The following is a 57,201-nucleotide window of genomic DNA, read 5'->3' as shown; positions in this document are numbered from 1 at the left end:
AGCCAATCTGTTTTTCCCTTTCCGAAGGGGTTGAACGTCAAAAAAAAAAGCTGAGTAGCAATTAAATATACAACAAAAGGTCCTGACAGTTGGTTAGGGCCTTTTTTTATGGAGGGAGATGATGAAATGACAAGAGATTGGGCTTGTAAACTAGAAGTACTTTTGCTGAAAAATCTGGAAATGGGTATAGATATCCTGGGGAAAAACGTCCAATGCTTTTCCCTTAAGACCTAGCGTTAATAGATGAACTTGTAATCGCCCTTCTAAATCCAAACTGCCCAAGGGGGGGCAAGGAGCCTATTTTAATATCCTAATACTTACCGCTCCTTAGGTTTGTTAAGGCTTAACAAGAGTAAGGCAATGTTAATCACCAAGAGCGACAATAGAATAGTAAAGAAGATAGTCATAACATAAGATTTTAAAGCGGGGGACGTTGGTATATAAAGGTAGATGTGGGTGTTGTTAAATGGTTGCGTTAAATTTTATAAATATTACAACCTAGGGTGCTTTTTTCTTATTTATAGTAATTCTAGGGGGGGATAACGAATGTTGGATGAGGAAAAAGTTCAAAAATTTGGTCATAAAAAACCCATCCAGTAGGACGGGCTTCTTCCTTTAAAAAAAAGTTGTATCGTAATTAATCTATAACTTTTACGTTAACTGCGTTCAATCCTTTTTTACCTTGCTGTAGTTCAAATTCTACAACATCACCTTCACGAATTTCATCAATTAGTCCAGAAATATGTACAAAATGATCTTCGCTTGAGCCTTCTTCAGTGATAAATCCAAAACCTTTGGTGTCGTTGAAGAATTTTACTGTTCCTTTATTCATTACTAAAAATTAAAAATATTTATATTATGGCAAATATAGGGTTTAATTTTTTAAGGTGGTGGTTTTTTGATAGTTATCTTTATTTTCAACGTATTAGAACTTTATAAAAAGATTCGTTTTTCCGCAATATATAGACCTTAAATAATGGGGTTTAAACGTACTTTATATCCCCCTTTTGAAAAGATTATTAGCTAGTTGGTTTTATTGGATAGTGTGTCACTGTATCCTTGCAAACGGATAAGACAGGGATACCGGTGTTAAATTTGGATCCGAGGGGAAGAGCCCGCTGATGTTTGGTTCTGGTCACTGTGTTGGAAAAAGGTAGGGGCATGGGGCCTAGTTGCTGTAAAACAACAAAGCCTCCGGAGAACCGAAGGCTTTGAGCGTACGTGTATTGTAAGCAGTACTAAAATTATAAATTAGGCTGTGGAGTAAGTCTTAAATAAGGCTTTATCTCTTCAACACCTTTGGTGAAAATTTTCTTGGCATCTTCCGTGCTTATTGCAGGGCTTACCACTACTTTTTCACCATGTTTCCAATCTGCAGGAGTAGCTACCTTGTGGTACTCGGTTAGTTGTAGTGAATCTATCACTCGTAATAACTCATCAAAATTACGACCTGTAGAAGCAGGATAGGTAAGGGTTAGTTTAACGGTCTTGTCTGGTGCAATAATATAAACCGAACGTACGGTTAGGGTAGCATCTGCATTAGGGTGAATCATATCGTATAAGGTAGAAACCTTTCTATCCTCATCTGCAATGATTGGGAAATTAACCGTAGTGTTTTGAGTCTCGTTAATATCCTTAATCCATTCTGCATGAGATGCGGCACTATCTACACTTAATGCAATCATCTTCACATTGCGCTTGTCAAATTCTTCCTTGTAATTTGCAGCAGCACCCAATTCTGTAGTACATACTGGGGTGAAGTCGGCAGGGTGAGAAAATAGGATGCCCCATGAATCACCTAAATAATCATATAAATTAATCATTCCGGCAGAGCTATCTGCCGTAAAATCAGGGGCTAAATCGCCCAATCTTATTGTCGCCATTTTTTTAGTCTTTTTGGTTTAAATTAATATCCTATAAAATTAGTAGATTATATTGGATTCGACTTTTTTAAAAGGTTAAAAAAGTATTAAAATCAATACCTGCCATAAGGTTTTTGATTTTTAGAAAGCTGCATTTTGGTTGAATGTCTCTCGTAAAAATTTAGGGAATTATATTAGTTAATAGTAACTGCTTTGGACTTGTAGTTTCCTATAGTACACAAGTCTTGAATGTTTTTGGTATTTTATTTTGGGCGGTAAGAGAGGGGTATTATAATACAAATAATACAGCGGTGGAAAACATAATTTATATGCCTTCCACCCTGTATTGGTTATTCATTTATACTAGGGTCAAACTTGGGCTTCTTGTAATATAAGTTGTGTCGCAACCTGTCTCTTATGCCTCTTTCCACTTTATATTACAACCTATGCTTGGCTTTTGTAAAGGGTCGATAGGAGTGCCATTTAAAAGGTTGTCCATGGCAGCCTTAAGATCGGCCCCGGTAACTGCCAACCCATTCCCAGGCCTGGAATTATCAAATTGACCGCGATATACCAATTTTAAATCTTTATCAAACAAATAAAAATCAGGGGTACAGGCTGCATCATAGGCCTTGGCTACCTCTTGGGTTTCATCGTATAGGTAAGGGAAGGTGTAGTTCTGTTCCTTGGCAATTAACTTCATTAAATGCGGGGCATCCTTGGGATACTTCTCCACATCGTTGCTAGATATGCCAATAAAGGAAATTCCCAATGGCTGATAGTCTATAGCCGTCTTGGAAAGTTGAGCGTTAACGTGCTTAACAAAGGGACAATGGTTGCAGATAAACATAATTACGGTGCCCTTGTCACCTTTTAGCTCTGCCAGCGTCCTCTTTTTTTCCAAGGTGGTATCCAATAAATTAAAATCAGGGGCAATTGTGCCCAAAGGCAGCATATTGCTGGGGGTGTTCGCCATAATAAATTTACTTTAGTTATCTTTTGCTATTCCGCTAAATGTAGTCAAATTAATTTGCAATTAAAAGCCACAATGGCTATCTTAAATAAGCGAAATAAACTTTGGAGTTATGAAAGAATCATATCAAACCTTATCCGAAGCGATCACCGATCTAAAGCAGGCGGGATACACCCAAGATCTCAATCTGGCCGAAACTGGCCTGGAGGATAAAGAGCTGAAGCGGATGCATGCCGCGCACGATTTTAATGTTGTTAAATATTACCGGTTCGAAGGGGTAAGTGATCCGGATGACAATGCGGTGCTATTTGTTATAGAGACGGTAGATGGGGATAAAGGACTTTTGGTGGATGCCTATGGCGCTTATTCTGGGAATGTATCCAAAGAAGTGATGGATAAACTAAGGATTATTCGATGAGCGGGACCATTACTTGGGAAGATTTTTCTAAAATTGAAATGCGAGTGGGCACCATTACGGAAGTATCCCAATTTCCGGAGGCAAGGAATCCTTCTTATCGGCTGTGGGTCGATTTTGGAGAGGAAATTGGTATGCGTAAGACTGCAGCTCAAATCACCAAAAGATATACTCCAGGGCAACTTGTTGGAAAACAGGTGATTGCGGTGGTGAATTTTCCAAAGAAACAAATAGCCAATTTAATGAGCGAATGTCTTATATTGGGTGCTGTTGATGGGTCCGATGTAGTGTTATTGCAACCAGAGGCCAAGGTGGTTAACGGGCTTAAAATCTCCTAATTTTTGACGGCTAGTACTTTAGATAGTTTACAAATAGAATTTACAGAAGCGTCCCTTTGGGTGATGAACTTGGCATTGGCATTGGTGATGTTTGGGATTGCCTTGGATATCTCCATTCAAGATTTTAAACGACTCTGGCAGCAGCCGAAACCACTTTTCGTAGGCATTCTTAGTCAATTTGTCCTATTGCCCGCGGTGAGTTATATACTAGTGCTGTTAGCGACACCCATTCCTAGTATTGCCCTCGGGATGTTTATGGTAGCTGCCTGTCCCGGTGGAAATATATCCAATTTTATTACGCATATTGCAAAAGGTAATTCCGCCCTTTCCGTTAGTTTAACGGCAGTTGCCACCATTTTGGCAGTGGTGATGACGCCGCTCAACCTGCAGTTGTGGGGCTCGCTCTATGGGCCCACCGCCGTCATATTAAAAGAAGTGGCCATTTCCCCTTTAGATATGGTTAAATTGGTGGCCTTATTATTGGGAGTTCCCTTGTTATTTGGGATGTACATCCGTCATTTAAAACCCAAACTGGCTTCCCAAATGGCCAAAATGCTAAAAATGGTCTCCATCGTATTTTTTGTGGCGCTTATTTTCATTGCGCTTTATAACAACCGGGATATTTTCATGGATTATGTGCTTTACGTTTTCTGGATAGTAGTTATCCATAACCTCCTTGCTTTTGTTACCGGATATTCCTTTGCAAGTATGATGGGCCTCACCCAAGCCAATAGGCGTACCTTGGCTATTGAAACAGGTATTCAAAATTCGGGCTTGGGATTGCTGTTGATCTTTACTTTTTTCGATGGCATGGGGGGCATGGCTCTTTTGGCTGCGTTCTGGGGAATATGGCATATTATTTCCGGTTTGGCCGTTGCTGGATTATGGGGTTTTAAACCCGTTGATAAAGAGGAGTTGGTTTGAGAAAGACGGGATATCTTTTGCTGAGGTTATGGATAAGGATTGCCTTGTGGTGTTATTTCTCTAAAATTTCCAGAAGCGGACTAGCGCATATTCCCAAGGATAAACCACTGCTCTTTTTGGCCAATCACCAGAACGCCCTACTAGATGCTTTATTAATAGCGGTGCGTGGTCCCAGAAAGATTTATTTCCTCACCAGGTCCGATGTTTTTAATAATCCCCTCCTAATAAGATTTTTTGAATTCTTGCAGATGATTCCCATCTATAGGATGCGCGATGGTATAGGCTCTTTACAGCAGAACAAAACTATCTTTGAATACTGTAGTAGTTTGTTGCAGCGGGGAGAAGCCATTCTTATATTTCCAGAAGGGAACCATTCCCTAAAGCGAAAAGTACGCCCGCTGAGTAAGGGCTTTACCCGCTTCCTATTTGCAGCCTTGGAAAAGAATCCCCAATTAGACATTCGGCTACTCCCTATAGGATTCAATTACGACAATGCTGTAAACTTTCCAGATAAGGTATCCGTTTGGTATGGCAAGGATTTAAGGGTGTTGGATTATTACGATAAAGAAAAGGAAGCTACTTCGGTTAGCAGAATGAAAACGGCAGTTTTTCAAGAATTAACCACTCTTACCACCCATATTGCTGACGATGAAATGCATGATGGTCTTGTGAGGCATTTTAAAAGGGTTGGACTAGATTTTTTGGATCCGGTAGCCATCAATAGGGCCGTAATGGAAATGCCTAAAGCACCGCAAGAAGGCGTTATGGTATTGGAGTCCCCTAGTAAACGGGGCATAGGAGAATGGGCATTTAACATATTAAACTTTCCAATAACGCTTATTTGGGCCTTTGCTATACGTCCCAAAATTAAGGAATTAGAGTTTGTGAGTACAGTGAGGTTTATGTGGTTTCTACTGCTTTTCCCCCTGTACTATCTGATGCTGGCGGTACTTTTAATCTACTATTTGGGGATATCCTGGGCCACCATAATAGTGGCAGGTCATTTTCTTTTCAATATAGGCCTGGTTAAGCTTCGCTCCTAGTAATCCCTTGAAAAAAAATGGGGCTGCTTTTTATTGAAAAAGCAGCCCCAATAAATGGTGAGCAAAAAGGGATTACATCATCTTTCCAAAAAAGATGGCGTTCATCACCAACTTGTTGGTCCCAAACCAAAAGGCCCTAAAATTGGTGTTATCCGTAAAGATAATAACCCGTCCCTTGCCAGAACGCTGTACCTGGAAGGGGACACTGTTTTTTACCATTTCTAGGTTCCTATCCGAAATGTACCCGCTTAAAAGTGGATCTTGGGTATATTGTATGGGGTTGTTGTAGCTATTCTTATCTGGCTCTATATAGATGTTGGTATTTCTGAACAATGGAAGGTGGTCGTTCTTGTAGCCGAAATTGATAGGGTGGCTGCGGTCTAATTTGGCTTTAAAAATAGCGCCTCCCGTTGCATGCGCTCCTAAAAAGTCGCTTTTTTCTGCGTAAGAAACGTTTTTGGCAACCAGCGTGTCCTTTTTAAAATTCAAGGCCATCATTTCATTTTTAGAAAACCAATCGGCCATATTGCGGTACCCAATCAGGATTCCCCCGTTGTTTACCCATTCCTTTAATTTTTCGGTCCCTTTTTCGTCCAAGAAACTTCCGCGCCCCCGGTTAGGGATCACAATGGAGGTGTACTTGGAAAGATCAACGTTATTAAAGTATTTGGTATCCAGTTTGGTTAGGTTAAAATCGTACCGTTGATCCAGCAAATGCCAAAACTCTCCGGCATCGTAGGAGGTAACTCCATTTCCTACCAAAAGTGCCACACGTTGCTTTTTTAAAGAAACAAAATTGCTACTCCCTAAGTCAATACCCTGGGTACTACCTGTTCCCACAGCTACCATTGGGACCTTACTGTCCTTGGCTACCGAATTTAAGAACTGAAACATTTCTGCGGGATTTAAGGACTGGTTTTGTACGGGAACCAAGATGGCGCCATAATCAAAACTCTTTCCTTCCACAGTAAAGGGTAGCTTTGCTACCTTGGCTCTAAGTCCCTTGTTCAAAATTTGGTTCAAGGCCTTTGGGGTGTAGTATTCATTCCAATTAAATAGGTAAGCATAGGAACTTTGCTGATCTACCTCCGCCGATAGGGGTCGAAGCTCGGTTACCAGATCACCGGCCGCCGAGGTGCTTTTTAGCTCGGCATAATCTAAATTAAACGCCAATGGAAAGGTCCACGCAGATACATCGTAAAAAATGCTGTCTTTAAAGGTAGTCCTCTTATCAAACATGGCCTTTACGAGTCGTGCATTTTTTTGATCCGTGGGGATAAAATAACTATGGCCTTTTTTATATGCTTTTCCGTTCACGGTAATATCATCGGATAGTTCGTGGAACTTAATATGTTGAAGCTTTAATATTTCTGCCAAATGCCACGCTTTGGCGGCATCTTTGCTATCGCCAAAAACAATACCTCTTACTTTGTCCTTGCGGTTCTCAGATTTCACATCCTTGTAAAATTGACGCTGGTACTCCAGTATTTTAGTGCGCATATTCCGAGCCGCTTCAACGGTAGATACGGCTGTAGTAAACTGGTTGCGGATGGTAAAGGGAAAGGTAAGTAGCCCATTTTCCGAATCTTGTGCATGTCCACGGGAGCTGGCTTGCTCAAACAAAATTCCAATACTTCCATTGATATCGGGATAGGTAGATCCCTTACCGTAGAAATAATCGTCAAAGCGTTCTTCCTTGTAGTAAAGGGAGCCTATTTTGTCTAATGCCTTGGCATGGTAGGTGGCTATTTCTGCAGTTAATTCTTGGTTTACTGGTGGTGTTAAGGGGTGGACCCTACTGGGGACTCCTGGTTGAAAGAAGTAGGTAGAATTGGTGCCCATTTCGTGGTGGTCCGTAAGAATGTTGGGCATCCACTTATGAAAACTGGCAATTCTTGCTCTACTTTCCGGTAATTGTACGGGAAGCCAATCGCGGTTCATATCAAACCAGTAATGGTTGGTACGCCCGCCTGGCCAAACCTCGTGAAATTCCCTATCGTTTACATCCGATACCATGTTTTTTCCCTTATTGGTGTTGGCCCAATAGGCAAAGCGCTGTAAGCCATCTGGATTAAAAGAAGGGTCTAATAAGATAACGGAATTGTTTAAGGTTTCTTCAATTTTGGGGCCGTTAGCGGCTGCTAAATAATAAGCGTAGGCCAAGGCGGCGTTAGATCCACTGGGTTCGTTACCGTGAATGGAGAATCCTTGATACACTACAATGGGCATGTTTTCCAAGTTAAATGCGTCTGCTCCATCTTCCGTTAAGCTTATATGGTCTTGTCTTATTTGCTCCAGATTACGGTGATTGTCTGGAGAAGTGATGGTCAATAAAATGAGCGGTCTGCCCTCGTAGGTGGTTCCCCTATTTTCAATGGAGATCCTATCACTGGCATCTGCCAATGTCTGCATGTAAAAAACTAATTTGTCATGGGTTACATGCCATTCGCCTACCTCATGCCCAATAATGTCTTTGGGTTTGGGGATGTTGGGGTCATAACTTACGTCTTGGGGAAGATAATAATCTAGCGATGCAGTTTCTTGACCGTGCATGCTACAAAAGGATACCAGCAATAATGCAAATAGAAAATTTCTCATAGATTGGTTAAAATTTAAAGATGGCTTTATATGTAAAACGGCCCCCATCAAGAGGACCGTTTAAATTAATTCAGGGAATCATAAATTATATGTCATCAAAGCTAACATCGGTAAAACTGCCAGTAGAAGTGGCGGTATCCTCCGTAAAGCCTTCTTTCTTATAATCTTTTTGGTGCCGCTCAGATATTACTTCCTCGCCTTTGGCATCAATGATGTAATTCATCATTTCTTCTAAATTGTCTTTAAAGGCGGCAAAATCTTCTTTGTAAAGGTATATTTTGTGTTTCTTGTAATGAAAGGAACCATCATCGTGGGTAAATTTTTTACTTTCAGTAATGGTTAAGTAATAATCCCCTGCCTTGGTACTCCTAACATCGAAAAAATAAGTTCTTCTCCCAGCTCGTAATACTTTCGAGTAAATCTCTTCTTGATCCATTAAATCTTTTTCGCTCATTTCGATTAGTTAATAGTTGTTTACATACGTATATACGTCAAAAGTGTGAAAAAAAACCTAAATGGACAACAAATTTCTATTTTTCTTTCTCAGAAAGCTGATCGCTGTAGAGTTCCTTATAATATCCCTCTACGGAATTCAATTCTTCATGGGTGCCTTCCTGTAGCAATTTGCCTTCATCCAAGATTAGGATACGGTCTGCATTTTTTGCTGAAGATACCCTATGGCTAACGATTAGGGTAGTTTTGTTGTGGGACTCTTTTTTAAGTTGATTTAATATTTCCTCCTCGGTTTCGGTATCCACCGCGGATAGACAATCGTCAAAGAGATAGATTTTTGGATCCTTTAATAGGGCTCGTGCAATGGAGACCCTTTGTTTTTGTCCGCCGCTAAGGGTTAGGCCCCGTTCGCCTAATACGGTATCGTATTGATGGGTGAATCCCATGATATTGTCGTGCACCACCGCCTTTTTAGCCACCTCGATAATTTCCTCATCGGTAGAATCCTCTTTTCCAAACTTAATATTGTTCTTAATAGAATCCGAAAATAGAAAGGCGTCTTGTGGTACGGCCCCAATGGATTTTCGCAGACTGTTTAGGTTGAGCTCCTTTATGGGGACGTCGTCTATTAGAATTTCGCCAGAATCAATGTCGTACAGTCGAGCTATTAGGTCTAGGATGGTCGACTTCCCAGAGCCGGTCTTTCCTATGATGGCGACGGTTTCTCCCTTATTTATGGTAAAGGAAATGTTTTTTAGTGCCACTATATTGGTGTCCTCGTAGGTGAAAGTTACATTTTTGAATTCAATTTTTCCTTCAATTTCGGTTTCTTCCGTGGCGGTATTGACAATATTAGGGCGCTCTTGCAGAAATTCATTAATCCTTTTCTGGGAAGCCTCGGCCCTTTGTACTATAGAGGTAACCCAGCCAACAACGGCCACCGGCCATGTAAGCATATTTACATAAATGATAAATTCTGCAATGATACCGATAGTGGCTATTTCCCCCTTAATATATTGCTGTCCGCCAATATAGATTACAAATATATTGCTGATGCCAATCAGTAGAATCATTAAAGGAAAAAACCAAGCATTTACCCTTGCCAAGGCCATGCTCTTTTCCTTTCCCTCTAAGGCTAGGGTCTTTAGTTCTGCATTTATTTTGGGTTCCAAGGCATAGGCCTTAATGACGGATATTCCAGAGAACGATTCTTGCGTAAAGGTAGATAGGGCAGACAGAAACTCCTGGACAATAGTGCTTCGTCTGTGAATAATTTTACTGATCTGATAAATCAAAACAGATAAGATGGGTAGGGGTAGTAGGGCGTACATCGCCAAGGTGGGTGCTTTTATGAACATTAGCGGCACCAAACAGGCAAAGAGGGTTAAGGTTTGTATTCCGTACATTATTGCAGGTCCGCCATAAAGACGTACCTGGTTGATATCCTCGCTTATCCTATTCATTAAATCCCCAGTCCTATTTTGTTTGTAAAAATTGAGGCTCAACAATTGATAATGGTCAAATACCTCATTTTTTAAGTCGTACTCAATATAGCGAGAGATATTGATAATAGTCTGCCGCATTAGAAAGGTGAAAAAACCAGATAATAAGGCTGCCCCCACAATAATAAGGATGTACTCAAAGAGCATTTCCCTTGCCTCAGTCAACAAGAGTTCCTCCTTTATGTAGTTTTCCACTACTTCAATGGATTTGTTAACATAGGAGGGCATCACCAATTGGAAGACGCGAGCCACAATAGTGATAATTACGCCCACGAATAGTTTAAGCCCGTATTTTTTAAAATATTTATTAAGGTGTTTTAGTTCTTTCATCGGAGCCGAGATAGAAATATCTAGTTACGTAACGGTAATTCGCCAAAGATAGTTTTTTTGTAACTAAACCATATGTTATAAATGGATTAAGATAAACCGTAAAAAGGTAGTTATGATTAAAAAATATAATCCTATTTTTGTACCCCTAAAAATTGTTATCACATTAAAGTTCTTTAAAAAATGCTTACAAGAAGGCACATTCGGGTAAAAGTTATGCAGTGTATCTATGCCCTCACCCAGTCAAAGGATGACTCCCTAGACAAACAAGAAAAATTTTTAAAAGTAAGCATCGATAATATGTATTCGCTTTATCTTTTAATGTTGAGCTTGTTTTTGGAATTACATGAAAGAGCCCAGAGTCAGGTACAGCTATCTTCAAAAAGGTACTTGGAAAATCCTTCCGACAACTTCCCCGACAAGAAAAAATTTCTAAAAAACAGGGTCTTATTGCAAATGTCAGAGAATCTGTCGTTGCGCGATGAAATCAGTAGAAGGAAATTAAATAACTGGTACTTAAACGAGGAATACGTAAAAATTATATACACGGAAATGATAGAGAGTGATCTTTATCAAAAGTATATGGCCAATCCAGAGACCTCCTATGAGGAAGACAGGGAATTGATTGTAAATCTCTTTAAGGATATTGTGGCGCCCAATGAAAAGATCTATGATTACTTTGAAGATGATAAATTAACCTGGGTTGATGATTTTCCAATCGTAAATACCTACTTGTTAAAGTTGTTTAAAAAGATAAAGGTAGATAGTCCTCCGTCCTATTTGCTTCCCAATCTGTTGAAGGATCAAGATGATATGGATTATGCTAGACGTCTTTTAACCAAGACCCTTCTGAACAATGCCGAATTGGAAAAGGAAATTGAGGGGAAAACCCCCAATTGGGATAAAGATCGTATTGCAGATATAGATGCCATATTATTGAAAATGGCCATTTGTGAGCTTTTAAACTTTCCTTCCATCCCAGAAAAGGTGACCATCAATGAGTTTTTAGAGATTGCCAAGGAATACTCCACGCCAAAGAGCAGTATTTTTATAAACGGAATATTGGATAAATTGGTTAGGGAATACAAGGATAATGGAAAGCTAAATAAACTTGGTAGGGGTTTGTTATAAACAAATAATCCTTAAATTTACCCAAATTAAAACTATCAAACATGAAAAGAATATTTTTTACTCTTGGTCTTGTTTCTGTTTTTGTGTTGACCTCTTGTAAGGAGGCTGCCTCTAGCAAAATCAATGCTGCCAATGTAGAAGTTGCAGCAGAAAGAGATGCCGCTGCCAAGAAAATTCCAGTTATGGAATTTGATAAGGTGGAGCACGATTTTGGTGTGATTGAACAAAATGCGCCCCAAGAAACCATTTTCACCTTCAAAAACACTGGTGACGGTCCGTTAATCATTACGGATGCAAACAGTAGCTGTGGATGTACTGTTCCCGATTATCCAAAGAACACTCCTATTTTACCTGGTGAAACTGGGGAGCTATTGGTGAAATTCAATGGTGCAGGTCAAAACCAGATCACTAAGACCATTAATGTGGTTACCAATACAAGCAAGGGTACAGAAACTCTTAGAATAAAAGCATTTATAACCCCAAAAGGAGCTGGTCCAGTAGGTCCGGTTAAATAAGAAAAGTATCTTATGTTAGAACAGTATCCATATTTACCGTTAATCTTAATGTTTGTGGTGGTCTATTTTTTTATGATCGCTCCACAGAGAAAAAGAGCCAAACAGGAAAAGAAATTTGCTTCCGAATTAAAAAGAGGCGATAGAGTAGTTACTAAAAGTGGTATGCACGGTAAAATTGCCGATATTAACGATAAGGATTTCTCCTGCGTAATAGAGACCATGGCCGGTAAAATAAAATTTGATCGTTCTGCCATTTCCATGGAAATGAGTAAAAAATTGAACGAGCCAGAGAAGAAGTAATTTTTTATTTTACATTTTATATTAAAGCACCAGCTTCTTGTTGGTGCTTTTTTTTTGGTGTTACCTGGCCTTGTTTTTAAAGATTGCCTATGCCCAATGACTATAGAGACTGTACAGCTTGCTCCACATAGAAGTACAAGGGAATTTGTGGTTCCTCCATTTTTTATCTTTACAAATTAGGTGACGAATAGGTAAATATTTCCATTCGCTGCGGCGCCCTTCCAAGCTTGCTTATCCCTAGCTACTTCCTAGCTAATTTGTATATTTAAGACAACCTAAACCAACAAACCATGAAAAATTCCAGAAGAAGTTTTATAAAAAACAGCTCCCTGATGGCGATGGGAACCGGGGCTTCCTTTCTTTTTCCAATAGACCTCCTAGCTGCCATGAGAAGTAGGGTTAGTCCCAATGATCAAATAGGGGTAGGTCTTATTGGTTGTAAGGGGATGGGATTCAGCAACCTCACTTCCATGCTTAAAATAAATGAAATTCAGCTCGTGGGGCTTTGTGATATAGATGAAAGGGTGTTGCAGCAGCGATCTGGAGATTTAGAGAAAGCCGGATTTAAGAAGCCTGCCTTATATAATGATTATAGAAAACTGTTGGCAAATAAGGATGTAGATGTGGTGATTATTGGTACTCCAGACCATTGGCATTGTCTACAATTGGCAGATGCCCTACAAGCAGGAAAGGATGTCTACTGCGAAAAACCATTGGCCAATTCTATGGAGGAGTGTAATGTTTTATTGCATACTGCCAAAGCAAGTGATCGGATGTTGCAAATTGGACAATGGCAGCGGAGTCAGCCTCATTTTGTGGATGCCATGGAATTTGTACATTCCGGTAAATTGGGGCAAATACGATTGGCAAAGGCATGGGCGTACCAAGGGTGGATGAAATCTATACCCGTCTTACCAAATTCCACCCCTCCAGAAGGAGTAGATTACGATATGTGGTTGGGGCCCGCTCCTAAGCGAGCTTTTAATCCTAACAGGTTCCATTTTAATTTCAGGTGGTATTGGGATTATGCGGGCGGTCTTATGACGGACTGGGGAGTGCATCTTATGGACTATGCCTTGTATGGTATGAAAGCCCATACTCCTAAATCAGTGATGGCACTGGGCGGTAAGTTTGCCTACCCCGAGGATGCTGCTGAAACCCCAGATACCCTCCAAACTGTGTATGAGTACGATGATTTTTCCATATTGTGGGAACATGCCACTGGCATAGACGGTGGGAATTATGGACGTAATCACGGAATCGCTTTTATAGGAAATAATGGCACCTTGGTGTTGGATAGGAATGGATGGGAGGTAATTGCCGAAAAGGATAGAATGGAAAGTTTGCCCTTGCAACAAAATCAAGGGAGCGGATTAGATAAACATACCCAAAACTTTATTCAAGCCGTAAAATCTAGGGATGGGTCGCAGTTAAAAGCCCCCCTTCAGATAGGCTACGATGCTGCCATGGTTTGTCATATGGGGAATGTAGCCTTTAAGACCGGGAACCGTATCTATTGGGATCAACAGACTAAGAAATTTACGGATGAAAGTGCAAATTTGTTAATGAAGGCACACTACCATAATGGATGGGAGCTACCCGGTAGTTAGTGGTCATTATAATAAACGGGAAGTGCTCTTTTTCTTTGAAATCAGCCCATACACTGGGGTATGGGCTAATTAGGTTTGTTACTGATAGCTCTAGGGCGTATGGCGTTACCGATACTTATCGTGCAACCCAATTTCCTGTCTTATTAAGGGAAGGCATTTTTCTAGGCGGTTACGCTTAGTTTTCTCCTGCTTTGCCTCCGCAATATATTCGCAATACTGCTTCTGTTTATAGGGAGGAAGCTTTGTAAAACAGGTCTTTAATGACGGATTTTCCTCCAAAACCTGTTTCAGCTGTGGCGGTACAATCATTTTCTTTTTCTTTTCTGGCACCAGGACCTTTCCCTTTTTTTGATTGGCAATGGCTTCCTCCAAATAGGCCAATACGGTGGCTTTATCTATGTCGGTAATTGCTGTAAACTTCCAATGACGCAGGGCCTTGGTCTTCCCTTCTTGGGCATTTTCCAGTACTTTTTTGGGATCGGATAAAAACACCCCATTAAAAAACCAAAGTCCAAAATAGGATTTAAAAGCTAAGATGCCCACTACATTCTTGTTCCCAATAGTGTAGACGGGACTGCCCCATTTATAATCCTCAACCAATGCTGTTTTAAGGGCTATTTCCCTTAAGATCGCAATTCCGGCTTTAAAAGGATGTTCCTTGGCGTAGTAGGCCTCAATTTTCTCCGATTTCTCCATCTTTTAGTCCATTAAAGACCCTTAGCTCCTTAAAATTTATTTTTCGGGAAGTTTGTCTAGGTCCAATTCTCCAGTAAGTTCGCAAATTTTTACGATAACATCTACCGCTTTTTGCATACTTTCTACTGGTACGTATTCATATTTACCATGAAAATTATGACCTCCTGCAAAAATATTGGGGCAGGGAAGGCCCATAAAGCTTAACTGGGAACCGTCTGTACCACCTCTAATAGGCTTAATAATGGGGGTTATCCCCAAGGTTTTCATGGCTTTTTCTGCGATATCCACAATATGCATTACGGGTTCAATTTTTTCTCTCATATTAAAGTACTGGTCTTTAATCTCAAGGGTGACCTGGGGGCCATAGGTGGCATTCAATTTATCCGTAATCTCCTGTAGTAGGGCTTTACGATCATTGAATTTCTGCAGGTCATGGTCTCTTACAATTAGTTCTATGGATGCATTTTCTATTTCCCCACTAAAATGGTGCACATGGAAAAATCCTTCCCTACCAGTAGTTTTCTGGGGGACTTCATTTGCGGGTAGACTACTGATAAATTCATTGGCTATAAGAACTGCATTAATCATTTTACCCTTCGCATAGCCAGGATGCACACTTTTTCCGCTGATTTTCACTTTTACGCCGGCGGCATTGAAATTTTCGTATTCCAATTCCCCAATTTGACTACCATCCATGGTGTAGGCCCAGTCGGCACCAAAAGCAGCTACATCAAATTTATGGGCGCCCCTGCCAATTTCTTCATCGGGCGTGAATCCTACCCGTATTTTTCCGTGTTTTATCTCAGGGTGTTGAATTAAATACTCCATGGCGGTAACAATTTCGGTGATACCCGCCTTGTCGTCTGCACCCAGCAAGGTGGTGCCGTCAGTGGTAATAAGGGTGTTGCCCTTGTACTGCAAAAGATCTTCAAAATAGCTAGGGGAAAGCACTATATTCTCCTCTTTGTTCAATACAATGTCGCCTCCGTCGTAATTTTCAATAATCTGCGGGTTTACATTGGTGGCCGTGAAATCTGGCGAGGTGTCAAAATGGGCAATAAAACCAATGGTAGGTACCTCTTTGTCCATATTGCTGGGGAGGGTGGCCATGATATAGGCGTTCTCATCAATTTCTACCTCTTGCATGCCAATTTCCTTTAGCTCTGCTACCAGTTTATGCGCTAAATCCCACTGTTTTTTAGTGCTTGGCGTGGTGTTAGAATTGGGGTCGCTTTGAGTATCAATGGAGATATAACTTATAAATCGGTCTATAATATGTTGCATGTGATTTTATTTTTTTCAAAAGTACGGTTTATTTAAATTTTTGGAGGATCACTTTTAAATCGGAGCTTAAAATAAACCCTCAGCCTTGCAATTGTAGAAAGGAAGGCGTATTGGTGATCATGATCGTTGAAAGGGAATCAAATGAAAATTTCGGGCCAAAATCAAAAAAAATCTGTGGGACAAATATAATTTTAGTGCGGAATTGTTGTTGTATAGATACAATAGTAATCTACCATGTTTAAATATTTGTTTTTGTCGATGGTGTTGGGGTGGGGATCTTCCCTTATGGCACAAAAAGAATGTAGTCTTGGGATTGGGGTATCCAATATGGATACCGTAGAGCAAGTTTTTCAGCTCAATGCTGCGCAGAAGGAACAACTGCAAACTTTTCATGAAGCGGTAGGGGTAGAGACTAAGTTGTTGGAGGAAGAAAGAAAAGAGTTGTTTAAAAGCCATCCACAAACTACTCCGGAAGATTTTGAGACCTTGGAGGCTAAACGTCTGGCGCTGGAAAATAAAGTAAAGGCCGTCTTTACAAAATACGATCGTAAATTCCTGGCCTTACTCAATGAAAAACAATACCAGAGGTATCTTGCCTTATGCCGTGAGGTAGAAAGACAACCAATAAAAAAACCAGGTGATAACTAGGTAGGAAAATGTTGATAAATTAAGGGTAAATAGGAGTATATACGGGGGGTAGTTTGTATTTTTGCGCAAATTCGTTCCTATGTACAAAAATATTGTAAGACCTCTTTTATTTCAATTTGATCCGGAAAAAGTACATCACTTTACCTTTAAGTTCGTTCAGTTTTGTTCCAAGATTGGACTCTCTGGTTTGTTCCGTGGCATTTACGCTGTTAACGATCCCAGATTGGAACGAAAGTTATTTGGTCTTACCTTTAAAAATCCAGTGGGACTTGCTGCTGGTTTCGATAAGAACGCCCAACTGTATAATGAATTGTCCGATTTTGGATTCGGATTTATAGAAATAGGAACCCTTACACCCAAGCCACAGGATGGAAATCCTAAAAAGAGATTATTTCGCCTTAAAGAGGATCAGGCTATAATTAATAGGATGGGCTTCAATAATTTGGGGGTGGAAGAGGCCGTCAAAAATTTACAAAAACCACACCGCGTCTTAATCGGTGGAAATATCGGAAAGAATAAGCTAACCCCTAATAATCTAGCAGTAAAGGATTATTTAATCTGTCTGGAAGCCTTGTTTAATGAGGTAGATTATTTTGTGGTGAATGTAAGTTCTCCCAATACTCCAGGATTAAGGGAGTTGCAAGACAAGGAGCCTTTAACAGCGCTATTAAAAGCATTAAAAGTAGAGAATAAAGCCCTAGCCAAAACGAGGAAGGTAAAGGAACGCCCTATTTTATTGAAGATTGCGCCCGATTTAACGGATGAGCAATTATTGGATATCATCGATATCGTTTCCGATACGAAAATAGATGGGGTTATTGCTGCCAATACTACCATTTCTAGGGAAGGGCTGCAATCCGATCCCAAGCTAGTGGCTGAAAACGGAGGGGTTAGTGGGAAGCCTTTAACAAAAAGGAGTACGGAAGTAATCCGATTTTTGGCCGATAAAAGCAACAAGGCCTTCCCAATTATTGGTGTAGGCGGAATCCATTCCCCAGAGGATGCGCTGGAGAAACTGGAAGCCGGTGCAGATCTAATTCAATTGTGGACTGGTTTTATTTATGAAGGTCCAGGCCTTATCAAACGCATCAATAAGGCCATTCTCAATAGTCCTAACAACTAAGTGGAGGACTTGTGGTCAGGGGTGATAATTACGGTTATTGGGCCCAATAATCTACCACTACTACATCTTCTAGATGAGGTGATAGGACATCTACAAATGCTTTATGTGCTGGATGGGGTAAATAGATGGCACGGGCTTCCTCACTGTTGAAAGTCACTAAGAAACAGTGGGTAAATCCCTTATTGATACCCTCCGGACTGTTGTTTAATCCCCATTCATAATCCATAATCTCCGGTATATTGTTCGGTAATGCCGAAAAGGCCGTTTCTACCTTGGAAATATCCGCTTTGGAGGTTCCTTCCTTAAATTTAAACAAGACTACGTGCCGTAACAGGCTGTCCTTTTTTTCGATGGTTTGCATATTGGCAGATGATGAATGGTTGAATGTTGTGGGACTTACGAACCCTATTAAGATTAAAATAAATGCGAAACTACTAAGGCTTAGTAATGTTTTCATGGATCTCGTTATTTAATAAATTGGTGCTGATTTTGGAAGGTGAAATACTGGAATGTTGTTATTTTTACTGCTCAATATACAAAAATGATGTGTTTTAGAATGCTTAAATCCGGGTGCCGTTGAATTACGAAATTCTTATAGCTTTTATGTTTGCTACAGCGGTACTGGCAATTTCCCCAGGTCCGGATAATATTTTCGTGCTAGTGCAGAGCCTTGCCCAAGGTAAGAAATATGGTATTGCCACCGTTGCAGGTTTAATGACGGGATGTCTGGTACACGCTACCCTTTTGGCTTTTGGAGTCGCAGCCCTTATTAAGGAGCACGATTATCTGTTTTTTGTTATCAAACTCTTTGGGGCGGCCTATATGTTTTATTTGGCCTATAAGGTATTTAACAGTCCAGGGGAATTGGAAATTTCCAAGGGGACCGATGATGGTAGGTCTTTAAGTGCTCTATATAAACAGGGATTTGTAATGAATGTGCTGAATCCGAAGGTGGGCATTTTTTTCCTAGCCTTCTTTCCGGGATTCCTATTCAGTGAAACCCTAAACGTGGTAGTCCAATTTTATGTATTGGCATTTATTTTTATGGGGGTATCTTTTATTATTTTTAGCGGAATCGCCATCTTGTCTGGTTCTATATCGAAATATATTGGATCTCATAATAACCTGGGTAAGATTTTAAAATGGGTGCAAATCGTGGTATTTGTGGGTATTGGTATTTATCTATTGTTATCGGAGAATAAATAGTAATTTTGAGCAAGTCATTAATTCAAGCATGTCTAACACTACCATTAAAATAATAGAATGTCCACGGGATGCCATGCAGGGCATCAAGGCATTTATACCAACCGAGAAAAAGGTGAAGTATATCCAAGCGCTTCTCAACTGTGGGTTTGATACCATAGATTTTGGTAGTTTCGTTTCCCCTAAGGCTATTCCGCAAATGGTAGATACGGCAGAGGTGCTACGGCAATTAGATCTCTCCCGAACAAAATCTAAGCTCCTAGCAATTGTTGCCAACGTTAGGGGAGCTCAAGATGCGGTGGAACATGATAGTATAGATTATCTGGGGTATCCCTTTTCCATATCCGAAAACTTTCAAATGCGGAATACCCATAAGACGATTGCCCAGTCCGTAGAGACCTTGGATGAAATCTTGAAAATAGCCCATGAGCATGGAAAGGAAGTAGTAACTTATATTTCTATGGGGTTTGGTAATCCCTATGGGGATCCTTGGGATGTGGAAATTGTGGGGGAGTGGACCCAAAAGTTAGCAGGAATGGGGGTTAAAACCCTCTCGCTGTCCGATACTGTGGGAGCTTCTACCCCTGAGGTGATCGATTATCTGTTTTCACATCTTATCCCCCAATTTCCAGAAATTGAATTCGGGGCGCATTTGCATACCGTTCCCAGTAAATGGCACGAAAAAGTGGATGCAGCTTATAAGGCGGGTTGTAGAAGGTTTGATGGGGCCGTCCAAGGATTTGGAGGCTGCCCTATGGCAAAGGACGAACTAACCGGTAATATGCCTACCGAAAAAATGTTATCCTATTTTACGAGTGCTAAGCTAGAGACCAATGTAAATTGGATGGCCTTCGAAGCCGCATTCAATAAGGCTTCGGACCTCTTCTCCGAATACCATTAGAAGTAGGTTGCTATCTGTTTGGCCCGCTCTATTAACTTTTATTTAGATTTATTTTAAATTATTTTTGTGAAAACGGATTCTGCGATTATATTTGCGCTCGATTTTATTGTTTTTAATGAGTCTAAATAAGTTTTAATTGTATGAGAACATCAGTATTTCTTCTGGCTATGTTGTTTAGCACGGCCATTATAGGGCAAATCAAGAGCGATTCTACCGCTCAGAATCCACAAAATCAACAGAATTCCGCCCAGCGAATTTTATCGGGCACCTATGGTGCAGCGGTTACGGTTGGCGCTTATGGTGAAATGCTTTACAACCAGCCCGAAGGGAGCAATGGGGAGTTGGATGTACAGCGTTTGGTTTTATTGTTAGGGTATCGTTTCAATGATAGAACCCAATTCTTTACAGAAATTGAATTCGAACATGTAGAGGAGGTATATGTAGAGCAGGCATTTGTAAATTACAATGTGGGGAATAATATAAACCTAAGAGGAGGATTAATGTTGGTGCCTATGGGAATCATCAATGAATACCACGAGCCTACTACCTTTAATGGGGTGGAGCGTCCGGCAATGGACAACGTAATTGTTCCTACCACTTGGAGAGAACTGGGTGTTGGTGTCAGTGGCCGTTCCAATAGCTTAAATTTAGGATATCAAGCCTATATTTTTAACGGGTTTAAATCTACCGTAGCTGATGGAGAAGGTGGTGTCTCCGGTTTTCTTAAGGGATCCAATGGTTTGCGTGGTGGTAGACAAAAAGGGATTAAATCTACCGTGGACAGTCCAACCCTTTCTGCAAAATTGGATTACTACGGAGTTCCAGGATTGCGATTGGGACTTTCTACCTACCTAGGTAAAACTCAGGCAACAGACGATGTAGAGGATTTTGATGGGGCTAATATTGGGATTGCTATGTACGGCTTGGATGCACGCTATGCCTTAGGTCGCTTTACTGCCAGAGGACAGTTTGTACACGCTTCCCTGTCGGACACCGATAAGTACAATGCGTTAACCAATAGGGATTTAGGAAGCGAATTGCAAGGGTACTATGTGGAAGGAGCATATAATTTATTGCCTTCAGATAAGGAGCAAAAGTTAATTTTCTTTACCAGATACGAAAATTACAATACCCATGCCGATACCGCTGGTGGATTGGCGCAAAACAAGGCTTATGATAGAACGGATATTACTACTGGGTTAAGCTATCATATTGCACCTGGGGTGGTATTAAAAGGTGATTATCAATTTAGGGAGAATGCCTTGTCTGGAGACGAGGTTAAGAATCGCCTAAACTTTGGTATAGGGGTTTGGTTCTAAAATAACATCCTTTTATTAAAAAGCTAAAAGGAGAAGTTATAACCCGACAACAGTCATGTATTTTGCTAGTTGTCGGGTTTTTTTATGCTTCTTTGAGGTTGTAGCGCCCTCTTTTTGTGAGTTTTAATGGAAAATATGTGATTGCTTCTTTGCTTTATTATTAAAAATCATTCTAAATTACTATTTTTGCGGCATGAAATACCGAATTAAAATCATCAGTTTAGTACTCTTGGTCGCTTGGGGCTTCTCTTCCTTTGGGCTGCCCAAATACCTTGAGAAGAAGGTCGGTAAAGAAATTGAGCGGGTCTTTGGATCGGAAAATATTGAGTTGAAAACCATTTCCCTGCCAAAAGATGCACTTAAACAACTACCCGCTAGTTTTAATGAGGATAATTTCTTCAAACTAAAGCAGGGGAACGCTGCCTTGGGATATATCTATGTGGGGAACGCCCCAAGTAAAACGGCAACGTTCGACTATCTAGTGGTGTTCGATGCCGACTTAAAGGTAATCCATTCCAAAGTGTTGGTCTATCGCGAAGAATACGGGGGAGAAATCGGTAGTAAAAGATGGCTGCGTCAATTTAATGGGAAGAGTAGTGCAGATAGGGTAGATCACACCACCAATATTGATGGTATTTCAGGTGCTACAATTTCCGTTCGTTCCATGACTACAGCAATGGATAATCTTTTTCAATCCTTAGCAATTCTTCAAAAGAAAAATCTCTTAAATGAATTATAACGGTCTGTTGGGCAATTTGCCATCGGGTATCAAGTGGTTTATTGGGTGTTTTGTATTGGTATTAAGTATCGGATACTATACCGGATTATTGTTTGTGTACGAAACCAGTTCTACCAACAGCACTGGCTTGGTGGAAAACTACTTGGGTAATGAGGAAGATGAGGAGGCCGAAATAATGAAGTTTAAAAAAGGGGATAGGGAGATGCTCACCATCATCCATACCCATATATTATCCATGTCCCTGATATTCTTTCTTCTGGGGATCTTGGTCTGGATAACTAAACTACCGCATAAATTAAAGCTTTTCCTAACTATAGAGCCCTTTATTTCCGTGTTGCTAACCTTTGGGGGAATTTATCTTATGTGGTCTGGATGGCTGTGGATGAAATATGTGGTGATGTTGTCTGGTTTTTTAATGACGCTCACCTTTAGTGTAGCTGCACTTCTAGTGGTATTTCAATTATTTTTGAAGCCTTCCCGCATCATTAATTGAAATAACTGTCCAATTTTATTTCTGAATGTAGTATATTTGCACGCAATTAATCTTTAATTGCTATGAAAGCGCACCTACAAAAAATTGTTGGCGAAGGTCTAACTTACGATGATGTACTCTTAGTACCGGCATTTTCCGAGGTTCTCCCACGGGAAGTCAACATCCAAACAAAATTTACAAGAAATATTACAATAAACGTTCCCATTGTATCCGCTGCTATGGATACAGTAACGGAATCTCGCATGGCCATCGCTATGGCCCGTGAGGGAGGAATTGGGGTGTTGCATAAAAACATGACCATAAAGGATCAGGCCGAAAAGGTGCGACGTGTTAAACGTGCAGAAAGCGGAATGATCTTAGATCCCATTACCCTTCCGTTAAAATCCAAAGTAGGTGATGCTAAAGCCTATATGAAGGATTATAGCATTGGCGGTATCCCAATCGTAGACGATGAAGGAAAGCTAATCGGGATAGTCACCAATAGGGATTTGCGTTTCGAAAAAAATAATAGCCGACCCATTGAGGAGGTTATGACCCATAAGAACCTGGTTACCGTAGCCGAAGGGACTTCCCTAGAACAGGCCGAGGATATTCTGCAAAGACACAAGATAGAAAAACTTCCCGTTGTTGATAAAAACAATGTGTTGGTGGGGTTAATCACTTTTAGGGATATTACTAAATTAACCCAGAAGCCCATCGCCAACAAGGATCAATATGGAAGATTGCGTGTAGCAGCTGCATTGGGAGTAACTTCCGATGCCATTGAAAGGGCAGAAGCCTTGGTTAATGCAGGGGTAGATGCTGTTATTATAGATACCGCCCATGGACATACCAAAGGGGTGGTGCAGATATTGAATATGGTTAAAAGTAAATTCCCGGACCTGGATGTGGTGGTGGGGAATATTGCCACTGCGGAAGCAGCAAAATATTTGGTGGAAGCTGGTGCCGATGCCGTGAAGGTGGGAATAGGTCCTGGATCTATTTGTACTACTAGAGTGGTAGCCGGAGTAGGTTTTCCACAGTTCTCTGCTGTTATGGAAGTAGCAGCGGCCATTAAAGGAAGTGGAGTTCCTGTTATTGCCGATGGTGGAATTCGATATACAGGAGATATACCCAAGGCTATTGCTGCAGGTGCCGATTCCGTAATGCTGGGCTCTTTGTTGGCAGGAACGAAAGAATCTCCAGGAGAGACTATTATTTACGAAGGTCGTAAGTACAAGACCTATAGAGGAATGGGGTCCGTAGAAGCCATGAAGCAAGGGAGTAAGGACCGTTATTTCCAAGATGTGGAAGATGATATTAAAAAGTTGGTGCCCGAAGGAATTGTAGGTCGCGTTCCGTATAAAGGTGATCTTTACGAGAGTATCCATCAATTTATTGGAGGACTACGTGCCGGAATGGGATATTGTGGTGCTAAAGATGTAGCAACTCTGCAGGAGAGCGGACGTTTTGTGAAAATTACTTCTAGTGGTATCAATGAAAGTCACCCACACGATGTAACCATTACCAAAGAATCTCCCAACTACAGTAGGTAGGGGAAATGTACGTATAGAGCATAAAAAAAAGACCCAACTTTGGGTCTTTTTTTTATATCCTATAATTCCTAAAATTATATTATTTGCTTTCGCTGGCGTAGGTCTGCCAATCTTTTTCCTTGTGAATGTCCTCCCCAAAATATTTGGCAATCTTCAAAAATGGTTCAGGTTTCTGGTATCCAGGTACTGGGGATAGCATATTTGCCTGCTCATCTAAAAAAATAGTCGTAGGATAGCTCAATTTCCCTTGCATTAAGGCAGCGGCCAATTCGTGGTATCCACTTCTGCCAGAGGGAACATACTTAAACGTCTGTCCTTTATATTCTATGGGTTCTTTCCCTTCTCCATCCAGTTTTACCATATAATAGGTCTTAGACATATAGGCAGCTACTTGAGGGTTTTGAAAAGTGTCCTTATCCATCTTTTTGCACCATCCGCACCAGTCGGTGTAGACGTCCACAAAAATCTTCTTGGGGTTCTTATCGGTACCTGCCAATTCTATGGCTTCTTCCCAGCTTAACCATTCCACGGTCTGTGCCGTACTATTAAAAGACATCAACGCAAAACCTAAAGAGGTCAGTAGCGTGAATAGAGATTTTCTAACCATGGGGATTCTAAATTTTTGTGCTTGGTCGCATTAGCATTGAAAACCTAACGCTATTTGGACCGATTTATTTTGCAACCGCTTTTTCTTTTGCGGGGCTAAATAGATCTTTTGCGTCTATCTGGTTGCGTACCAAATCTTCAAACGTTTCCCTTTCCCTAATTAGGATAGCTTCGCCATTGTGCCAAAGCACTTCTGCTGGTCTGTAACGAGAATTGTAGTTGCTGGCCATGGTAAAACAATAGGCACCCGCATTTCTAAAGCAAAGTATATCACCTTCTGCAATTTCCTTAATTCTCTTATTGCTAGCAAAGGTATCGGTCTCACATATATAACCCACTACAGAATAATAACGTTCGCGTCCGTCCGGATTGGAGATATTCTCTATAAAGTGGGTAGCACCATAAAGCATGGGTCTTATTAAGTGGTTGAAGCCAGAATCTACACTGGCAAACACCGTAGAGGTGGTTTGTTTAACCACATTTACCTTGGCTAAGAAAACACCCGCCTCGCTCACCAAAAATTTTCCTGGCTCAAAGGCCAAGGTAAGCTCCTTACCATATTCCTTGCAGAAGGAATTAAAGCGATTCGTTAATTTGGTGCCCAACTCCTCAATATTGGTTTCTATATCCCCTTTCTTATAAGGTACTTTAAAACCGCTTCCAAAATCTATAAAATCTAGATTCTTAAAGTTTTTTGCGGTTTCAAACAAGATCTCAGAAGCGTATAAAAATACGTCTATATCCAATATATCGCTTCCTGTGTGCATGTGAATCCCATTCACGTTCATTTTGGTCAGCTCTACAATGCGTAGCAAATGCGGAATTTGGTGAATGCTGATCCCAAATTTAGAGTCGATATGCCCAACGGATATGTTAGAGTTGCCCCCGGCCATAACGTGTGGATTTATCCTAATACAAACGGGAATATTTGGGTGCTTACTACCGAACTGTTCTAAGATAGATAAATTGTCAATATTGATACGTACCCCTAGCTTAGCGGCTTCTTCAATCTCTTCTAAAGACACGCCGTTGGGCGTGTAAATAATGTCGTTGGGTTTAAACCCGGCCAACAAGCCTAGTTGTACCTCTTGTATAGATACGGTGTCTAGACCACTGCCCAAACTGTTCATTAACCTTAAAATGGTAATATTGGAAAGAGCCTTGGCCGCATAATTAAGTTGTAACTTCTTTACACCCTTAAATGCATTCGTCAATCGGTGGTATTGGGAAATAATTTTTTCCGAATCATAAACATACACCGGATCACCAAATGTTTTTGCTATCTTTAATAGATCAGTTCGTTGCATTTTATCTGAATTTTATACAAATCTATACTACTTATTGTTTGATAGCAAAAATAAAAAGGATTATTAGAAATATGTAACACAATGTTGTATTTGCAACAAAAAAAGAAGCTTGATTGCTTTCGTGGCTAGCTGTTGCTGATGTTAGGGTTTAAACTTATTAGACTATGTGGTTACCAATGTTTCCTTTACAGGCGGTATTTTTTCCAGGAGAAACGGTTCACCTACATATTTTTGAAGATCGTTATAAAGCGTTGATCGGGGATATTAGTATAGGTAGCGGGGTTTTTGGGGTGCCGGCCTATATAGATGGGAAGATTGCATTTGGGACCGAAATGCGGCTAGAGGGCATCAGTAAAACCTATCCCAATGGGGAAATGGATATTGTCTGCAAGGCTCAACGAGTTTTTAAGATCCTATCTTTTCAAAATAACATGGCCTCCAAGAAATATGCAGGGGGTGAAGTTTCTTATCTAGACTACCATAAAGATGGGGAGGTAGCACTTATTGGAGAGGTATTGCAGCTGGTGGTGAGCTTGTATCAATCTATGGGGGCTTCTGTATTGGTGCATGACACCCAGCAACTAGACCTCCATGTTTGGGTTCACAAAGTAGGATTGTCCCTTTCTCAGGAATATCTTTTATTGCAGATGGCGTATGAGAGTGAGCAGCTTCTTTTGCTAAAACACCATTTGCACAACATAATCCAAGTTTTGGAGCAGGTAGATAGGGCAAAGGAAATGATTGGGATGAACGGGCATTTTAAAAGTTTTGATCCGTTAGACTTCAAAAACTTTAAATTATAATTCGGACGCCAAAAAAATGCTGATGGGCTAGTGGCCATTTCTAAAAACCACCTCCTTTTATGGGGAGATGTAGCTTATTTCGTCCTGTGTGATAAGGTTTTAGCTTTCTATTTTATTTAATTAGGGTAAATCCATTGGGTTTCCTATTTTTGCAACGTAACAAATAGATACCTATAATTTATGAACCTTCACGAATATCAGGGAAAAGAGATTTTAGCAAGCTTTGGAGTGCGTATCCAACGCGGAGTAGTTGCACATAATGCTAAGGAGGCAGTAGAGGCCGCCAAGCAGTTAACGCAGGAGACAGGGACCGGATGGCATGTAATAAAGGCTCAGGTCCATGCTGGAGGTCGCGGTAAAGGTGGCGGTGTAAAACTGGCCAAGAACTTACGCGAGGTCGAGGAGATTGCAGGGAACATTATTGGAATGAACCTGATAACTCCACAAACTTCGGCCGAAGGAAAAAAGGTACATAAGGTTTTAGTGGCAGAAGATGTTTACTATCCAGGGGATAGTGAAACGAGTGAATTCTATATGTCCGTTTTGCTTAATAGAGGTACAGGAAGAAACATGGTAATGTATTCCACCGAAGGTGGGATGGATATAGAGGAAGTGGCAGAAAAGACTCCACACCTTATTTTTACGGAGGAAATTGATCCGGCAACCGGATTGCTTCCTTTCCAAGCTAGAAAGATAGCTTTCAACCTAGGGTTGTCTGGAACGGCATTTAAGGAAATGACCAAGTTTGTATCCAACTTGTACAAAGCGTATATAGAAAGTGATGCAAGTATGTTCGAGATTAACCCAGTGCTTAAAACGTCGGACGATAAGATCATGGCTGTGGATGCTAAGGTTTCTATAGATGACAATGCGTTATATAGAAGAAAGCAATATGCCGAAATGAGGGATCTTCGCGAGGAGAATCCAATCGAGGTAGAGGCAAGGGCTGTTGGACTTAACTACGTGGACTTGGACGGAAACGTGGGATGTATGGTGAACGGAGCCGGTTTGGCGATGGCTACCATGGACTTGATTAAAATGGCTGGTGGTGAGCCTGCCAACTTCTTGGACGTTGGTGGTACTGCAGATGCTAAAAGGGTTGAAGAAGCCTTTAGGATCATCCTTAAGGATCCGGCCGTTAAATGTATCCTTATTAATATTTTTGGAGGAATTGTACGTTGCGATAGAGTAGCGCAAGGAGTGGTAGATGCTTATAAGAATATGGGCGATGCCATTAAAGTTCCAATTATTGTTAGATTGCAAGGGACCAATGCCGAATTGGCGAAGGAAATCTTGGATAACTCTGGATTGGCCGTTCACGCTGCCGTTCAGTTCCAAGAGGCTGCCGATAAGGTGAAAGAGGTTTTGGCCTAAGGATATATTATTTTTGATAGTTAAAAGGCGGTTCCCGATGGGAGCTGCCTTTTTTTTTGTTTTCTGCTTCCAATGTTAAAAGCTTGTTAAAAATGGATATGAGCGTAACAATGTTTAAAGTTGCCCGTCTTTTAGGTGTATCTCATCAATACATTATTTATTAGTTCATCAATCTAAAAAACGAGCATCATGAAAAAACTAAATTTAATTCTTGTAGCTGTAATGCTATTTTCTGTAGGGAGTGTCTTTGCCAATAGTGGTTTGGAGGAGGAGTCTCCCAAGGGGTTAACCCAACAGATTAACGAGCTTTTAACCCGTAATGTGCCTCTAAGTCTAATGGAAGAGGACATGAGCGCTGTGGTTTACTTTACGGTGAATACCGAAAAAGAAATTGTAGTACTCTCAGTAATGACCAATGAAGAGGCGTTAGATGCCTATATAAAAAGTAGGCTGAATTACGAAAAGGTAAAATGCACCGAATTGGAGATTGGGGAAACCTATAAGATTCCCGTCGAGGTCAAGAGTTAATGCGGTAAGTTGTTAGAAAAAGTCCTGAATAACACTCAGGACTTTTTTTTGTTCTTGTATTTAACCGGGCTGATGTCCGGAGTAGGCTTCTTCTTGTACTTGCCCTTAAATGAAGCTGGCGCTGAGGCTTTTTGAGTTTTGGGCTTTGCCGATGTTGATTTTGCCGGTTTGGGTAAGCTAATTTCAGTGTCCTTGGGGTTGTCCTTGGTGCCCCTGTAGTGAATGACCAATCCGTTTAGAAAATTCCGCAGAATTTGATCGCCACATTCTACATAGTTGGGGTGGTCTTCCTTTCTGAAGAAAGCGCCCAGTTCGCTTTTGGATATTTTAAAATCTACCAGTTGTAAAATATCTACAATCTCGTCATTTCGAAGTTTTAGGGCTACCCGTAACTTTTTTAGAATATCGTTATTGGTCATACTATTATTTTTTGGCAAGATATTACAAAATTTAAACCCAATGACTATCTACTCCCTTTTTTACGGCGGCTAAATCGGTTTATATGGGGCATTTGAAATTTAAACCCCTTACCGGCCCTATTAAATTAATTGCTTGCGAGAGAGGGAGGTTTGCGTTAACGAAAAATAGGAGGTTAGGTAAGTTGTTTTATAAATGAAATATGGGGAGGGTAAGCCGTTTGATTCTGGAGTGGCTCATAGAACAAGGGTAGGTGGATTTGGAGGTGGGTTGGATCCTTTTTGCCAAGAAATAGCGGGTAATAACGCATAAAGATGACGAAATGACACCTTAAGCCGCGTCAAATCGGTCAAAACGTCATGAATTTAGTACTGGTATGCGTTTTGCATTTCACCTTATGAACAAAAGAAAGTTGAACAAAAAAAATTGATAATTATGAGTATAGTAAAAAGAAATAACATCGTTTTTCCGTCTTTAATGAATGAATTTTTAAGACAAGATTGGTTTGGCGGTATGGATAGTGTAAGAGATTCAATGCCAGCCGTAAACGTAAAAGAAACTGAAACTGGGTTTGAGTTAGAAATGGCCATTCCTGGTAGAAATAAAGAAGATTTCAATATTGAGATCGATAATGACGTACTTACTATTTCCTCGGAAGTGAAAACTGAAGACAGTAAGGAAGAGGATAATTACACCAGAAGGGAGTTCTCTTATAATTCCTTTAGGCGTGTGTTTAGCTTGCCCGAAAGTGTAAATCCGGACAAGATTGATGCTAAGTACGAAGACGGAATTTTAAAGTTTGAACTGCCTAAAAAGGAGGAGGCCATGCCGAAACCTAAAAGGGCAATTACCATCTCTTAAAGATAGGAAGAAGTCCCTGGCTACAGGGTAATTTTCATAGTTTGGTTGGTTAGTGAAGGAAGGCGCTTTATATTATTAAGGCGCCTTCCATTGTTATAGCAGCCTCAAGTTTTCCGTGAGATGCAATTAGGTTTTTGCAATAGAACTCAGAAGCGTTTTAATGCCTTAGTCGCGTTCGGCATCAATCATAGATTGCCTATACTCAATTCCCCATTTTGCCATTTCGTCTATTAAGGGCGACAGGGTTTTACCATACTTGGTGATAGAATATTCTACCGTGATGGGCTTGGTGTTCATGACGGTGCGACTCACCAACTGGTTCATTTCCAGGTCCTGGAGTTCCTTGGAGAGCATTTTGGTGCCAATGCCCTTCACCTCGCGTAGTAAATCCATGAAGCCTAACTTATCGCCCTCTATGAGGGTGCCCAGTATATGGAACTTCCACTTGCCAGATAAAATACTCATGGTGTCGCTAATGGCCTGCATTCTAACCTGACAAACCGGGGAGTTGTTTATGACTGCTTTCTTTCTCATAGTTTTTTTTGTGTTAAATATGAAGGTGCTACTACCAAGGGTAGTTCCCTATAGGAAACTACTTCCCAAAAGGAAATGCGTATCAAATATACAGCTTATTCCCCGTATCTTTGCCTGTGATTAAAAATGAAAAAGGAGTGTATCCAATGAGGAGGGAAATTCAACTGTAGTCACAAAGGGCCCTACTGACAAGAAAAGGAATACAATGTCGATTAAAAATATCAGTTAAAATCAATCCTTAAAATTATTAAACGAATCATCCATTAGGGTTTTACCGCTTTATTGGGAAAAATCAAAAGATATGAGTAACGAAACATCAAAAAATAATCCGCTTTTATGCGATATAGAAACGGGAATGTGTGAGGTAACGACTAATGAAGTTCAAGAGGCTTCCGATTCAACCCCTGCCGCTACCAATAAAAAAATTAAGTTGGTTTATTTTACCGATCCAATTTGTTCTTCTTGTTGGGGGATTGAGCCCCAATTGAGAAAACTGAAATTGGAATATGGAAATCAGCTAGAGATTGAATACAGAATGGGTGGCTTATTACCAAATTGGAGTTACAATAGTGGAGGTATCAGTAAGCCCTCCGATGTTGCTTCACACTGGGATGAGGTGAGTGTTTATTACGATATGCCCATAGATGGGGATCTGTGGTTAGAAGACCCCTTAAACTCGTCCTACCCACCTTCCATTGCTTTTAAGGCAGCGCAATTACAGGATGAAGAGAAGGCCGTGCTATTTATGAGGGAGATGAGGGAAATGATGTTCCTAAAGAAAAAGAATCTTGCTAAATGGGAGCACATGGCTACTGCCGCAACTAGCGTAGGACTGGATGTGACCCAATTAAAAGTCGATTTTGAAGGCAAGGCCAAATCCTTGTTTGAAGAGGATTTAAAAGTGGCAAGGGATTATGGGGTAAGAGGATTCCCTACTATCTACTTTTTGGATGATGCTGGAAATAAAGAATTGGTATATGGATCAAAACCCTACGCCCTTTACGAAGCGGCCATTCTTAAACTGAATCCGAATATTTCAAAAAGTGAATACAGTAAAAACTGGGAAACACTATTCTCTAAATATCCCACACTAACAGCAAAAGAGTATTCCGTGCTATCCGGTGCGCCAAGAATAGAAAGTGAGGAAATGTTGAATGCGCTTTCAGATAGTGGAAAGTTAGATAAATGGAACACAAAAAACGGGGCCATCTGGATTTTACAATAATATGTACTATCCACCATCAACCTATAAATTTTAAATAAATCACCAATGATCAAAAAAATCTTTAATCCCGGGGAGACCTCCAATACGATAAGTTATGCAATATTATTGCTCCGTCTGGCCGCAGGGGTGTTCATGTTGACCCATGGTATGGGGAAATTATCCGCCTTATTTGGTAGTGACCCCATTCAGTTTCCAGATCCCATTGGGTTAGGAGCAACGGTGTCCCTAGCGCTTACCGTTTTTTCCGAAGTGTTCTGTTCCTTGCTCCTAATTCTGGGCTTGGGAACTCGCTTTGCCACCCTACCATTACTCATCACTATGTTAGTAGCTGCGTTTATAGTCCATGCCACTGATGGATTTGGGAGGCAGGAACTGCCCCTCTTCTACGCAACGGTTTATGTGGTTATAGGCCTATTAGGTGCCGGTAAAATTTCACTGGATAATTTGGTGTACGCTAAAATTAAAGAGGAGTAGGGCACTACTAATTTTTACTAGCTTTTATCGCTGAAGCTATTGATTAATAGGGGAACAAAGTATTAAAGAGGGGCTGCAGCCCCTCTTTATATTCCGTATCTGTACTTAATTACAGAACAGAATTGTTAAGTTTAAGACGCTCGACTAGCTGTTTAGAGCGGTGCCTTGCATAGTTTGGAAAGCGCTTCGTTTATTTCGAACACCCCTCCTTTAATATCAGAATACCCAAATTTCTTTAAGCGTTCGGTGTGCATTTTTAGATAGTTCTCGGCATTTTCTCGAGTGTCGAACATATAGACGCCTCCTGCCATATTTTCTTTTTGATTTTCGGTCCAGAATTTCCAAACAAAACCGGGTTCCTTGGTAATACTTTGGGCAAGATCGTTCATTTGAATTGCCATTTCTTTTCCCCACACTTCCTTATGTGGAAAATCTACATACATGATGACGGCCATAATCGTACATTTTTTAATTAGTTGACAAAGTTCCAGAAGGGGAAGAACAAACAAGCTATAGCTTTCCTCCAAGAAACCAATTTCCTGCAGGAAACCATAAGATACGAATAAATGAGGTCTAGGGAAAGATAAAAGTTAGTTGTGGTAGGATTGGTATTGTTTTGCAGTCAGCTCTAGAAAGGGCAGATGTATTTTGTGTTTTTAATTTTGAATTAAAGGAAGCGGTGTTTAGAAATTATTAACGGGAAAAATAAGCCGCATTTTAGGTCTTAACTTAAAAGGATTATATTAGATTTTTACAATAAACTCCTACAAGATAGAATAATAACATTCTTGGTAGACTAATGAGGTGATTGTGTATAATTAGAGCAAATTAAGGATAAATGGAACTACCTAAATATCATGAAACTTTCGTGCCGATATTAGAAATTTTAAATTATGAAGAATCCATTAAAAGTAGAGAGTTGTCAATTCGTGTACGTGACAAATATTATTCGGATTTATCAGACAAACTGTTAAACAAAAAAACCAGTTCAGGATCCAATGTATTACTAGATAGGATTTCATGGGGAAAATCATACCTCAAAATGGGGAAGTTTGTTTCATATCCGAAAAGGGGACTGGTCCAAATTACGGAGAAGGGTAAGCAAATTTTGGAGACAGGTAGTTTGTCGCTAAGGCAACTTCAAAATGATAAGGATTTTGTTAAGCATAGAAAATCTGTACAAAGTAAAAAAGACGAAGAAGTTGAATTTGATTCAGTAAATGTAGACAATGCATCGCCTCAAGATCTAATAGATTCTGGGTTCTCTACAATTGAAACTGAGGTTAAAACTGAGCTATTAGAAAAACTGAAAGAAATTGATCCTTATTACTTTGAAAAAGTAATTCTTATTCTTTTAAAAAGAATGGGTTATGGAGATTTTATTGAAACATCAAAGTCTGGTGATGGAGGTATTGATGGTATTATAAATAAAGACAAACTCGGACTCGAAAAAATTTATACTCAAGCGAAGCGATATAATGAAAACAAAGTGCGTGAAAAAGATATTCGTAATTTCATAGGGGCAATGAGTGGGGATACGAGTAAAGGAGTTTTTATAACAACTTCAACCTTTGACAATTCTGCCATTCAGAAAGCAAGAGAAGCCCATCATACTATAATTCTAATTGACGGACCTAAATTAGTAGACCTAATGCATCAATACAATGTCGGGGTGCAAGTGAAAACAGTATATGAGGTAAAAGAATTGGATAATGATTTTTTTGAGGGAGAATAAATGATTTCCACGAAAAGCTACAACTGTTGGTCTATAGGTTCTTTGCACTTGTTTTTATTGATTTTTAAACTGTCCTAAATATTTGAATAGTAGTTTATTGGTTTGGATTTAAACGGGTTTAAAAAACCGCATTTTTTTAGTAACTTTAAGTATTGTGGGAATTAAGTTCCTTCAAATGTAATAGCGGCGATGAACAGTTGGTAGTCAGATATGGATATGCCAAGCCCAAAAGGAAGTTAACCCACCAAGTCCTTGTGGTGTAGTGTTACTGTTTGTTATACTCAAAGGGGTGTTTTTTTTTGAGTAGCACTTTAGGCAGCATACTGGTCTAGAATCTTTAAATTCAATAATATGAACAGCATTGATAATTCTTCGGTGGTTTTGGTAGCCGGGGCTACTGGTTTCTTGGGCAGTGAGGTCTGCCGTCAATTAATCGCTGGGAATTGGAAGGTGAAAGGCTTGATTCGCAATACCTCGGATTCTAATAAGGTAGCACACTTAGAGAAAATGGGGGTGGTAACAGTAAAGGGCGATCTAAAGGATAGGGATTCCTTAGATAGTGCTTTACAAGGGGTTAATGCCGTCATTTCTACGGTTTCCTCCACGCATTCCAGAAAAGAAGGGGATACCATTAAAACTGTGGATGAGGACGGACAAATAAACCTTATTAAGGCAGCCGCTGATGTGAGTGTTGAACGGTTTATCTATGTTTCTTTTAGCGAAATGCCAGGGCAATTTCCATTGCAAAATGCCAAGCGAAGGGTGGAAAGGCAGCTAGAAAATAGTGGTCTAAATTATACTATTTTACAACCCACCTATTTTATGGAGGTATGGTTAAGTCCGCTGGTGGGTTTTGATGCGGCCAATGCCAAAGCCACCATATTTGGGGAAGGCAAGAAAAAGATTTCCTGGATTTCTTTAAAGGATGTCGCCTCTTTTGCAGTAGCAGCCCTAGATAATGCAGCCGCGCATAATAAGTCAATTTTGCTTGGAGGTCCTAAGGCATTGAGTCCGCTAGAGGTGGTAACCATATTTGAGGAAACTAAAAAAAAGAAGTTTGAGCTTCAATTTGTGCCGGAAGAAGCCCTTAGAGCACAAAAGGAGGGGGCCCAAGACCCCTTGGCCGAATCTATTGCAGCCTTAACCTTGGGCGTGGTGAGCGGAAGCGAAATTGATATGAAAACCACCCTAGATAAATTTAAGCTGCAACTATGCTCGGTAAAGGAATTTGCGACCAGGGATGGGGGAGTTAAGGGGTGAGTAACTAGCTCCAAGCCATATTCGAGCATTAAATTTTAGGGAAGTCCGCCATGTTTCATCGGTAAACAAAGTATCTTTACTTTTAGGGAAATAGCAGCCAACGAATTATAATTTAAAATAGATACACATGAAACTTATATCTAAAGCATTCATTCAAATTCAGAAGCCGGTAGAAGAAGTGTTTGAGAGTATTGTGAACCCAGCACAAATGACCCAATACTTCATCTCCGAAAGTAGTGGTCGCTTAGATTCTGAAGAGGAAATAGTTTGGAAGTTCCCCGAGTTCGATGAGACCTTTCCCCTAAGTGATATCGAGGTAAAACCCAATAGTTCTGTATCCTTTGTCTGGGATCCAGCTACTGTGGTGAAAATTGTGTTGGAGCCGCAACCAGACCATAGCACGGTGGTTCGTGTGTCCGAGAACGGAAAGGAGCTTAACGAAAAGAACATGGAATGGCTCATAGATAATACGGGAGGTTGGGCAAATTTTCTTGCCTGTATGAAAGCCTATTTGGAGTATGGTATATCCCTCCGTAAGGGAGCCTATGATTTTTTGAAAAATTAGTTACATAAAACATTAAATATTATAGTAAATGAAAGTTACCCCAGAACACAATGAGCGTATTGCAAAAATGACTTTTGCCTCGGTTTACCCACATTATGTAACCAAAGTGGAGAAAAAAGATAGGACTAAGGAAGAATTACATCAGGTAATTACCTGGCTCACCGGTTATGATGAGGCTAAAATCCAGGAAGCAATCGACGGGAAACTCAATTTTAAAGAATTTTTTGATAAGGCAGCGCTAAACCCCAACGCCCATCTTATTAAAGGGGTGATCTGTGGGTATCGTATCGAGGAAATCGATAATTCACTAACAAAACAGGTGCGCTATTTGGATAAGTTGGTAGATGAACTGGCCAGAGGACGGAAAATGGAAAAAATTCTACGAACGGAGACCGCATAAATGCAATCATAAAACGTAGGTAGCAGGGAGCCGCAAAAGAATCGACCTGATTTTTTTTGCGGCTCCACGCTTTTCCCTCCAATCAATATATAAATAAATAATCCCCCTTATGGATTTAAAGGTATAAGGAATTAATTACTCCTGTTCTTGCAAGGCTTTAATCTCGTCCCGCAATTTAGCAGCCTGCATAAAGTCCAGCTCCTTAGCAGCTTTTTCCATCGCCTTGCGCTTTTCCTTGATCATCTTTTCCTTTTGAGGAGGGGTTAGATACATCATATCAGGTTCCGCAGCTCTTATTTCCTCCTTTTCAAAGTGATAGGTAGAGACCGAATTTTTCGCGAGTACACTGTCCAAACTTTTATTCAAAGCAGTAGGAGTGATGTTGTGCTTCGTATTGTAATTGGTCTGTTTTTCCCTGCGGTAGTTGGTCTCGTCTATGGTCTGTTGCATGCTTTTGGTAATCTTGTCCGCATACATAATAGCCTTGCCATCTAAGTGTCTTGCCGCTCTTCCCACGGTTTGGGTCAGGGATCGGGCACTTCGTAAAAACCCTTCCTTGTCAGCGTCCAAGATAGCTACCAAAGATACTTCCGGTAGATCCAGTCCCTCTCTCAATAGGTTTACACCAATAAGGACATCAAAGATACCCTTACGTAGGTCCTGCATTATTTCTACCCGCTCCAAGGTATCTACATCACTGTGTATATACCTACACCGTACATTTATTCTGGTCAGGTATTTTGCTAGTTCCTCGGCCATCCGTTTGGTCAAGGTCGTTACTAAGGTCCGCTCGTCCTTTTCTACGCGGACTTGGATCTCCTCAATAAGGTCATCAATCTGGTTTAAACTAGGGCGCACTTCAATAATAGGATCCAACAATCCAGTAGGGCGTATTACCTGTTCTACGTAAACACCCTGACTTAATTCCAACTCATAATCTGCAGGGGTGGCACTTACATAGATCACCTGATTTTGAAGTGCTTCAAACTCTTCAAATTTCAAGGGGCGGTTGTCCATGGCAGCAGGGAGCCTAAATCCGTAATCCACTAAATTTTCTTTCCGGGATCGGTCGCCCCCATACATGGCGTGTACCTGTGGAATGGTTACGTGGCTTTCATCCACCACCATTAAATAATCGTCCGGGAAATAATCCAACAAGCAGAAGGGACGGGTCCCTGGTAACCGGCCGTCCAAATAGCGGGAGTAGTTCTCAATGCCGGAGCAATACCCCAGTTCACGAATCATCTCCAAATCAAAATTGGTGCGTTCCTCCAGTCGTTTGGCCTCAAGGGGCTTACCAATTTCCTTAAAATAATCCACCTGCTTCACCATATCCTCTTGAATCTGGTGAATGGCATTCTGTAGTACATCCGGGGAGGTAACAAACATATTGGCAGGGTAGATGGTCAATTGATCATACTTTTCTAGTATCTTGTTCTTTAAAGGATCAAAGGCTTCTATTTCTTCAATCTCGTCCCCAAAGAAATGAATCCTAAAAGCATGGTCGGCGTAACTGGGAAATATATCCACCACATCGCCCTTTACCCTAAAATTACCATTCTTAAAATCGGCAGTAGTCCTAGAATAAAGACTCTGTACCAACTGATGCAAAAGTTTGGTCCGTGAAATTACCTGATCTTGATGTACGTGGATCACGTTCTTTTTAAATTCCACCGGATTTCCTATTCCATATAAACAGGAAACGGAGGCTACTACCAGTACGTCCCGTCTTCCCGAGAGTAGGGAGGAGGTAGTACTTAACCGTAATCTTTCTATATCCTCATTAATGGATAAATCTTTTTCTATATAGGTCCCGCTAGTGGGAATATAGGCTTCAGGCTGATAGTAATCGTAATAGGAAACAAAATACTCCACGGCATTCTCTGGGAAAAATTGCTTGAACTCCGAGTACAATTGTGCCGCCAAGGTTTTGTTATGGGCAAGTACTAAGGTTGGGCGCTGTACCGCTTCCACAACATTTGCAACAGTAAAGGTCTTTCCAGAACCGGTAACCCCCAATAGGGTTTGATACCGGACATTGGACTCCAAGCCTTCCTGTAATTCCTTGATTGCTGTAGGCTGATCTCCTGTCGGTTTAAACTCCGAAACAACTTTAAATTTCATTTTTTAAAAATACGAAAAGGCGCCCAATCCCATGGACGCTTTAGGTAGAATTTAAGATTGTACCGGTCAGCGCTTAAAAATTGCGCAGGCGTAGAGGATGTAACTGTTCAAATAGTACTCTTTAGAAGCATTTAAGGAGTGTATTCCCTATAAATCCCGTTTTTTTAATAAGGCATAGGATAGGTAGATGAAAATGGCTGTCCACAATAGTACTATCAGTAGTTCATAAAAATGGACATTGTAATTTTTATTAAGCTCTTCCCCTACCTGTGCCACCATGCTCTGTACCGCCTTAAAGCGGGTTACAGGTTCCTTAATTAGGTTAGACATGGATTCCAGCGGGAGGTACTTCATAAATGTGGCTGAAGCTTCCTGCCCGGCAAACCACCATACCAGAAAACGGAGGGCTAAATTCTCTATGGCATACCAGACAATCAAGAATCCCAAGGCAAAAGCCGATCGCTTTACTAGGATGCCTAAAAAAAGACAGAAAGAAAAGAATCCCAAAAGTTTTACGAAATAGGCCAATAGGTATTCCAAATCGGAAAATACGATGGAGAGTTCGGTGAAATCGGAGTAAATAAGCCCCAGTGTCAGGGAGATCAGAAATACGAATAAGGTAGATATTAGGGAGAACGTAAATACCGTAAGAAACTTGGAGGCAATAAATTCTTTCTTGCTAAGTCCGTCTATTAAATTTTGCTTTATGGTTTTATTGCTGTATTCATTGGCCATCATGGAAACAATAACGATGGCAAAAAATAGCTTTAATCCACCAGCAATCCAGGTGTTTAAGTGCCATATATAGGGAAAGTTAAAAATCCCCTGCTCGGCCATATGGAATTGTATGGGGCCAATATCAAATTTTATAGCCGCTATCAGTGCCATACATAACAAGAGGGTGAAGTAGGAGATGATCAGTACTTTACTGGCTCGGTTGTTCCATAGTTTTATAAACTCTATTTGTAAAAGTCGCAACATAATTAAAGTAGGGTTAAGCTGGTTTTTGAATGTTGTTGGTAAGGGTGAGGAATTGTTCTTCCAAGCTCTCTTTTCGTTTCACTAAATGGGAGAGTACTATTCCCTTTGCAAACAACTGCTCATTCAAGGTTTTTGCATCCATTTCTTCCTTTAAGATTACTTTAATCACGCCATTTTCTTGCTTTACGGCACCAAAAATGGCCTGTTTCTCTAAAAAGTCGAGTAAGGCATCGGTGTGTTCAGTTTGTAATTCGAAAAATCCGTGACTGGCAAGCATGTCTTCTACAGGTCCCGAATATAGTTTCTCCCCTTTTCTTAGAATGACCACGTGGCTGCAAACTTTTTCAACTTCATCCAACAAATGGGAGGCTAGTAATATGGTGGTACCTTGGGAGGCAATTTTCTTTATAATCTCGCGAATTTGATGAATTCCCTGCGGATCTAATCCGTTGGTTGGTTCATCCAGAATAAGAATTTCAGGATCGTTTAGTAGGGCAGAGGCAATGGCCAAGCGTTGCTTCATCCCCAAGGAGTAGGTACGGAACTTACTGTCTTTCCGATCCAATAGTCCTACTAATTCTAATTTCTCCCCTATCTTATCGGGCGATACTTCTTTTATTTTACAGACCAGTTTCAAATTTTGAACGGCCGTCATATAGGGATAAAAATTGGGGCGTTCTATAATAGCTCCCACCTTCTTTAAGGCTTCATGCGTAGAAAGACTGCCGTTAAACCAAGAGAAGCTGCCTGCACTGCGGTTTACTACGTTCAATACAATGCCCAGGGTGGTAGACTTCCCACTTCCGTTAGGGCCTAGAATACCGTAGACATTCCCCTTTTCTATAGTGAAGGAGAGGTCTTTAACGGCGGTAAGGAAACCAAATTTTTTGGTTAGGTTGTTAACAGTTAAAATTGTTTCCAAGTTGGTTGTTTTTGGAGTTGTTCGTACCTACTTGACGAGCAACTGATGGTTTTGTTACAATTTTAAGGAATCTAGCCTATTTCTGCCTATGGTTTTACTCTAAAAGTGATCCTCCGGTTGGTAAGTACGTTTCTCGGATTTTTTAAAGGGGTTACTGTAGGATCGTCAGGTTCCCCGTCCCCATTGCTATCAAAATTAGTGGGATTGTCCGGGTCGTCCGATTCGTCCGAAATGACAAAATCGTTGGGTAAACTACCATATGCCGTTGCGCTATTGATCACTTGATGGGCTTGGAGGTCAGCTTGGGTAATGGTATGGGTTAGGGTGAAGGTGGCTTTTTCTCCAGGGCTTAGCGATGCCAAGGAGGCCGGATTTATAGAGCCCGGATCGGCGATGGGGTCGGTTATACTTATATCGGTTAAGATGTTTGGACCATGGTTGGTAACCACCAGTTCGTACGTCATTACCTCACCCAGTGTATCATACGCCCCGTCTGGGGCAGGCAATACCTTTTTTGTCAGGGTGATTTCGTTGTTTGCAATGTCTACGGTGGCAGTTGGGGTGTCCTGAGTCGTATTGCTATCCAACTGATCTTGGGTGTGGGTGGCGGTATTGGTATAGGAAGTGATGGTAGAATTATAGGGGAGTTCATCCGTGCTTACTTCCAAATCCAATCGCACCAGTTCCCCAGCATTGATGGTTCCAATATTCCAATAGGGGGCGGACCAGCTTCCCACACTCGGACTTGCAGAAATTAAGGTCAATCCGGCCGGGAGGTTATCCGTAACTACTAAATTGGTAACCGGATCCACGCCCATGGATTCTACCGTTATGGTATAGGTGAAGGTATCGCCTTCCAAAATGGAGGCCCTGCTGGCCCTCTTTTTAATAATAATATCCGGTAAACAGTAATAGACGGCAATCGGTTGGGAATCATACGTACATCCTCCCTTGGTTACCTTTACATAATAATCCCCGGCTTTGGTGGGTGTATGGAATGGGAGTATTGCCCCAGGGATGGCTTCTCCACTTTCATACCATTGATAGGCGTCAAAATTGGCATCTACCACCTCAATGGCCGCCCCCGGTAAGCAGCCACCTCCTACGATCTGCAAATCTACCGAAGGGACGGTATCAAAACCGGAATAATAACCGCCTATTCCTTTGTTACCGCTATAGCCAACAAAACCAACAGCAATAGGGCCAGTAGATTGTACGGCAACGTTCCCGCTAAGACCGGATACATAATACGTTTTCCAGTCTGGGGATCCGAGGACCGGATTGGCGGCTGGGAGCGTTACAGGCCCAGCTCCATCGGTGACTTTAATATTTTCTTCCGGGGTAGAAGTGGAGGCGATAATGGAAACACCTCCGTTCATCGTGGTGCCTGCCGCATCCCGAACACTTGGAATATTATTAAGATTGTCTGGTAATAGGCAGTTAACAGGAGCAACAAAGTTTAATCCAATCGTTTGAATTCCAGAAGCGCCTGCTAATAACTGGTAGGCATAGGCGTCCTTGGAGGTCCGTACAAACATATTTCCTCCTGCAGAGCCGCTATTATAATGGCTACCGTCAATCTCAAAATAATCCCCATTATTGATGGTAGCAATCGGGGTGGCCGAACCGTTTACAAAAATTGCTGTATTATTTTGAGTACCTATAATAATTGGTTTTTCAGTTGCATCCACCCCATTTCCCCTTATAAATACGTATTCTTTGCCTATTCTGTTCTCGGGGACGGGTTGATCTATTCCAGCATCCCTAGACCCGCTGCCAGGATTAATTCCCACGTTGAGGCCCCCGTTGCTGATTACGATATTTTTATCGGATTCAATGGTGGCTCCCAACCAACCATCTACATTGAGGTTTGTGGTTCCTTTGTATGCTTCCAGTACAAAGGATTCATTTTTATTAAGGGATACAGTATATGTATCAGAAGTAATACCCCCTACGTTGCCTTGTAATCGAAATTCGGAATTGGGGTGGTAACCATAAATTTTAATGGTGGTATTGTCTTCGGTAGCCATCATTCCTAAGGTGCTGCTTAAAGTTGTTTGATGTCCCCTATTGGGGATACCACCCCATTTAAATTTGGTGCCCATGGCTTGCCGGCCTTTGCTCGTAAGGGAGGTTGCTTGATGCTGGGAACTTCCCCTGTAATTGGCATAGAATTTTTCTCCCCTAGATTCTATTCGCAATCCGCTATTGGTGAGTACTACCCCCGTGTTGTCATTGTCCACCAGGGTAATGTTATTATCCCCGTCTGTAAGATAATAGGTTACAGGAGCGGCGTTGGATAGGGTAAAGGTGTGAATGGGGGTAGTGTTGGTTCCGCGATAAATAGCAACGCCAAAGGGATTGGTTTCCGGAGTGGAGAAATATATCGCCTGTTCTCTAATAGCTTGATGATTACTTCCTTGTTTCAAGGGTGGCAGATAATGTAAATCGCTCAATTGTCCCATAGCAGGGAGGGCCAAAAAACTATAGATAATTATCAAAAGTATCTTCTTAATCTTCATCAAAACAAAATTTATTTACCATTGGATGTAGGTGGGCCAACTTCAAATATATCAAGGAAATGTGCCAACTTGTAGGAAATGTTGTGAAGGGTGCAGTTTCTGTTGCCTAAAGACATTATGCCATTATTATGGAGGGTACGTTTGCTTGGGAACAGCTTTTTCCAAAGATGATCCCTAGAATTCAAGGCGTTGTTTTAACGATCAACAGCCTAATTAAAAGGAGAAATTTTGGCTATTGGGGCCTCCAAAGTCCAAGAAAAGTAAGCTTGGGTATCCCGTTTTTATGATTTTTAAATTTTTATTGCGTGCTAGGATATGTATATTGGATAAAATCACATAAACCAACTCAGTATATACTTTTGAATACTTTATTAAATTAACACCTATGTCCGAAAAATTGATGTCTAAGAAAAAGCCGCCGTTCCCGGTCAATGATAAACTGGACGCATACTTAGCGCATTATAGTAGGAAAACCGAAATTCCTATTTTCTATGATGATCTGCTTAGGTTTGCGGGCTCTGTAGTGGTTTACGACGCCAATGATGAGGATACGCTTTGGGTGAGGGTCTATTACAATGAGTTCGATAGGAAGGAAATAGACAGTAGTCTAAAGAAAGTGTATTCCATTCTTCACTCCGACGGTAGTGATAGTATCTTTCCCTTCCTTAATGTGGATGCGGTAGACTATTGTACTTTTGGGAATACCAAACCCTTTAGGATCAAGGTAAGGAACGTGCTGAACGATAACTACACCTATTTTTACGTGAAAAAAACCGATGCATCCAGAATTTATGGGCTGGAGCTAGAGCATATGTTATCTCCCTATAACCTAAACTTTTTGGTGTATAAAGACACCTTAATTGAAGAGCATATTTCCGGAATTCCGGGAGATGTCTTTATCAAGGAATTTTTACCCAAGTGTACGGAATCGGAAAAATCCCAGTTGGCAAAAGAGTTTGTAAAGTTCAATGAACGTTGTATGATCCGACTCCTAGGGGATATGCGTTCGTATAACTATGTCATTGTGCCTACGCACGATTTTGACCATGTAGTCTACAAGATACGGGCAATTGATTTTGACCAGCAATGCTATGAGGGTAAGTTGAAGGTGTACCGTCCGCAGTTTTTTAAGGAAAACTATTCAATGGTGATGTTGGTAAAAGACAAGCTACAGCGAAATTCTGTGGATCAATACAAAATTGAGGAGCGCTCTATTGTTGCGAAGCGAATTTTGAGTTCGGGTAACAGGATTAAGCGACTCATCGCCATTAGCAAGTCTGACAAAATCTCCAATCCAGAAAATATTGAAGCCTTGTCCCAACATATCCACGAACTTACTGGCGATATTGCCTTTAAAAACTGTAAGTCTATGGGAGAGGTGCTGTCCTTGGCTTTAGATTTTGTTAAAAGGAATTACGAGGATGTAAGTATGAAGCAAATTTTGGAGAATAAAATAAAACTATAAGGACGTTTGTTTATTTTTTATGAAGGAATTTTATTGGGTGGTAAAAATGAAAAAGGGAAGCGTTTAAACTTCCCTTCTTTATTATTGATGCTTAATTCTTTTGTTCTTTGTTAAAATATACTAGGTAGTAGTACATCTGACGTTCTTCGTCCCATCCTTTTTCCACAAATTTTTCCGCAGATTCTGGATTGATGAAATCTAGTTTAATCTGGATGTTGGTATCTAGATTAATGACATTCTTTATTTTCTTTCGCGCATCGGATACGGCTTTGTTCACAATATCAAAGGAAGCGACATCGTCTATGCTATATTTAGGGCCTTTTTCTTCCTTATAGTGCTTAAACTCTGGAATAAGTTCCGGGTTTTCCATTACCTCGTTCAGGAAGTTGGTCTCCTCAAAAGTATCATTTTTAGCAAAATGGTTTACAGCCCTATTCATAAAAAGAACCTCTTGTTGTTTATCCTCGGCCGGTAATACTACGTCTTTGGCAAAGCTCTGGCAGAACTTCAAGTAGTTCTTTGTCTTAAAGTTGTCATCCGATAAGGCTTCTACGTCCAAGAAGTTTTCCAGCCAGTATTTGGCATCGTAGCGGTTACTATCTACGGATAGTATTTTATACCCAGCTTCCCTTTCGGTGTTAAAGACCAAGCAACCTTTATCCAACTTGTTGATGTTGATCCCCTGTTGTACCAATATATCCAGGTTGGCACCATTTTCTTCGAATTGTAAGAAATCGTGTTTCAATTCACTCTTAAATATACCAACGGCATCCATCTTAACATTGTCTAACATCACATCCGTAAGGTAGGTAACATAGAGTTCCCCACTTTTAATATGAGGGTGATTAGATTGCTCAAAGAGGTGATTGGCTACCTTTTTAGAATTTTCATGGAGGGTATTCGGGTTCTTGAAAATAGCATCTACCACATTGTAGAGTTCGTTGAATTCCAAATCTACCTCATTGTAAAAATGAAAGTAATTCTCCTCCTTTTCCCTAAAGGGCTTAAAAAAATATTCTTTTAATAGCCCGGTAGTCTCATCGTTCAGAGCAAAGGGCTCCTCCGATAAAAATACACCTTCACTTTTGTTTTTGTTTCCCACACGATGTATGGAAATCGTTTCAATCTGCGTAGTATATAAGTTGATCATGAAATTAACATTATTGATTTGGGATTGTTAGGTGGCCATGGCCCCATGCCCCTTTAGTTTATATGGTAGGGGTAAAGTAAATGTAAAAGTGAAAAATTAATTCCAATTCTCATCAAAATCCAAGTCTTCGTAGTTGTCTAAGGTATTGTCAAAATCAAACTCGCTTTCGTCAGCCTCAAACTTTTTTTCTGGTGGGGAATCTGGTATTTCACCAAAACTAAACAAGATATTTGGGTAGGATTGTCCGTCTATCTTTTCGGTAGTATCGGCCAATTCCACAAAAAAGGTCCACATGCTCAAGAAGTCGTACACGTAGATAAGTTTAGGATTTGCTTCTGTAACCACATCGCTCAGCAATACCTCACTCATCAGCCGAACATCACTTCCACTTTCGCTCATGTCAAACAAGGCAATTTCCTCATCCTGGTTCCATTCCTCGTCACAGGTGTAGAAGGATGCCATTTCATTCCCTAAAAACCCAAAAGATTGGGTAATAGCGTCATGAAATTCCTCCAAGGTGGTAGATGCCTCTACTTCCAAGTCTCTAAAGATATCCTTATCCGCATCTAGAATGATCCTTATTTTATATATCATTTCGTCCTTTTTTTGTGGAGGCAAAGTTACGAAGTTTTCCTCGTTTTAAAAGCATTTATGACTTCCAAAGCCAAATAGGATTGAAATCCAAAAAGGAGGGCGGCCATTACTAAGTGTATAGCTTGGGTAGAGAAGGGGAAATCCCAAAAATACATGGCCAGACCGCTGATCACTTCAATCAGCAACATTAACAATACCCAGTAAATTTTGGAGTATCCCAAATTAAATTTCGTAATTCTATACGCGAGGTACAGGTTTAGCAGTACCACGAGGATCGAGAAGGATCGGTGAATATAGAAAAATAGATCGGGAGATTGCAGCCACAATTCCGGTGCATTGTCTCCGTACATCATAATCTGTTCATCAACAAACTGTCTTACCTGTGTTCCAAATACTACCTGTAGAAGGGTAGCGATTAGGGTAATTAAAATCAGGTTTTTGGCCATTTTGTCTGCCTTATGGGTCTGGTCCCTTTCACTGGCCGTATGTATTATGTAGAGTATTGCCGCTACTATTACCAATGCCATTACCATGTGGATGGTGATTTTTGCTGGGGCCAGTACAGAGTATACTACTGTAGCGCCCAACCAAGCTTGAAAGCCCATCCCAAAGACTACCGCCCATGAGAGAATGGTGATCTTTTTGTTTCGTTTCCAATAGCCAAAGGAGGCTATTCCCATAACCAAGGTTCCCAGTCCTGCTAAGGCCCCAAAGAGCCTATTGATAAATTCTACCCAGGTATGAGTTGGATTAAATACGGCATAATCGTGTTTTGTGTAAAGGGACCAATTTTCTGCGTCAAATGTGTCCGAAGTAGTAAAGTCGGACTTGGCCACCTGAAGGGTTTCATCCACAATAATGACCTGCCCTTTTTTAAACTCCCGTTGCGGCTGCCATTCCAGTTCCGATTGTTCCGTAGGAGGAATATAATATCCAAAACATTTAGGCCAATCCGGACAGCCCATACCACTTCCCGTCATTCTTACTACAGCCCCAGCTATAATAACGAGATAGACCAACACTAAAGCGATCTTGGCAATTTTTATAAAGTTATTTTGCATTTGAAAGATTGAAAATGTTTCTCAAATTTACGGTTCTTATATGGATGCCTTATTTTTTATCCTATAAAAGTTAAGGCAGTCTACAATGCTATAATTGTTTACTTGGCAACCAGTCCCATTTCCTTTCCCTTTTTTAGCATTAGGGCATAGGCATCGTCATAATTGTTGGGGATTTCCCCTTCCAAGATGGCTTCTTTAATCACTTCTTTTATGATTCCTATTTCCCTGGAGGGTTTTAGGTTAAAAGTGGCCATGATTTCTTCCCCGCTGATAGGGGGCTGAAAGTTTCTAACATGATCACGGGCCTCTACCTCTACAATTTTCTGACGGACAATTTTAAAATTGTTCTTGTATTTCCGTTGTTTCTTGGGATTTTTGGTAGTAATATCCGCTTCGCACAAGGTCATTAGGTCCTCTACGTATTCCCCGGCATCAAAAATTAGTCGCCTTACAGCGGAGTCGGTTACAAAGTCCTCGGAAAGTACAATGGGCCTAGAGCTCATAAGTACCATTTTTTGAACGAATTTCATTTTATCGTTCAAGGGCATTCTAAGGCGTTTAAAGATTTTGTAGACCATTTTGGCGCCTACAAATTCGTGGGCGTGAAAGGTCCACCCGGCTTTTTTATCGAATCTTTTGGTGGGTGCCTTACCAATATCGTGCAATAGGGCGGCCCAACGCAACCAAAGATTATCCGTGTTCTCCGCTATATTGTCTACCACTTCCAAGGTATGCCAAAAGTTGTCCTTATGGCGTTGACCCTCTACTTCTTCTATGCCTTCCAAAGCCAACAGTTCTGGAAGGATGTATTTAAGGAGCCCCGTTTTGTGAAGGAGCGTAAATCCGATAGAAGGTTTTTCACTGGCTAAAATCTTATTCAGCTCATCCACAATCCGCTCCTTGGATATAATCTTTATACGATCCTTGTTATTGGTAATGGCATCCAATGATTCTGGATGGATAGTGAAATTTAATTGGGTAGCAAATCTAATGGCCCGCATCATCCGTAAGGGATCGTCCGAGTAGGTGATACTGGGATCCAAGGGGGTTCTGATTAGTTTTCTTTTCAAATCCCCTATCCCGTCAAAGGGGTCCAATAGCTGCCCATAGTCGTGGGGGTTTAGGCTAATTGCCAATGCATTGATAGTGAAATCCCGTCGTTTTTGATCGTCTTCCAAGCTACCGTCCTCTACTACTGGTTTTCTGCTATCCCGGTGATAACTTTCCTTTCTGGCCCCAACAAATTCGATCTCAATATCCTTGTATTTGATCATCGCCGTGCCAAAATTCTTGAATACGGAAACGTCCGTACTTCCCTGCAATTGGGACGCTACCTGCTTCGCTAGGGTTATCCCGCTCCCAATAGCAACGATATCGATGTCCTTAGGTGTTCCTCTATTTAAAAGGTGGTCCCTAACATATCCCCCAATCACATAGGCGTCCATGGAAAGCTCCTTGGCTACATTGGAAATGGTGGTGAAAATAGGATTGTCTATGGCCGCTTCTAGGTTTGTCTTCGTCATTATTCTCTGATCACTTTAACCGTACCATCATTTCCTAGGAGGATAATGGAGGATGGGGTAGTCTTATTTATATCGCGCTCCAAATTTACTATATAGTCCACACCTTTTAAAATCTCCTCCGAGATTTCTGCGAAGCAAGTGGGACTAGCTTCCCCAGAAATATTGGCAGAGGTAGAAACAATGGGTTTTTTAAATCTCTTGATGAGGTTTTGGCAAAAATTATCCGTGGCTACCCGAACCCCCAGGGTGTTATCTCCCGCAATTAAATTCTTGGCAACTCCCTTGGGCGCCTCATAAACAATGGTCGTTGGCTTAGTAGCCAGGTCCATAAGGTCGTAGGCCAGATCGGGTACCTTGGTGATGTGTTGTTCCAGCATAAAATCGTTCGCCACCAAACAGATCATACTTTTGGTGTTCACCCTTTTTTTAAGGGCGTATACTTTGGCAACCGCCGCTTCATTGGTAGCGTCACAACCAATGCCCCAAATAGTGTCGGTGGGGTAAATAATTAATCCGCCCTCGGCTAGGACTTCCAAACAGTTGTTGATCTCGGTTCGCATGTCGTCCTTCATGGTATCAGTTTTTTCTTAATTCTCTTAATTTCTTGTATCTCGCATATACCCCAAGGGCATTTAGGTAGCAGATGATAATTCCTTTTTTACCATCTAAGATCCCTAACCTTAGGAGGTAGTGGTTTAAAAACTTATAGGCGGGGCGGAATATAAAATGATAGAGGTTGGGGTCATAGTCCTTCGCCAACTCCTCTTCGGCTTTCATTTGACCGTACTTGATCATTTTCCCCTTGTAATCCTCGTAATCCTTGTAGGAGTAGTGGATCAATTTATTTTTTAATACTGCCGACTTCCCATCCACCACCAAAGTTTCGTGAACAATTCTGTCTTTGGTGAATTGTACCTTACTCTTCCTAAAAAGTCTATAATTTTTGTCGCTTTGCCAACCGCTAAAACGGAGCACCTTATTTTTAAACATAAAAATCCTGTAAAAATAATAAGCAACTGCGGTGGGATTTTCAGCGTTTACGGTATGTAATATTTCGTTTCGCAATTTATCGGTCACACGTTCGTCTGCATCCAAAAATAGAACCCAATCGTGGGTTGCCTGGTCCATGGCAAAACTTTTTTGATCCGTATAATTTACAAAAGGACGAATAATTAATTTTACCTCTGGATGTTGTTTAATCTTTTCAATGGTGCCGTCCGTACTGTTGGAATCCACCACAATAATTTCGTCTGCAAATTTAAGATTCTCTAAAACGGCATTGATATGGATATCTTCGTTATAGGTAATTAAAACGGCGGAAATTTTATTGGTGATTTTTCCGTTGAAAATATTCTGTACGGGTTTTCCAAATTTTGAATTGATTTTGAGTCGCCTTAGGGTGGAGAGTTTTCGCTTGTCTGGAACACCGTTGGTTTCCATATATTTGGTGACGGCATTTATCATGCGCTGTGCAGATTTCCCGTCTTGATAGGGGTGAAACTGCTCAGTGATATGAGCCCTTTCAGCTGCAAAAGGATCCTTTTCTATATTTACGTTAACCCTCTCAGTGAGTCCGGTGTAAGTGCTAGCGTTATCCCATGCAATATTCTTGGAAATATTTTTAAATGTAATTACCGGTTTATTGAGGAGGATAAATTCATAGATAACCGATGAGGTGTCACTGATAAGCAGATCGGCTTGTAGAAGAAGTTTCGTTATGTTTTTATCTGATTTAAAAACAATATTGGGAATTTCTTCGGCTAATTTCTTGTAGTGCGCTATCCATTTCGGGTCCATAAGATCATGAAACTTTAAGTAGATCAGATAGCCAGTGCTTACCGCCAATTTTTTTATTTCTTCTACTAAAAATGGAGCAGAGGTTAAACTAGGGGAAAAGGTAGGTGCGTAAAGAATTATTTTGTCCGTTTGGTGCTGCTGTAGTGCCTCGTGTTTTTTGAGATCGTATTTTGTCCTTTCCGTACTATAGACATCTAATTTGGGCCACCCTGTTTCTATGACCTCAAAATCCTGATGTTTTCTTTTTAATTCATTAAATTTCTTCGTGAAATAAGGGCCTTGGGTTAGGTAAAGGTCAAAGTAATGTCGGATTCTAAAATGCCCTTTTTTTTCGCCGGCTAAACCGTGAAATACCTGTACTTTTAAACCTCTTAGATAATAGGGAACCTCGTTTCCCGGAACAAATATTACGTCGCTTTCAAATCGTTGAAGATCTAATATGCTTAAGGTGTAAGGGTCCTTTTTAAAAGGGAAATTGTCTAGTAGCTTATCCGAGATGTACCATACGAAAGTATGCCTCTGTTCTTTTAGAAGATCGCGAATTGGTCTTAATATTCCAAAAGCATAAGCGTTTTGACAAAATAGGATTACCCTCATTTAGTAAATAGGTTATTGGCGTTGTCCAAATCCTCCTGAAAATCTACTTCCATACAGTCGTATTTAGAGATGTCCACAGCTTCTATTTCAAGTCCGTCATTGGCAATGGCAATTTCAAGTCCACGTTCAAAATAATCGTTATCATCACACTGTTCCAACGCCTGAATAAATTGCTTAATGTCATTTTTGGATATATAGTTTATACCAACGGCTTCACCCAACCCATTTTCTACGGTTTTGGATAACAGGTCTATATATTTATCATTAAGGGTGTATTTTACCTCTTCTTCACCAACTTTATCCGTGTTAACCGCTACAAAGGATTGATCTTTAGAGATGTATGGTTCTAGGAGGGAAAGTACTTTTACATCAAATACCACATCGCCATTTAGCCAAAGTACAGAGGTATTCCTATTCTTTTTTAAGGCTTTTAAAAGACTTTTAGAGGTGTTGGTTTGATCAAAAAATGGATTGTAGACAAAGGTCAGATCTGGAAATCTCTCCATGATCAGATTTTTTTTAAAGCCTACTACCACAGATATATCCTCTGCGTTGAAGACTTGGTCTAGGTTGGAAACCTGCATTTCCATGATGCTTTTGCCGTTATTTAAAGGGGTAAGCGGCTTTGGGAAGGGATTTCCTAATCTTGAACCAATTCCTGCGGCAAGGATAACAATTTTCATTTGGATGTTTATAAGGGGCTAAACCGGTTGTATAGCCAAAGTTTTAGATTTAACAGCATCAACCTCTATCGAGGTCGTAATTTTCGTGGCCAAAGTTAATTTTAATTAGTCGATTTATGAAATCCTTAAGCATTTAACCTTCTCAAAAGGTGGCTTTCTACACGGTTAAATTTAACGGTTTGTAGTGATAGGTGTGGGTGAATTGGCCTTTATAGTTCCTTTTTCGTTGGATATGCTGGCACTAAAATATGTATTACATGCATCAATATACAAAAAGCATTCATCGTTATACAGGGTCCTATAAAATGGATTATTATAATCCAGAGATTTCAAAGTAGGGTGGAAGAAGGGAGCTGGTTGTTGGGGATGTTCTTCTTAATTTGCTCGCACAGTATAGGGTTAAGAGTGCTATTGCGTACTAAAGATTTAGGCTTTACGGAAGCTGTGGAACGGCAATGTCTAGCCATTGTGAATGCGCTTGGATTATCCTTCTAATAAAGTAGCCCTTTGTGGGGCTTATAAAGGGTGCCGAAAACGGCTACCTAAAGGATGGGGAATACACATGTTGTCGTTTTTTCCATAGGCGTTTTAGCTCCATATACCTTTCCCCTTCCCCAAGGGCGTTCAAATAACATACGATGATCCCCTTTTTGCCGTCAAGAACACCCAATCTAATAATATAGTTATAGGAAAATTTCCACAAAGGCTTTACAATTAAGGAGAAATAGTTGAATGTTTTCTTTTGCTGAAAGGCTTCTTTGGCTTTTAATCGGCCATATTTCATCATTTTATTTTTGTAGTCAGTATAGGTCTTATAGCAGTAATGCATAAGAGGTTTATGTAATACACCTGAAGACCCGTTAACAATAAGCGTTTCGTGTACTATTTTTTTATCGCAAAATCGGACTTTACTTTTCCTGAATAGTCTATAGTTTTTATCGGTTTGCCAGCCGCTGAAATACAAACGTCGGTTTTGAAACATAAATTTTCTATAACACCAATAGGCACTGTGCTTGGAATCTCTTGTCGCCGTAATTTTTAGCTCCTCCCTTAATGGCTCCGTTATTACTTCATCGGCATCCAGAAATAGAACCCAGTCGTTGCTTGCTTGTTTTAAAGCAAAGGATTTTTGATCCGTGTAGTTCACAAAGGGCTTTTGTAGAACCTTTACCTTAGGGTGATTTAGGAGAAACTGGTAGGTGCCATCAGTGCTGTAAGAATCTACAACGATAATTTCATCGGCAAAGGAAACGGATTCCAGACATTTTTCTATGTATCCCATTTCGTTATATGTGATGATTAAGGCCGAAATTCTTTCCGTGTTGTGTATCATGACATTAAATAAGGTGTTTCTGATTAGATAGGGTAGCGGGAAATAGTTGCGTAAACTATTGGAGTTTAATTTCCAGCTTTACTTTAAAAACATAACATTCAATGAAAATGTGGCGGGTAGTATTTTGATGTTTTATATGATGATAGCAACCATTTATTCCTCCTACGAATATTGAGGAAGCAAAGGCCACCTTACAGGTCAAGGGGGATCAGGGAAAGAAGTTTTGCTGGATGGTTCCAACTATTAGGTGCTATGCTACCCTTGAAAGAATTATTTTAAGAAAGGGTTTATAGAAAAAGGAAAGTTATGAAAGGGGGCTGTATCAGGGTTCGAAAAGCGAATCTAGAGGTCGCTTATTCCGTGGGGAGTAACATATTGGTAATGGGAGGCGAACTTTGAGTGATTCGCGCTGTTTGTTGCCTTAGGGTTCGTATCAACAAAATGTAATACTATTTCTGTATTCGCTATTAAGGAATATATCGGAATCACTGTTTAAGTAATTGTTAGGGACGGCATGGGGTACTTGTAGATTCAACTATAACCGATTGAAGGGGATGTTCCTCTTAAATTGCTTGCACTATAAGTGCTAGAAAGAACATCCCCGATCAATTTTATCTGTACAACCGGTATAGGATTAATGCTTAGATCGCATTATACGGCAACATCGTATTCGCGCAAGGCGTCATTTAAGGATGTTTTCTTATCGGTACTTTCTTTTCGGGTCCCGATGATTAATGCGCAAGGAACCTGGAAATCGCCCGCGGGGAATGATTTTGTGTAGCTTCCAGGAATTACTACGGATCGTGCAGGTACCAAGCCTTTACGCTCTACGGGAGTATCTCCGGTAACATCAATAATTTTTGTAGAGGCAGTTAGTACCACATTGGCTCCTAATACCGCTTCTTTCTCAACACGTACCCCTTCTACAACAATACATCTAGATCCTATAAAGGCGTTGTCCTCGATAATTACGGGAGCAGCTTGTAGCGGCTCCAATACGCCACCAATACCAACACCACCACTAAGGTGAACATTTTTTCCAATTTGTGCACAACTCCCTACTGTAGCCCAAGTATCTACCATAGTGCCTTCGTCTACGTAAGCACCAATATTAACATAACTCGGCATAAGGATGGTGCCAGAAGAAATGTATGCACCATGTCTGGCCACCGCATTTGGCACTACTCGAATCCCTTTTTCTGCATAGCCTCTCTTTAAAGGCATTTTATCGTGGTATTCAAAGATACCCGCTTCCAAAGTTTCCATCTTCTGGATGGGGAAATAAAGAACTACGCCTTTTTTTACCCATTCGTTAATTTGCCACCCATCCTCGGTAGGGGATGCACATCGCAATTCACCTTTATCCAATAGATCTATAACGCGCCTAATGGCATCTTGCGTAGCGGTCTCTTTTAAAAGCTCTCTATTCTCCCATGCATTCTCTATGGTCTGTCTTAATTCTGTCATAGTCGTAATTTCAAATTTAGACAAAGATAGGGGCAACTTTGTAATTAACCTTTTGTTTTTACACTTATAACAATTTATGGTTTATTTTTGCGAAAAAAATAGTTTGGGAAGAATTGTAGCCTTGGATTATGGAAAAGTACGGACGGGTATTGCGGTGACCGATGAGTTGCAACTCATTGCATCGGGATTAACGACCGTTCCCACTAAAGAACTTTTAAATTTTCTGAGGACGTACGTAGAACAGGAGAATGTGGCGGTATTTGTAGTTGGGGAACCAAAGCAAATGAATAACCAGCCCTCCGAATCTGAAGCGTTGATTCAACCTTTCCTGCGAACTCTGCAAGGGGTATTCCCTAAAATTCCAGTAGAGCGGCAAGACGAACGTTTTACTTCTAAGATGGCCGTACAGACTATGATCGATAGCGGAATTGGGAAGCAAAAGAGAAAAAATAAGGCCTTGGTCGATGAAATTAGTGCAACCCTCATCCTTCAAGCATATTTAAATAGAAAATAGTAGCATGATATTACCAATAGTAGCCTACGGAGATCCCGTTTTAAGAAAAGTAGCAGCAGATATTGATCAAGATTATCCTAAATTGGAGGAATTGCTTTCCAATATGTGGGACACCATGTACAACGCTTATGGTGTTGGTTTGGCAGCACCTCAAATAGGGCTTCCAATTCGGGTTTTTATAATAGATACGACCCCTTTTTCCGAGGATGAAGATCTTTCCGAAGAAGAGCAAAAAGCATTGAATGGCTTTAAAAAGGTGTTTATCAATGCGCATATTGTGGAAGAGACCGGTGAGGAATGGAACTTTAACGAAGGATGTCTGAGTATTCCGGAAATACGGGAGGATGTCTCTAGAAAGGATACCGTAACCATCTCTTATCTGGATGCTGATTTTAAAGAGCATACGGAAACTTATGATGGATTGCTAGCCCGTGTTATTCAGCATGAGTACGATCATATTGAAGGGGTGCTGTTCACGGATAAACTATCTACCTTAAAAAAGAGGCTTTTAAAAGGTAAGTTGTCCAATATTTCCAAAGGGAAGGTGAAAGTAGATTACCGTATGCGATTCCCACAGCAAAAAAAAGCACGTTAAAACAATTTCTTATATAAACAAAAAGTGTAATATTTGCGCTTGAAATTTAAGATGTCAGATGAGTTTAAATAAAATATTATCCATTTCAGGAAAACCCGGACTTTATAAATTGTTGACACAGACTCGTTCTGGTTTTGTGGCAGAATCTTTATTGGACGGTAAGAAAGTGACCGTTAGTTTTAAGAACAACGTCAGTGTCCTTTCCGAAATCGCTATCTACACCCTAGAGGAAGAAGTTCCCTTAAAAGATGTATTTGAAAAGATCAAGGAAAAGGAAAACGGTGGCAAAACATCGGTTAGCCATAAGGACGCTAAAATTAAATTGGAGGAGTATCTTTTTGAGGTCTTGCCTAACTACGATGAAGATCGGGTTTATGCCAGCGATATCAAAAAAATTATCCAATGGTATAACTTGTTGCACGAGCACGGAATAACTGAGTTCGACAGTTCGGAAGAGGAAGAAGAAATTGCTTCCGAGGAAAATGAATAAATTGGATTGATTTCCACTACGATAAGTAAAAAAGCCTTCGGAATTCCGAAGGCTTTTTTACTATTATATGTTTAATCAAGATCTTTCATGCAACAGCTTCCTTTTGGGAAGCTGTTGTTTTTAAAAGTGTAATTCGCACAAGGCTTAGTTGGAATCCTTGCTTTTTTTCCAATCTATTAATTTGGAGGGGTAATACTTTACGTTCATCCGATCTAGGTAAGGCGTCTGATTGGCCAATCGCTGTTTATAGTCCTCCCAATCTCTATTTTCTTCAGTACTCCACCCTAGTTCGGCGTGGCCTATTACTCTGGGAAAGGCTAAATACTCCAATTCTTCCATATTGGTAATGGTCTCTGACCATAGTGGCGCTTCTATTCCTAAAATATTCTCTTTGCTAACGCCCTCAATATATCGTTCTGGAGTCCAGATATAAGCGGTGTCTACAGGAATATACCCCGCCCAGTGCAATCCGTACTTGGAAAGCGAGTCGTACTTCATATCAAGATATGCTTTCTTACCCGGGGAGAGGATTACTTTTAATCCTTTTTCAACCGCAAGCTTCGCATTGTCCTTATTGCTCCAGAATTGGGCTATAGCGGTGGTATCAATATCCGCATGGGCAATCTCATCCCAACCGATCATACGTTTGTTGTGTTTTTTAACAATTTTATCTACCCTAGATATAAAATAGTTGAAGTCTTCTTTCTTGGTAACCAGACTTTCATCTCCTCCCGCGTGGAAGTAGGGGCCCGGGGTCATTTCCGAAATTTCCCTAACTACATCATCTATAAAGTCGTATACAGAGTCTTTTCTGGTGTCAAAGGTGCTAAAGCCTACTTCGATGCCCGTATAGGGAGTTACTTCCTTTCCATTTCCGTTTAGGAAGGGGTAGGCCAAGGATGCCGCGTTGGTGTGTCCGGGCATGTCCACCTCAGGGATGATGGTGATGTGCTGTTTTGCGGCATAAGCCACCAAGTCTTTATATTCTTCTTGGGTATAGAATCCTCCAGGACCACCACCTACCTCGGTGCTTCCACCAATTTCGGTAAGCTTGGGCCACGATTTTATCTCAATTCGCCATCCTTGATCGTCCGTAAGATGCAAGTGTAGTGCATTGATCTTGTAATAGGCCAAAAGGTCTATATATTTTTTTACGTCTTCCACGCTAAAGAAATGCCGTGCTACATCTAACATAGCACCCCTATATTCAAAATTGGGGTAGTCAGTTATTTTTCCGGAGGGAATTAACCACAATTTATTCTTGGACAGGGTGTCATTGCTGGTCTCTGGGATCAGTTGTCTTAGGGTCTGTACGCCTCTAAAAGCTCCTTCTGCGGTGTTTGCGCTAATAACAACGGAGTC

Annotated in this window: 58 protein-coding genes (1 of these 58 running past the window's edge); 30 read left to right on the top strand and 28 right to left on the bottom strand. The window is 40.7% G+C overall.

Going from position 1 to position 57,201, the window contains the following annotated elements; genetic code table 11:
• Positions 1-637 precede the first annotated feature (637 nt).
• The 3 genes from F1E73_RS01040 to F1E73_RS01030 form a co-directional block, all read right to left on the bottom strand.
• Complete coding sequence (locus F1E73_RS01040) at positions 638-832, bottom strand: cold-shock protein (RefSeq protein WP_086477126.1); 195 nt, start codon at positions 830-832, stop codon at positions 638-640.
• Positions 833-1,244: 412 nt separating this feature from the next.
• Positions 1,245-1,883 (bottom strand): peroxiredoxin, encoded by a 639-nt coding sequence (locus F1E73_RS01035; RefSeq protein WP_086477127.1) that lies wholly within the window; start codon positions 1,881-1,883, stop codon positions 1,245-1,247.
• Between the two features lie 394 nt (positions 1,884-2,277).
• The gene (locus F1E73_RS01030; protein WP_086477128.1) at positions 2,278-2,838 is read right to left on the bottom strand and encodes a thioredoxin family protein; all 561 of its coding nucleotides are present in this window, start codon (positions 2,836-2,838) and stop codon (positions 2,278-2,280) included.
• Between the two features lie 109 nt (positions 2,839-2,947).
• Between F1E73_RS01030 and F1E73_RS01025 the strand changes: the two genes are divergently transcribed.
• Genes F1E73_RS01025 through F1E73_RS01010 form a run of 4 tightly spaced genes read left to right on the top strand, consistent with a single transcriptional unit; the run spans position 2,948 to position 5,555 of the window.
• Positions 2,948-3,253, top strand: a complete 306-nt coding sequence (locus F1E73_RS01025) for a phosphoribosylpyrophosphate synthetase (RefSeq protein ID WP_086477129.1) — start codon at positions 2,948-2,950, stop codon at positions 3,251-3,253.
• Positions 3,250-3,588 (top strand): tRNA-binding protein, encoded by a 339-nt coding sequence (locus F1E73_RS01020; RefSeq protein WP_150450871.1) that lies wholly within the window; start codon positions 3,250-3,252, stop codon positions 3,586-3,588. The genes F1E73_RS01025 and F1E73_RS01020 overlap by 4 nt, the downstream gene beginning before the upstream one ends.
• 3 nt (positions 3,589-3,591) lie before the next feature.
• A complete protein-coding gene (locus F1E73_RS01015) occupies positions 3,592-4,512 on the top strand; it encodes a bile acid:sodium symporter family protein (RefSeq protein WP_086477131.1) in 921 nt (306 codons plus the stop codon).
• The gene (locus F1E73_RS01010; RefSeq protein WP_150450870.1) at positions 4,509-5,555 is read left to right on the top strand and encodes a lysophospholipid acyltransferase family protein; all 1,047 of its coding nucleotides are present in this window, start codon (positions 4,509-4,511) and stop codon (positions 5,553-5,555) included. Before F1E73_RS01015 ends, F1E73_RS01010 begins: the two co-directional genes overlap by 4 nt.
• 72 nt (positions 5,556-5,627) lie before the next feature.
• Here the strand turns inward: F1E73_RS01010 and F1E73_RS01005 are convergent, their stop codons facing one another.
• From F1E73_RS01005 to F1E73_RS00995, 3 genes are all read right to left on the bottom strand, one after another.
• Positions 5,628-8,153: a M14 family zinc carboxypeptidase gene (locus tag F1E73_RS01005; protein WP_150450869.1), complete on the bottom strand. Its 2,526-nt coding sequence runs from the start codon at positions 8,151-8,153 to the stop codon at positions 5,628-5,630.
• 85 nt (positions 8,154-8,238) lie between these two features.
• On the bottom strand, positions 8,239-8,607 hold the full coding sequence (locus F1E73_RS01000; RefSeq protein ID WP_086477133.1) for a PUR family DNA/RNA-binding protein: 369 nt from the start codon (positions 8,605-8,607) through the stop codon (positions 8,239-8,241).
• A gap of 76 nt (positions 8,608-8,683) precedes the next feature.
• Complete coding sequence (locus F1E73_RS00995) at positions 8,684-10,438, bottom strand: ABC transporter ATP-binding protein (protein ID WP_150450868.1); 1,755 nt, start codon at positions 10,436-10,438, stop codon at positions 8,684-8,686.
• Between the two features lie 180 nt (positions 10,439-10,618).
• On the opposite strand from F1E73_RS00995, the gene nusB reads away from it, so the two are divergent.
• The 4 genes from nusB (at position 10,619) to F1E73_RS00975 (ending at position 13,991) form a co-directional block, all read left to right on the top strand.
• Complete coding sequence (gene nusB / locus F1E73_RS00990; protein ID WP_150450867.1) at positions 10,619-11,566, top strand: transcription antitermination factor NusB; 948 nt, start codon at positions 10,619-10,621, stop codon at positions 11,564-11,566.
• A gap of 41 nt (positions 11,567-11,607) precedes the next feature.
• Entirely contained in the window at positions 11,608-12,081 is a 474-nt protein-coding gene (locus tag F1E73_RS00985) for a DUF1573 domain-containing protein (RefSeq protein WP_086477136.1), read from the top strand.
• A 12-nt stretch (positions 12,082-12,093) separates the two neighbouring features.
• Positions 12,094-12,381: a preprotein translocase subunit YajC gene (gene yajC / locus F1E73_RS00980; RefSeq protein WP_086477137.1), complete on the top strand. Its 288-nt coding sequence runs from the start codon at positions 12,094-12,096 to the stop codon at positions 12,379-12,381.
• A 290-nt stretch (positions 12,382-12,671) separates the two neighbouring features.
• Positions 12,672-13,991 carry a Gfo/Idh/MocA family protein gene (locus tag F1E73_RS00975; RefSeq protein ID WP_150450866.1) on the top strand — a complete coding sequence of 440 codons (1,320 nt, stop codon included), beginning with the start codon at positions 12,672-12,674 and terminating at the stop codon, positions 13,989-13,991.
• Between the two features lie 105 nt (positions 13,992-14,096).
• On the opposite strand, the gene F1E73_RS00970 is transcribed toward F1E73_RS00975, so the two are convergent.
• Positions 14,097-14,687 (bottom strand): YdeI/OmpD-associated family protein, encoded by a 591-nt coding sequence (locus F1E73_RS00970; protein ID WP_150450865.1) that lies wholly within the window; start codon positions 14,685-14,687, stop codon positions 14,097-14,099.
• A gap of 36 nt (positions 14,688-14,723) precedes the next feature.
• Positions 14,724-15,971 (bottom strand): peptidase T, encoded by a 1,248-nt coding sequence (pepT, locus tag F1E73_RS00965; protein WP_150450864.1) that lies wholly within the window; start codon positions 15,969-15,971, stop codon positions 14,724-14,726.
• A 234-nt stretch (positions 15,972-16,205) separates the two neighbouring features.
• On the opposite strand from pepT, the gene F1E73_RS00960 reads away from it, so the two are divergent.
• Positions 16,206-16,619 carry a hypothetical protein gene (locus F1E73_RS00960; RefSeq protein WP_086477141.1) on the top strand — a complete coding sequence of 138 codons (414 nt, stop codon included), beginning with the start codon at positions 16,206-16,208 and terminating at the stop codon, positions 16,617-16,619.
• Positions 16,620-16,698: 79 nt separating this feature from the next.
• Entirely contained in the window at positions 16,699-17,742 is a 1,044-nt protein-coding gene (locus tag F1E73_RS00955; RefSeq protein WP_086477142.1) for a quinone-dependent dihydroorotate dehydrogenase, read from the top strand.
• 34 nt (positions 17,743-17,776) lie between these two features.
• Here F1E73_RS00955 and F1E73_RS00950 read toward each other — a convergent pair whose 3' ends face one another.
• Positions 17,777-18,199: a Dabb family protein gene (locus F1E73_RS00950; RefSeq protein ID WP_150450863.1), complete on the bottom strand. Its 423-nt coding sequence runs from the start codon at positions 18,197-18,199 to the stop codon at positions 17,777-17,779.
• A gap of 119 nt (positions 18,200-18,318) precedes the next feature.
• On the opposite strand from F1E73_RS00950, the gene F1E73_RS00945 reads away from it, so the two are divergent.
• From F1E73_RS00945 to guaB, 6 genes are all read left to right on the top strand, one after another.
• Complete coding sequence (locus tag F1E73_RS00945) at positions 18,319-18,948, top strand: LysE family translocator (protein WP_086477144.1); 630 nt, start codon at positions 18,319-18,321, stop codon at positions 18,946-18,948.
• Positions 18,949-18,976: 28 nt separating this feature from the next.
• Complete coding sequence (locus F1E73_RS00940; protein ID WP_150450862.1) at positions 18,977-19,846, top strand: hydroxymethylglutaryl-CoA lyase; 870 nt, start codon at positions 18,977-18,979, stop codon at positions 19,844-19,846.
• 140 nt (positions 19,847-19,986) lie between these two features.
• Complete coding sequence (locus F1E73_RS00935; protein WP_150450861.1) at positions 19,987-21,165, top strand: hypothetical protein; 1,179 nt, start codon at positions 19,987-19,989, stop codon at positions 21,163-21,165.
• Between the two features lie 193 nt (positions 21,166-21,358).
• Positions 21,359-21,904 carry an FMN-binding protein gene (locus F1E73_RS00930; protein WP_086477147.1) on the top strand — a complete coding sequence of 182 codons (546 nt, stop codon included), beginning with the start codon at positions 21,359-21,361 and terminating at the stop codon, positions 21,902-21,904.
• A complete protein-coding gene (locus F1E73_RS00925) occupies positions 21,894-22,397 on the top strand; it encodes a hypothetical protein (RefSeq protein ID WP_086477148.1) in 504 nt (167 codons plus the stop codon). Before F1E73_RS00930 ends, F1E73_RS00925 begins: the two co-directional genes overlap by 11 nt.
• Positions 22,398-22,459: 62 nt before the next feature.
• Positions 22,460-23,932, top strand: coding sequence for an IMP dehydrogenase (guaB, locus tag F1E73_RS00920; RefSeq protein WP_086477149.1), 1,473 nt, complete (start codon positions 22,460-22,462; stop codon positions 23,930-23,932).
• A 79-nt stretch (positions 23,933-24,011) separates the two neighbouring features.
• Here guaB and F1E73_RS00915 read toward each other — a convergent pair whose 3' ends face one another.
• A complete protein-coding gene (locus F1E73_RS00915; RefSeq protein WP_150450860.1) occupies positions 24,012-24,539 on the bottom strand; it encodes a thioredoxin family protein in 528 nt (175 codons plus the stop codon).
• A gap of 64 nt (positions 24,540-24,603) precedes the next feature.
• Positions 24,604-25,845 carry a diaminopimelate decarboxylase gene (gene lysA, locus F1E73_RS00910; RefSeq protein WP_086477151.1) on the bottom strand — a complete coding sequence of 414 codons (1,242 nt, stop codon included), beginning with the start codon at positions 25,843-25,845 and terminating at the stop codon, positions 24,604-24,606.
• 164 nt (positions 25,846-26,009) lie between these two features.
• On the opposite strand from lysA, the gene F1E73_RS00905 reads away from it, so the two are divergent.
• The 3 genes from F1E73_RS00905 (at position 26,010) to F1E73_RS00895 (ending at position 28,550) form a co-directional block, all read left to right on the top strand.
• Positions 26,010-26,648: an LON peptidase substrate-binding domain-containing protein gene (locus F1E73_RS00905; RefSeq protein WP_150450859.1), complete on the top strand. Its 639-nt coding sequence runs from the start codon at positions 26,010-26,012 to the stop codon at positions 26,646-26,648.
• 180 nt (positions 26,649-26,828) lie between these two features.
• The gene (sucC, locus tag F1E73_RS00900) at positions 26,829-28,022 is read left to right on the top strand and encodes an ADP-forming succinate--CoA ligase subunit beta (RefSeq protein ID WP_086477153.1); all 1,194 of its coding nucleotides are present in this window, start codon (positions 26,829-26,831) and stop codon (positions 28,020-28,022) included.
• 189 nt (positions 28,023-28,211) lie between these two features.
• The gene (locus F1E73_RS00895) at positions 28,212-28,550 is read left to right on the top strand and encodes a hypothetical protein (RefSeq protein ID WP_086477154.1); all 339 of its coding nucleotides are present in this window, start codon (positions 28,212-28,214) and stop codon (positions 28,548-28,550) included.
• A gap of 35 nt (positions 28,551-28,585) precedes the next feature.
• Here the strand turns inward: F1E73_RS00895 and F1E73_RS00890 are convergent, their stop codons facing one another.
• The gene (locus F1E73_RS00890; protein WP_086477155.1) at positions 28,586-28,969 is read right to left on the bottom strand and encodes a DUF1456 family protein; all 384 of its coding nucleotides are present in this window, start codon (positions 28,967-28,969) and stop codon (positions 28,586-28,588) included.
• A gap of 433 nt (positions 28,970-29,402) precedes the next feature.
• Here F1E73_RS00890 and F1E73_RS00885 point away from each other — a divergent pair, with 433 nt between their 5' ends.
• Positions 29,403-29,828, top strand: a complete 426-nt coding sequence (locus F1E73_RS00885; protein WP_150450858.1) for an Hsp20/alpha crystallin family protein — start codon at positions 29,403-29,405, stop codon at positions 29,826-29,828.
• A 165-nt stretch (positions 29,829-29,993) separates the two neighbouring features.
• On the opposite strand, the gene F1E73_RS00880 is transcribed toward F1E73_RS00885, so the two are convergent.
• Positions 29,994-30,362, bottom strand: a complete 369-nt coding sequence (locus F1E73_RS00880) for a winged helix-turn-helix transcriptional regulator (protein ID WP_086477157.1) — start codon at positions 30,360-30,362, stop codon at positions 29,994-29,996.
• A 301-nt stretch (positions 30,363-30,663) separates the two neighbouring features.
• Between F1E73_RS00880 and F1E73_RS00875 the strand changes: the two genes are divergently transcribed.
• Positions 30,664-31,587, top strand: a complete 924-nt coding sequence (locus tag F1E73_RS00875; RefSeq protein ID WP_086477158.1) for a ClpXP adapter SpxH family protein — start codon at positions 30,664-30,666, stop codon at positions 31,585-31,587.
• Positions 31,588-31,632: 45 nt separating this feature from the next.
• On the top strand, positions 31,633-32,061 hold the full coding sequence (locus tag F1E73_RS00870; protein ID WP_086477159.1) for a DoxX family protein: 429 nt from the start codon (positions 31,633-31,635) through the stop codon (positions 32,059-32,061).
• Positions 32,062-32,213: 152 nt separating this feature from the next.
• Here F1E73_RS00870 and F1E73_RS00865 read toward each other — a convergent pair whose 3' ends face one another.
• The gene (locus tag F1E73_RS00865) at positions 32,214-32,516 is read right to left on the bottom strand and encodes a monooxygenase (RefSeq protein WP_086477160.1); all 303 of its coding nucleotides are present in this window, start codon (positions 32,514-32,516) and stop codon (positions 32,214-32,216) included.
• 383 nt (positions 32,517-32,899) lie between these two features.
• On the opposite strand from F1E73_RS00865, the gene F1E73_RS00860 reads away from it, so the two are divergent.
• The 4 genes from F1E73_RS00860 (at position 32,900) to F1E73_RS00845 (ending at position 36,021) form a co-directional block, all read left to right on the top strand.
• The gene (locus F1E73_RS00860) at positions 32,900-33,796 is read left to right on the top strand and encodes a restriction endonuclease (RefSeq protein WP_150450857.1); all 897 of its coding nucleotides are present in this window, start codon (positions 32,900-32,902) and stop codon (positions 33,794-33,796) included.
• Between the two features lie 351 nt (positions 33,797-34,147).
• The gene (locus F1E73_RS00855) at positions 34,148-35,056 is read left to right on the top strand and encodes an SDR family oxidoreductase (protein WP_223883322.1); all 909 of its coding nucleotides are present in this window, start codon (positions 34,148-34,150) and stop codon (positions 35,054-35,056) included.
• 127 nt (positions 35,057-35,183) lie between these two features.
• Positions 35,184-35,621, top strand: coding sequence for an SRPBCC domain-containing protein (locus F1E73_RS00850; protein WP_086477162.1), 438 nt, complete (start codon positions 35,184-35,186; stop codon positions 35,619-35,621).
• A gap of 28 nt (positions 35,622-35,649) precedes the next feature.
• Positions 35,650-36,021 (top strand): DUF2200 domain-containing protein, encoded by a 372-nt coding sequence (locus F1E73_RS00845; protein ID WP_086477163.1) that lies wholly within the window; start codon positions 35,650-35,652, stop codon positions 36,019-36,021.
• 135 nt (positions 36,022-36,156) lie between these two features.
• On the opposite strand, the gene uvrB is transcribed toward F1E73_RS00845, so the two are convergent.
• The 4 genes from uvrB to F1E73_RS00825 form a co-directional block, all read right to left on the bottom strand.
• On the bottom strand, positions 36,157-38,145 hold the full coding sequence (uvrB, locus tag F1E73_RS00840; RefSeq protein WP_150450856.1) for an excinuclease ABC subunit UvrB: 1,989 nt from the start codon (positions 38,143-38,145) through the stop codon (positions 36,157-36,159).
• A gap of 147 nt (positions 38,146-38,292) precedes the next feature.
• A complete protein-coding gene (locus tag F1E73_RS00835; protein ID WP_150450855.1) occupies positions 38,293-39,126 on the bottom strand; it encodes an ABC transporter permease in 834 nt (277 codons plus the stop codon).
• 13 nt (positions 39,127-39,139) lie between these two features.
• Positions 39,140-40,048, bottom strand: a complete 909-nt coding sequence (locus F1E73_RS00830) for an ABC transporter ATP-binding protein (RefSeq protein ID WP_150450854.1) — start codon at positions 40,046-40,048, stop codon at positions 39,140-39,142.
• Between the two features lie 86 nt (positions 40,049-40,134).
• Entirely contained in the window at positions 40,135-42,570 is a 2,436-nt protein-coding gene (locus F1E73_RS00825) for a DUF11 domain-containing protein (RefSeq protein ID WP_150450853.1), read from the bottom strand.
• A gap of 385 nt (positions 42,571-42,955) precedes the next feature.
• On the opposite strand from F1E73_RS00825, the gene F1E73_RS00820 reads away from it, so the two are divergent.
• Positions 42,956-44,035, top strand: a complete 1,080-nt coding sequence (locus tag F1E73_RS00820) for a hypothetical protein (protein ID WP_086477167.1) — start codon at positions 42,956-42,958, stop codon at positions 44,033-44,035.
• 91 nt (positions 44,036-44,126) lie between these two features.
• On the opposite strand, the gene F1E73_RS00815 is transcribed toward F1E73_RS00820, so the two are convergent.
• From F1E73_RS00815 to F1E73_RS00775, 9 genes are all read right to left on the bottom strand, one after another.
• The gene (locus F1E73_RS00815; RefSeq protein ID WP_150450852.1) at positions 44,127-45,185 is read right to left on the bottom strand and encodes a nucleoid-associated protein; all 1,059 of its coding nucleotides are present in this window, start codon (positions 45,183-45,185) and stop codon (positions 44,127-44,129) included.
• Positions 45,186-45,281: 96 nt separating this feature from the next.
• The gene (locus tag F1E73_RS00810; RefSeq protein WP_086477308.1) at positions 45,282-45,779 is read right to left on the bottom strand and encodes an IS1096 element passenger TnpR family protein; all 498 of its coding nucleotides are present in this window, start codon (positions 45,777-45,779) and stop codon (positions 45,282-45,284) included.
• A gap of 26 nt (positions 45,780-45,805) precedes the next feature.
• Positions 45,806-46,840, bottom strand: a complete 1,035-nt coding sequence (locus F1E73_RS00805; RefSeq protein ID WP_150450851.1) for a COX15/CtaA family protein — start codon at positions 46,838-46,840, stop codon at positions 45,806-45,808.
• Positions 46,841-46,938: 98 nt separating this feature from the next.
• Positions 46,939-48,363: a CCA tRNA nucleotidyltransferase gene (locus F1E73_RS00800; protein WP_086477170.1), complete on the bottom strand. Its 1,425-nt coding sequence runs from the start codon at positions 48,361-48,363 to the stop codon at positions 46,939-46,941.
• On the bottom strand, positions 48,363-48,935 hold the full coding sequence (locus tag F1E73_RS00795) for an L-threonylcarbamoyladenylate synthase (protein ID WP_223883321.1): 573 nt from the start codon (positions 48,933-48,935) through the stop codon (positions 48,363-48,365). The genes F1E73_RS00800 and F1E73_RS00795 overlap by 1 nt, the downstream gene beginning before the upstream one ends.
• Before the next feature lie 4 nt (positions 48,936-48,939).
• Positions 48,940-50,757: a CDP-glycerol glycerophosphotransferase family protein gene (locus tag F1E73_RS18030; RefSeq protein ID WP_150450850.1), complete on the bottom strand. Its 1,818-nt coding sequence runs from the start codon at positions 50,755-50,757 to the stop codon at positions 48,940-48,942.
• On the bottom strand, positions 50,754-51,440 hold the full coding sequence (locus F1E73_RS00785; protein WP_150450849.1) for a phosphocholine cytidylyltransferase family protein: 687 nt from the start codon (positions 51,438-51,440) through the stop codon (positions 50,754-50,756). The genes F1E73_RS18030 and F1E73_RS00785 overlap by 4 nt, the downstream gene beginning before the upstream one ends.
• Positions 51,441-51,978: 538 nt before the next feature.
• On the bottom strand, positions 51,979-52,773 hold the full coding sequence (locus F1E73_RS00780) for a glycosyltransferase family 2 protein (RefSeq protein ID WP_150450848.1): 795 nt from the start codon (positions 52,771-52,773) through the stop codon (positions 51,979-51,981).
• Positions 52,774-53,424: 651 nt separating this feature from the next.
• Positions 53,425-54,240 carry a 2,3,4,5-tetrahydropyridine-2,6-dicarboxylate N-succinyltransferase gene (locus tag F1E73_RS00775; protein ID WP_086477174.1) on the bottom strand — a complete coding sequence of 272 codons (816 nt, stop codon included), beginning with the start codon at positions 54,238-54,240 and terminating at the stop codon, positions 53,425-53,427.
• Positions 54,241-54,343: 103 nt separating this feature from the next.
• Here F1E73_RS00775 and ruvX point away from each other — a divergent pair, with 103 nt between their 5' ends.
• Genes ruvX through F1E73_RS00760 form a run of 3 tightly spaced genes read left to right on the top strand, consistent with a single transcriptional unit; the run spans position 54,344 to position 55,839 of the window.
• Positions 54,344-54,754 (top strand): Holliday junction resolvase RuvX, encoded by a 411-nt coding sequence (ruvX, locus tag F1E73_RS00770; RefSeq protein ID WP_086477310.1) that lies wholly within the window; start codon positions 54,344-54,346, stop codon positions 54,752-54,754.
• Between the two features lie 4 nt (positions 54,755-54,758).
• Complete coding sequence (gene def / locus F1E73_RS00765) at positions 54,759-55,349, top strand: peptide deformylase (protein ID WP_150450847.1); 591 nt, start codon at positions 54,759-54,761, stop codon at positions 55,347-55,349.
• 58 nt (positions 55,350-55,407) lie between these two features.
• Positions 55,408-55,839, top strand: a complete 432-nt coding sequence (locus tag F1E73_RS00760) for a DUF5606 family protein (protein ID WP_086477176.1) — start codon at positions 55,408-55,410, stop codon at positions 55,837-55,839.
• Positions 55,840-55,983: 144 nt separating this feature from the next.
• On the opposite strand, the gene F1E73_RS00755 is transcribed toward F1E73_RS00760, so the two are convergent.
• Positions 55,984-57,201, bottom strand: the 3' portion of a protein-coding gene (locus F1E73_RS00755; protein ID WP_150450846.1) for a beta-N-acetylhexosaminidase. The gene runs 369 nt beyond the window's last position; 1,218 of the gene's 1,587 nt are visible here — the last part of the coding sequence; its start codon lies off the right edge, out of view; it ends in the stop codon at positions 55,984-55,986.

The organism is Arenibacter lacus (assembly GCF_008711145.1).
GTDB classification, from domain to species: domain Bacteria; phylum Bacteroidota; class Bacteroidia; order Flavobacteriales; family Flavobacteriaceae; genus Arenibacter; species Arenibacter amylolyticus.
This window is presented reverse-complemented; position numbering and strand designations above follow the sequence as displayed.

Excerpts from the sequence above, each read along its gene's own strand:
- F1E73_RS01040 (WP_086477126.1), bottom strand. The coding sequence starts at position 832 with ATGAATAAAGGAACAGTAAAATTCTTCAACGACACCAAAGGTTTTGGA.
- F1E73_RS01035 (WP_086477127.1), bottom strand. The coding sequence starts at position 1,883 with ATGGCGACAATAAGATTGGGCGATTTAGCCCCTGATTTTACGGCAGAT.
- F1E73_RS01030 (WP_086477128.1), bottom strand. The coding sequence starts at position 2,838 with ATGGCGAACACCCCCAGCAATATGCTGCCTTTGGGCACAATTGCCCCT.
- F1E73_RS01025 (WP_086477129.1), top strand. The coding sequence starts at position 2,948 with ATGAAAGAATCATATCAAACCTTATCCGAAGCGATCACCGATCTAAAG.
- F1E73_RS01020 (WP_150450871.1), top strand. The coding sequence starts at position 3,250 with ATGAGCGGGACCATTACTTGGGAAGATTTTTCTAAAATTGAAATGCGA.
- F1E73_RS01005 (WP_150450869.1), bottom strand. The coding sequence starts at position 8,153 with ATGAGAAATTTTCTATTTGCATTATTGCTGGTATCCTTTTGTAGCATG.
- F1E73_RS01000 (WP_086477133.1), bottom strand. The coding sequence starts at position 8,607 with ATGAGCGAAAAAGATTTAATGGATCAAGAAGAGATTTACTCGAAAGTA.
- F1E73_RS00995 (WP_150450868.1), bottom strand. The coding sequence starts at position 10,438 with ATGAAAGAACTAAAACACCTTAATAAATATTTTAAAAAATACGGGCTT.
- nusB (WP_150450867.1), top strand. The coding sequence starts at position 10,619 with ATGCTTACAAGAAGGCACATTCGGGTAAAAGTTATGCAGTGTATCTAT.
- F1E73_RS00985 (WP_086477136.1), top strand. The coding sequence starts at position 11,608 with ATGAAAAGAATATTTTTTACTCTTGGTCTTGTTTCTGTTTTTGTGTTG.
- yajC (WP_086477137.1), top strand. The coding sequence starts at position 12,094 with ATGTTAGAACAGTATCCATATTTACCGTTAATCTTAATGTTTGTGGTG.
- F1E73_RS00975 (WP_150450866.1), top strand. The coding sequence starts at position 12,672 with ATGAAAAATTCCAGAAGAAGTTTTATAAAAAACAGCTCCCTGATGGCG.
- F1E73_RS00970 (WP_150450865.1), bottom strand. The coding sequence starts at position 14,687 with ATGGAGAAATCGGAGAAAATTGAGGCCTACTACGCCAAGGAACATCCT.
- pepT (WP_150450864.1), bottom strand. The coding sequence starts at position 15,971 with ATGCAACATATTATAGACCGATTTATAAGTTATATCTCCATTGATACT.
- F1E73_RS00960 (WP_086477141.1), top strand. The coding sequence starts at position 16,206 with ATGTTTAAATATTTGTTTTTGTCGATGGTGTTGGGGTGGGGATCTTCC.
- F1E73_RS00955 (WP_086477142.1), top strand. The coding sequence starts at position 16,699 with ATGTACAAAAATATTGTAAGACCTCTTTTATTTCAATTTGATCCGGAA.
- F1E73_RS00950 (WP_150450863.1), bottom strand. The coding sequence starts at position 18,199 with ATGAAAACATTACTAAGCCTTAGTAGTTTCGCATTTATTTTAATCTTA.
- F1E73_RS00940 (WP_150450862.1), top strand. The coding sequence starts at position 18,977 with ATGTCTAACACTACCATTAAAATAATAGAATGTCCACGGGATGCCATG.
- F1E73_RS00935 (WP_150450861.1), top strand. The coding sequence starts at position 19,987 with ATGAGAACATCAGTATTTCTTCTGGCTATGTTGTTTAGCACGGCCATT.
- F1E73_RS00930 (WP_086477147.1), top strand. The coding sequence starts at position 21,359 with ATGAAATACCGAATTAAAATCATCAGTTTAGTACTCTTGGTCGCTTGG.
- F1E73_RS00925 (WP_086477148.1), top strand. The coding sequence starts at position 21,894 with ATGAATTATAACGGTCTGTTGGGCAATTTGCCATCGGGTATCAAGTGG.
- guaB (WP_086477149.1), top strand. The coding sequence starts at position 22,460 with ATGAAAGCGCACCTACAAAAAATTGTTGGCGAAGGTCTAACTTACGAT.
- F1E73_RS00915 (WP_150450860.1), bottom strand. The coding sequence starts at position 24,539 with ATGGTTAGAAAATCTCTATTCACGCTACTGACCTCTTTAGGTTTTGCG.
- lysA (WP_086477151.1), bottom strand. The coding sequence starts at position 25,845 with ATGCAACGAACTGATCTATTAAAGATAGCAAAAACATTTGGTGATCCG.
- F1E73_RS00905 (WP_150450859.1), top strand. The coding sequence starts at position 26,010 with ATGTGGTTACCAATGTTTCCTTTACAGGCGGTATTTTTTCCAGGAGAA.
- sucC (WP_086477153.1), top strand. The coding sequence starts at position 26,829 with ATGAACCTTCACGAATATCAGGGAAAAGAGATTTTAGCAAGCTTTGGA.
- F1E73_RS00895 (WP_086477154.1), top strand. The coding sequence starts at position 28,212 with ATGAAAAAACTAAATTTAATTCTTGTAGCTGTAATGCTATTTTCTGTA.
- F1E73_RS00890 (WP_086477155.1), bottom strand. The coding sequence starts at position 28,969 with ATGACCAATAACGATATTCTAAAAAAGTTACGGGTAGCCCTAAAACTT.
- F1E73_RS00885 (WP_150450858.1), top strand. The coding sequence starts at position 29,403 with ATGAGTATAGTAAAAAGAAATAACATCGTTTTTCCGTCTTTAATGAAT.
- F1E73_RS00880 (WP_086477157.1), bottom strand. The coding sequence starts at position 30,362 with ATGAGAAAGAAAGCAGTCATAAACAACTCCCCGGTTTGTCAGGTTAGA.
- F1E73_RS00875 (WP_086477158.1), top strand. The coding sequence starts at position 30,664 with ATGAGTAACGAAACATCAAAAAATAATCCGCTTTTATGCGATATAGAA.
- F1E73_RS00870 (WP_086477159.1), top strand. The coding sequence starts at position 31,633 with ATGATCAAAAAAATCTTTAATCCCGGGGAGACCTCCAATACGATAAGT.
- F1E73_RS00865 (WP_086477160.1), bottom strand. The coding sequence starts at position 32,516 with ATGGCCGTCATCATGTATGTAGATTTTCCACATAAGGAAGTGTGGGGA.
- F1E73_RS00860 (WP_150450857.1), top strand. The coding sequence starts at position 32,900 with ATGGAACTACCTAAATATCATGAAACTTTCGTGCCGATATTAGAAATT.
- F1E73_RS00855 (WP_223883322.1), top strand. The coding sequence starts at position 34,148 with ATGAACAGCATTGATAATTCTTCGGTGGTTTTGGTAGCCGGGGCTACT.
- F1E73_RS00850 (WP_086477162.1), top strand. The coding sequence starts at position 35,184 with ATGAAACTTATATCTAAAGCATTCATTCAAATTCAGAAGCCGGTAGAA.
- F1E73_RS00845 (WP_086477163.1), top strand. The coding sequence starts at position 35,650 with ATGAAAGTTACCCCAGAACACAATGAGCGTATTGCAAAAATGACTTTT.
- uvrB (WP_150450856.1), bottom strand. The coding sequence starts at position 38,145 with ATGAAATTTAAAGTTGTTTCGGAGTTTAAACCGACAGGAGATCAGCCT.
- F1E73_RS00835 (WP_150450855.1), bottom strand. The coding sequence starts at position 39,126 with ATGTTGCGACTTTTACAAATAGAGTTTATAAAACTATGGAACAACCGA.
- F1E73_RS00825 (WP_150450853.1), bottom strand. The coding sequence starts at position 42,570 with ATGAAGATTAAGAAGATACTTTTGATAATTATCTATAGTTTTTTGGCC.
- F1E73_RS00820 (WP_086477167.1), top strand. The coding sequence starts at position 42,956 with ATGTCCGAAAAATTGATGTCTAAGAAAAAGCCGCCGTTCCCGGTCAAT.
- F1E73_RS00815 (WP_150450852.1), bottom strand. The coding sequence starts at position 45,185 with ATGATCAACTTATATACTACGCAGATTGAAACGATTTCCATACATCGT.
- F1E73_RS00810 (WP_086477308.1), bottom strand. The coding sequence starts at position 45,779 with ATGATATATAAAATAAGGATCATTCTAGATGCGGATAAGGATATCTTT.
- F1E73_RS00805 (WP_150450851.1), bottom strand. The coding sequence starts at position 46,840 with ATGCAAAATAACTTTATAAAAATTGCCAAGATCGCTTTAGTGTTGGTC.
- F1E73_RS00800 (WP_086477170.1), bottom strand. The coding sequence starts at position 48,363 with ATGACGAAGACAAACCTAGAAGCGGCCATAGACAATCCTATTTTCACC.
- F1E73_RS00795 (WP_223883321.1), bottom strand. The coding sequence starts at position 48,935 with ATGAAGGACGACATGCGAACCGAGATCAACAACTGTTTGGAAGTCCTA.
- F1E73_RS18030 (WP_150450850.1), bottom strand. The coding sequence starts at position 50,757 with ATGAGGGTAATCCTATTTTGTCAAAACGCTTATGCTTTTGGAATATTA.
- F1E73_RS00785 (WP_150450849.1), bottom strand. The coding sequence starts at position 51,440 with ATGAAAATTGTTATCCTTGCCGCAGGAATTGGTTCAAGATTAGGAAAT.
- F1E73_RS00780 (WP_150450848.1), bottom strand. The coding sequence starts at position 52,773 with ATGATACACAACACGGAAAGAATTTCGGCCTTAATCATCACATATAAC.
- F1E73_RS00775 (WP_086477174.1), bottom strand. The coding sequence starts at position 54,240 with ATGACAGAATTAAGACAGACCATAGAGAATGCATGGGAGAATAGAGAG.
- def (WP_150450847.1), top strand. The coding sequence starts at position 54,759 with ATGATATTACCAATAGTAGCCTACGGAGATCCCGTTTTAAGAAAAGTA.
- F1E73_RS00760 (WP_086477176.1), top strand. The coding sequence starts at position 55,408 with ATGAGTTTAAATAAAATATTATCCATTTCAGGAAAACCCGGACTTTAT.